This is a genomic window from Clostridium sp. (genome assembly GCF_050717515.1).
In the GTDB taxonomy this organism is placed as follows: Bacteria; Bacillota; Clostridia; order Clostridiales; family Clostridiaceae; genus Clostridium_AD.
In genome coordinates, this window is sequence record NZ_JBOITL010000031.1 from 57,672 (window position 1) to 115,342 (window position 57,671).

Sequence of the window (57,671 nt, forward strand, 5' to 3'; positions counted from 1 at the left end):
CAAGTACGAAGAGCACCATAAAGATGACGATTATCGAAATGATAATAATGATATGAGACAAATACTCGGACTAGGCAGGCGAGGTCCAATTGAGGATTTAATTAGAGTACTGTTTATCAGAGATTTACTTGGAAGAAGAAGAAGAAGGAGAAGAAGATTCAATCATGGATATTAGGATTAACGGATGATAATATGATGAAGTAAACACAGTCATCCTATGGCTTACAAATGAATTAAGTAATAGTTAGTATCCCTTCTTGACGAAAAAACAAGCATAATAATTATACTTAACAGGTAATAACGGATAGGCAGTAAATACCTATCCGTTATATTTAAAGGACTTTCATATTATAAAAATAAAGTACCCAACCCATCATTTACCCTTCAATAAATAAAGCCAGTTCTCTGTTAAATCTTTCTTTCTCATCATAGAATGAAGCGTGCCCACTGAATTCAAAAGGTACAAGCTTAGAATTTTTAATGCCCTGATTTTGTGCCTGACCTAATGGGAAGAGGCAGACTTTATCATGAATACCGTGAATAATTAAAGTTGGAACGCTTATTTTACCAAGATCAGAAAACAAGCCCTCTTCATCTAACCAAGTGTTGGAAGTTGCCGCAGTAGCCCAACCCGCTGCTTGTAGCCCTAATTGAAAGATCCAATCTGAGAATGCCTCAGTTATATGCTGAAAGAAGAATATGTCACCAAACCCCCTAAGCATTTTAGGGCGATCATTATATGTTTCCTTTATAATATCTTTGACAGCTTGCTCTGGCAAGCCATAAGGAAAATATGGTCGCTTTATAAGACTAGGTGCAGCTGCTGCAAAAAGAGCTAATTTAGATACTCCGTATTCATTGTGCCTTGCCATGTATCTAATAGCAATCGCTCCTCCTGTGGAATGTCCTGCTAGTGTAAAATTCTTTAATTTAAGAGCATCTACAACCCCTCGGACATCGTCTGATAATCTATCATAATCATAGCCTTCAAACGGCTTATCTGATTCGCCAAATCCCCTCTGATCTATACCAATACACCTGTATCCCATCTTTGGAAGTTGATTAAACTGATATTCAAATAATTTATGACTTCCGGGCCAACCATGAAGAAACAATATTGTTTTGTCACCCTTGGGGTTTACATCCTCTACATAAATCTTTACATTCCCATCTACTCTAATATAATATCCCACTCAAATACCCCCATAAATAATAATCTTACATTAATATACTATTCTGTTGGAGATAATTTTGTTAATTATTTCTATTTAACAAGAGAAATCTATGCCATGTACAACAGCCGACTAAAAACAAATTAGTCGACTGCTATAACTTACCTCTGTATTTATATTGCTTTAAATCATTTTATACCTTTTCAATAACCCTCCAATAACTGTTCCAGAAATCAGCTTCATTGTTTTCTCATTCATAAATTTTGCCATAAATGGGAGGTTCAATTCAGTAATTTTTTTGCCATCCATCATTTTTACTGTAGAATCTAAGAGTTGACGGACATCATAGCATGAATTAAATACCTCTGGAACACCACGATCTATGTCTAGTAATGTATAAACTGCCTCCATAGCTGTTCTAACTGAATACTCGGTTGTAAACACTGTGTCACGAGGTGTGTCAGCAAACTGACCAATGAAAGCAAAGTTCTCGCAGCCCTCAGGCACAACCTTAGGTCTGTCGCCTTCTGCTCTTGGCATAAAGAATGCTGTAATATACGGCATCATGCATGGGATAGAGATTGCAGATTTTGTAGCCATATCATGAATCTCAGATTCAGGCACACCCATATGGTAAAGCCATTCTTCGGTAATTTCCACTCCTGTACATTCTCTCATTGGTTTCTTAATATAATTTCCTGGAATCTCGGAAAATAGACCATATACCCAAACTACTAGCTTATCTTTTGGTTGATCTTTAAAGTGAGGTTGTCTATTTACAGTATAGCTCATAAGCCAATTTGAGTCTTTTGCAGTAATGATACCACCGGAAACAACCTTTCCGCTAAATGGATCACGTTTGCAAATTTTCTCAATATATGGAGGAATTCTGTCATCAAGTGTGGTAATTGTAGAAGATTCCCAGAATGTTTCTTCTGTACTTGTACAGAATTTATCAGGATGACCGAAAGCTGGGTCTTGTTTGGCAATATTTCTCCAAAGCTGCCAACAACCGCCTATAGATCCATCGAAGGTTGGTGCGTGGTTTTGATCACCTAGGGTAGAATTTTCTGTACAACTTCCATTAGTAACAAATACTAAATCATTTTTAGTAAGTTCTATAGTTTCTTCCTTGTCCTTATGTTTATAAACAATTTCCTTAGCAAGCTTTTTGCCGTTTTTAATATCAAAAATAACATTTGTTACCACCGTATCATATTGGAACTTAACGCCATGAGCTTCAAGATATTTTACCATTGGTAAAATTAATGACTCATATTGATTGTACTTTGTAAACTTCAAAGCAGATAAATCTGGAAGGCCCCCAATGTGATGAATAAATCTCTGAAGGTAAAGCTTCATTTCCAATGCACTATGCCAATCTCTGAAAGCAAACATGGTTCTCCAATAAAGCCAGAAGTTAGAATTAATAAGTTCCTCTGAGAACACATCAGAAATCTTCTTATCATACAAATCTTCATCACGAGACATAAATAGCTTAACAAGTTCCATAGAAGCTTTATCACTTAGTCCGAATTTTCCATCGGTATGAGCGTCCTCACCTTTATTCACTGTTACTCTCTGCAAAGAATAATTTGGATCTTCTTTATTAAGCCAATAAAACTCATCTAAAACAGAAACGTCTTCCGTCTCAATAGAAGGAATAGAACGGAACAAATCCCACAAGCATTCAAAGTGATTTTCCATTTCACGACCACCACGAATGATAAAGCCCTTTTGACTATCATTAATACCATCGCAAGCTCCACCAGCAATACTAAGTTCTTCAAGAATGTGAATATTCTCACCTTTCATTTGACCATCACGTACTAAAAAACATGCAGCTGCCAATGACCCGAGTCCAGCTCCAACTAGGTAAGCAGATTTTTTGTCTACATCAACTGGTTTTAAAGGACGTGCAAATGCTTCATAATTTCCATTGCTATAATACATTTTAAATACCTCCCTCAATCTTCTTTATAATTCGATTATAAGAAAGTTTTTGCAACATCACAATAGACAATAAAGCCAATTTGTCTAGGTATGAATAAAGATTCTGACTTTTTACAAATAAAAAGACTAGCATAATAACGCTAGTCTTTTACTTGAAAAATTATATTATTGATATCTATTCTGCAAGTGCTTTAATTTTCTTAAATTCTTTCAAATCTGTATAAAGTTCGCCAAGGTAAGGATTTCTCTTTGTCTTAACTACTTTGTAAATCATGTAAACAAATACTGCTATATTTACAGCTAGTGCTATGAAGCTAAATGCAAATAGTGCCCCTTCATTGTAGGTCGATGCAACAGCAAAAGCACCCTTATCAATAAATGCTGGGAATGTCTGTGCAAACATACACCATATGGCCAATGTTTGAGCACGATGCTGTAACCATGCTCCTTTTCCCAGTGTAAATGCACAAAGTGTTGGTGCTAGAAGCAGCGCCAAACCGCAATACCAAGCATGTCCTGGTAGACAGTTATATGTATAAGCAAAATTCCATAAATCATAGGCTATAATCCAAAACCATAGCATATCTTTGCTGCCATCTTTATTAGTGTGTTTTTTTATACAAATTCCAAGGAATCCCGTTATAGTTATAATGTTCAAAATACCTGCTATACCATTCATAAAATTCCATGAACCACCAATTACATACATGGCTTCATCTGCTAAAGTTCCGCCACCGTGATATTGAATACCAATCTGAAAATCACGTGTTACTGCTTCCATAATGTTGATAGCAAGGATAAGTGCTGGAAAACATAATACCCATTTCTTATCAGATAATCTCCACTCTTTACCTGTGGATTTATTTTTCCCTTTAACATGTCTGATGCACCAAAAACCTATACATCCAGCTGTAGCAGAATATACCTTTGCTAAATGGAACCAGTCTGTATAAGTGGTATCCCTTAACACCGTAAACCACACTATTGAAAGTGCTATTGGTAAAATAACGAAACTGAAAAGTCCAACATACTTATATCTACGAGCTACTTCATTAAAGCCAAAGAGTGCTACAAAAATAATTATCCAAACACCCCATACACTTAATAATGATGCCCCGTCGGCATAGTTAAAATTAAACATATTATACCCCCCTTAATATAAGCACCTAGTATTTCACATACCTAGTGCTTTATATACCTATTGTATAATTTTTGTCACTCTCTTTTCAATAGACAAAAAAGTGAAAGTGTCTATTTTGTACACTTTCACTTATCTAAAATAGTTATTCTATTATTTGTTCTTCAAATGCAAGAACAGAACGAGGAATACTTCCGGTTATCATGATCAAGAGCTTTTTAAGGATAATTTCTGGTTCCTCTTCCATACCTTCACTTACCCAGTCTATAATCAGCCCATTAAACACATGTCTATAAAAATTAACGATGAAAACATGATCTTTATCCTTTAATTTTACTGGCGTTTTTTCAACACACTCATCTACCACATCATCCAATAATCTCATAGAAAGATTTGTAAAGTAGGTACTAAACTCACAGCAATAAGAAGAGTTATATACATGTAGAATCATTTTCGAGTTTTTCTTCAAATAATTCATTGTAGCCAGGAAGCCGCCTCCCCAGGTTTCAAAGGTTCTGTTTTGAGCAATATCTTTTGATAATTCCTCAAAAAATATAAATTTAAAGACGTCCACGATATCAGTAAAGTGATTATAAAAAGTTTGCCTGTTTACATTGCAATGTTCACAAATTTCCTTTACTGTAAGCTTGTCTATAGATTTTTGGGTTATTAATTGTTTAAATGAGTTAATTATTGCAGTTTTAGCATTCTTTTTCATAAACTTCTCCTTTAATACAAAAGATAAAATCACTTTTCATATCATCTTTCTTCTTCCAATTCAGTAATACTATTAGCCCTAGTATTACTATCAACCATTTTAAAAAATTGTCTCACTTCCAACATAGCATGCTATTCCATTATCTAAATATAAATCTTGAAGCTTGCTCATTTTTTCCTCATTCGTTGCTTCTTCTTTACTATAAGCATAATTTTTACCAAGCTGATTCCATTTTGAATCTCCCATTCTATGAAATGGTAAAAGATTAATTTCGAAAATTCCTAGTTTTTTCATAAAACTTACTGTCTCAATAGCATTATCCTGCGTATCATTAAAATCATGAATTACAGGCATTCGAAGCACTAATCTTCCTGCCCACCCTGAATTAACAAGGGCCTCTATATTTTTAAGTATTAAATCATTATAAACACCTGTTTTCTCTTTATGCTTATCTCTATTCATATGCTTTACATCTATAAAAGCAAAATCTATATATTTCATAGTTTCCAAAAATATATTAGTATCTATGAAAGCTGATGTTTCAATAGCAGTGTGAATATATGCTTCTTTGCATTTTTTTAAAGTTGCTATTAAAAATTCGTTTTGGCAGAGAGGATCCCCTCCACTAAAAGTAACTCCACCATTACTCCCCCAAAATTGTCTATCTCTATTTAAAACTTTTAATAAATCTGTTACAGTATAGTGCTTGCCACAAACTCTTAATGCCTGGTTATAGCATACCTTAGCACATTCAAAAGTAGTACATTCTCTACATACTTCCCAGTTTAATATTAATTTCTGCTGCTGATCAAAACTAATGGCTTTGTTATTACAAGCTTCTTCGCATCTAATGCAGCCCTTTTCATGTTTACATTTTGTTTGTGAAAACATGATCTTTTCCTTATTAGTCCAACTTTCAGGATTAGCACACCACTCACACTTTAAAAAACACCCACTCATAAAACAAGTTGTTCTGCACCCAGGACCATCATGTACGCAGTAACTTTGTATATCAAAAATAGTTCCTTTATTCTCCTCCATAATAGTTACCCCGACTTTCAATACGTAATTTGAATTCTATTTATTTACTTTGTAACCTTCGCAGGTTACTGCATTTAACTCTCCATAGGTCCAAGATTGTTTTTTTAATCCGGTGCATGTTCCAATATTATCTTTATTAGGGTTTTTAAAGCTTAAACAGTTGTTACATTTACTAACCTCACTAAAATTTTCACAAACTGACGCATCTATAAATACCATTTGATTTGATAATCTACAAATACCCTTTGCTACATCAATTGGCGAAAAATTTACACAATCATTATGCTTCATACTCTCATTTGCCATTTTAATTAAACCCCCTCATATTCAGTTCTTGCAATAACTTCATCTTGTATAGGCTTACCTATTTCACACCAGTATTGTGTAAATCCAGCAACACGTACCATTAAGTCTCTATAGTTTTCAGGTATTCCCTGCGCATCTTTTAAAACCTTAGAATCTACAATGTTATACTGAATATGGTACCCACCTTCTCTCATATAAGAACGAGTTAGGTCAAGAAGCTTCTTTGATCCTTCAATACCTTTTATAGCACTTGGATGAATTTTTAGATTCATCTGGGAATTTTGGGACATACTATGATCCCAAATCGTAGCCGATTTAAATAATGCATAAGGACCATTTTTATCTGTTCCAGGGTATGCGGACATAGAACCATCTGCATAGGTTGTGCCAGCTAAACGCCCATCTGGAGTGGCCAGGGTCGCTGCTCCTTGTGCACCATGAGTTGAAACAGAAATTTGGCAAGCGTACATTTTTTTCGCATATAAGGACTCATAATTATGGGTCATATTACAGAACCATTCTTCATAATATTTTAATATATTATCAACAAAAGCATCATCGTTCCCATATTTAGGAGCAAGCAGACAATCTCCATACATATTATCATATTTAGTATTTATATCTCTTTTCTCTTGATCTGTAAGTGAATAACTACCCACCTCACTAGCTGTCTTAAACCCAAAGTTATCAATCATTGCTTCTGTCATTTCCTCAATAGTATATTTTTTCTCTTCATATACGAGCTTTTTCAATGCGGCTAAACTGTTTACACAATTAATAGTTCCACAACTTTCAATATTGTATGTTGCATTATACTTATAACCTAAATTACCAATATGCTGTCCCTTATCCAAACAGTTAGGTTTTAACATGGAATTGAATATAGCCATGTTCTTCTTACGCCAAATATCATGCTGAATATTATTAGTTTTAGCAAGTACATCACAAGTTAATGCATAGTAATCTTTAAATTGTTGTAAAAGTTCTTCATAAGTTTCAAGTTTCTTATTATGTGCTGGATATACTTGTAAACCTATTCTATTATCTCTTCCATTTGTAAGCACAAGCTCTAAAATCTTTGGATTAGCAATAAAATGAACACCAACTGAAGTAGGTTGTCCTGCGCCCCCAGAAACACTATAGGTTTTACCATTTAAAGTGAGATCTTTCCAACTGCAAGGTGATGTTTCAAGGCATCCTCCTATTGCAACAGACCTTGCCTCCTTAATAGTCATTCCTTCTTCTCCATACTGATTCATCATGAATTCTATTGCACCACGATTATTCACCCAAGCAGGATAGCCTGTACCGGTTTTATCACATTCAATACATTTTAATAAGAATTCTTCTGGTAACTTTTCATCATATAAACAGGACAAGGTCGGCTGTGGAGTGGCACAAGTTATACCAGCTTGAACAATTAAATATTCCAATCTATTTACGGCTGAGCTACCATCTTTCTTAAGTCCACCTAAGGTTAAATTGTTAAAGGTATTGCCTGAAAGAACCCCTCCTACAACCCCAGTGGAGGCAAAACAATCTATAGTTGTAAATTTAACTCTGTGAAGTTCAAGAAGCTCTAGCACTTCACTTTCAGTTGTTCTTCCTTCCTCAATATCTTGCTGGAACCATGGATATAATATTTGACCAAGTCGTCCAAGTGACATTCCTGAAATAGCATCCTCATTAACTACTGCTATATGAATTATATACGTTAATTGAATTGCTTCTCTGAATGTACGCGGCTGTTTATGTGCAATCCATTCCAAGCATTCAGCTATTTCAATATATTCTTGCTTTTGTTTTTCATCACCGCAACTTTCCACTAAACCTCTTGCATGCTTTGCATAATTTAATATCCAGTTTTGAATTCCTTCTATAATTAGTTTAACAGATTCATAAAAATATAGACGATCCATACCTATGATCCCATCACCATCAGCATTTCCAGCTACATTTGCCTTTAACTCCTCCGCCATATCAATTAAATTATCAAACCCATACTCAAGAGGATAATAATAATTTATAACTTCTCTACCTTGTGGTAATGTAAATCCTGAGTCAAACATGCAGATTAATGACTTCATAATATTTTCTTTTATATTATACCCTGGTACCATTTGTTCATATTTATGACCCAGGTCATCAACAGAACGTCCAACCCATTCTTTAGCAAGTGTAATTAATGCAGGTATTTCTTCCTGCCTCATTCCAAACTTACCAGCTATTGATACTACCTTACCAAAGTTATCGGTAACGTTTCCACCACCTGTACCAAATTTACTAAGTTCTCCCGCACTACCACTTCCGCTTTCTAATGCTGCCTTATAAAGCTCGTCTTCTTTCGCAACAAAAAAACCTTCTGAAAGCCAAGGCATGGGAAAAGAGCCTCTATAATTATTAGTTTTTTGCATAACTAACTTTTCACCTGGTATTATATTTGGTGTTAAATGTGAAAATGCACATTTAAGGGATTCTGCTCTTCTAACAACATCTACTTCTCCCTCTAGTTCATTCCATCTTCTACTATACCAATAAGGAAATTCTGTATTAGCAGATGATAATGTGTCATAATAGATATCCCTAAGTCTCTTAGCTCTAGGACTTGGCTGCATTTTTATTTCACGACCCATCATACCTTCTGGTGCTTTTCCACCAAATTGGTTATTGATAGGTATTCCTTTTTCAGCCAAAATATCAGCTAATTTTGTTTTTATTGCCATTAAATTCTCCCCCTTTTAACGTGCTTATTGTAAACTAATATAATTATAAAAATAAATTATAAATTTGCTTTTAATATTCCAAAGTTAAATATATGTCTATATATGTTATAACACAATTTATCCATAAATGTAATGTTCAAAAAATCTTCTATATCAAAGCCATACTTTGAATTTACTTTCCAAGTAAGTATAATTTGTTAAAAGCGAGTCTTAAATAGGTTTATAATGTATGAAACCAGAGTATGCATTTTACTGATGGTACCCACTTTATACTATAAGTTTTGTTATATTTTTTTTGTTTTATAAAAGTTTTTGAAAAAGATTGAAAAATGTGTAGTAGTTTTATATTTTTTTCGTCTTAACTAGTGTAATTACGATACAAAATAAATTGCGCAGTTTATTCTAGGCTGTAATAGCTTTAGAACATATAATTAAATTATATGCCTAGAAAATAAATTCATGAAAGGGAAATGGGAATGGAAACGGTGAATGTTAATATATATGAAGACAAAAATAAAATAAACTCCACTGAGACCACGGTTTGTGAATTTACAGAGATATACAAGGCCTATTATAAGCGTGTATTTAAATATATTTGTTATCGAATTGATGACCAACATATGGCGGAGGAATTATGTAGTCAAGTTTTTGAAAGGATTATTGCAAAATATAGCAGTTTTTCTAGAAATAAGATGACTTTTGAAGGCTGGATTTTTGCCATAGCAAAAAATACTATAACAGACTATTATCGAAAGAACAAACGAGGATTTCATTTTTCACTGGATTATATAATTGACATAGTATCTTCAAAACCATCTCCTGATGAACTGATTCTCATAGAAGAAAATAACTCATATTTATTTGGAGCTTTAGCTCATCTTAGCGAAAGGGATCGTGCTATAGTTTCATTGAAATATGGAGCTGAACTCAAAAATACGGAAATTGCAAAGTTAATGGGATTAAGTGAATCAAATGTCAGTGTTATTCTTTGCCGTAGCCTAAAAAAATTGCAAAAAAATTTAGTTCGTGGAGGTTTTAAATATGAATAAAAAATCAGATATGAATGAACTTAAGCAGCTTGAAGATTTGCTTATAAATGTAGATGTTAACAGCAGTGAACATGAGGATATAATTTTAAATCGCTTAAAATATAAAATAGAAACAGGAACAATAAAATCAAATTATATAGAAAAGGATGGGTTATATATGAAAAAGAAAATTTTTAGACCTGCTACAATTGTAGGTTTAGCATTGGTAATATTTATTTCGGGAGGATCTGCTGCTTATGCCAGTGGAACCCTAGCCTCAATCATTGCACATTTTCAAGTAGGTCATACTGAAATAACACAATATGCCAATAATAATGAAGCTAAAGATGTTAATACTGCAAGCGATGAGAAAATGTTAAAAAGCATGCAAGAAGGTTTTAAAGGCAAACTATTTGATAAGGACGGAAAAGAGGCAATATATGGGGAAAATAAAACCTTCTACACTGCAGAGGGCAAAAAGATTACTGGAACTGGAGTAAAAGACTTAGCAAATGGAGAACATGAATTTGTTATTTTAACAGAAGAGAATACTTCAAGTAATGAAAAATCTCTTACTTTAGAAGAAGTTAAGGAAGTCGCTAACAGCAATAGTAAGCTTCCTAATTACCTGCCACAAGGTTATGCTTTTAAAAATGCAACCACCTCGTTTAAGGGAGCAGGAGTTAATGTAGTGTATGGCAATTCATTAGGAGATACAATCATCCTCTTAGCCTCTAGCACAAAAGAAGCAACCTGTGGTGTAGCATCCACTGACAAGGTTAGTGAAACATCCATTGATGGAAAAAAAGTAATTTTATCAACTAATTGTGCTTTTTGGGAGTCAGAAGGTATAACTTACCAATTATATTTAAATTTTAAAAATAGTAGTGAGGACAAAACACCTTCTATGGATATGAAGGAGGTTTCAAAAATAATAGAGTCCATGAAATAAAACATAAAATATTTTTTCGATAAAGAGTGTATTTCATTCCCTGTTTAGGGATAAAATACACTCTTTGTTTTTTGATTTACTGATAAATAATGGCTCTTAGTATTTATAAAACCTTTATTTAAAGTAAAAAAGATACTATAATTAATAATGATAATATATTAATTATAACTACAAATAAAAAATACTAAAGACAAGCCATTTCAGCTATAAATTTACGCAAGGTTTGTCTATAATTTGAGGAGTTTATATATGAGAAAAAAAGATATACTTGAGTTAAAAAGACGCTTTAAAAAAGAAGAATGTACCTTCACTAAAATCTGTGGCTGCTATGTTAATGGAGAAAAACATACTATTTTAAAATTTAGAGAAAGCTTTCTAAATTTAGATGATGAGGAATACTTTAAATACTTAGAAATTGCTAAAAAAGTACTGTCTGGAACTATGGGGAATAATATTTTAGAACTTAACTTTGAAACTAATGAAGATTTTATAAATGAAAGGCAAATTTCTCTTATGCAACTTAAAACCAGTCAATTAAAAGATGATGCTCTTCTTGATACTTTTTATAATTTGATTATAGATAATTATGATTACACTGGCAATTTTTTAATACTCTTTTTTCATGATGTTTATGATGTTATTGCCAAAACCAAAGATAATGTACGGATAGACGAGTCTGAAGAAGTATATGAATATGTGTTATGTGCAATATGTCCTGTTTCACTTTCAGAGCCTGGTCTTAGATACTTTGAGCAGCAAAATGAAATAAAAGCACGTATTAGAGATTGGGTGGTTGAGTACCCAACTAATGGATTTGTGTTTCCTGCTTTTATTGATCGTAGCTCAGACGTTAACTCTATTATGTATTACACAAAAAATGCAAAGGATACACATACTGAATTAATGGAAAATGCTTTAGGGTGCCTCTCAAAACAAACTGCCACAGTGCAAAAAGAAACCTTCCAATCAATTATTAAAGATTCTTTTAGCTCCGATGAAAAAAAAGCTGATAAAATTTTTAATGATATACAAGATAACCTAAACACTATGATAGAAGAATACAACACTCTATATGATGATACAGATTGTGAACCTATAATATTAACAAAGAAGGATATACAAAATCTTTTAATAGAAAGTGAAGTTCCGGTGGAAATCACTGCTAAGATTGAAAAATCCTATATAGAAAGCTTTGGTGATGATGTTCCCTTAGCAAAAAATTTAATTGACCCAAAGACTCTTAAGGAAAATTCGCAAAGAAAAAAGGAAGAACGCCTTCACAAACAAGTAGAAATGCTTCAAGCTAGACTTTACGAAATTAAACAAGAGAATGCTATAGATAATGAAACTCACCTGTCTACAGAAGTTAGTGATGATAGTGTGATTTTAGAAGAAGCTTTATCCACGGATTTAGAAGAAACTTTAGAAACTAATCTAGAAGAAATTTCAAAAATCAATTTAGAGAAAGTTCCAGATGCATTTTCAGAAGATAATAAAACTACCCCTCATTATGATGTTATACTTCAAGTAAAACCCGAAAAAATACCTCAAATAAAATCTCAAATAATTGATGGCCAAAGATGCATAATTATTCCTATTAATGACAATGAACAAGCTACGGTTAATGGCTTAGATAATTTGATTTAACTTATATAATTTAACAACATTTTGGAAAGAGCCTGCCATCTTCTATAAATGGCAGGCTCTTTCCAATCTTTTTTTATAAATTAGAACAGCAAATGTACCGCTTCTTAATTTCTATCGACCCAGCTTCCAATTAGCAATAAACCCAGTTTTAGCTTCTAAAGCTCTATCTACATCATAAAGTATTTCACTAAAAAATCTTTCTGACACTTTTGATGGAACAATAATATTTTCCTCACTTATTTCATCATAAACATAACTTCCTCTTTCAACTGTACTCGCTCTATAGAAAGTTAACTCATAAATAGTGGTTTCTTCATTTTCACAACCAATACCAAGCCACTCAAAAGAAAGTTCTGCGCCAATACCTATTTTTTCATCTTCCTTATAGAACTGATAGTACCCCCCACCATCTTGCACACTGCCTCTATACCAACCCATTTTAGTAAGCTTACCTACCAATGAAAGTCCATTAATTTTTATACCCGCAAAACGTTCTACAAATTTTATTTCCTTCTCTTTCTCATTTACCTGATAAACTTTTCTGCGTAGCTGAAGGAAAGGTTGTACTATTTCATAATCTTCAAATTGCTGAATCCAAGTATTTAATGTGTCTTTGTCCATTTCCAAAGGATGTACAAGTCCTATAAGATAATCTTCTAAAAGTTCATATTCTTCTTCATCCTTCCTATTAAAAGTACCATCTTCCATGTATCTAAAAGTATCCTTTAATTCTCCTTTAACATATACTCCCCACACTAATCCAAGAGAAAATTTATGCATAATAGGATTTTTTACAAATAGGTTTTCCCAATCTTTTTTCTTCCAGATTCTACTTACGGACAGTGCCATTTCCAATCTTAAAGTTTGAGTAGAAACTACAGTTTTAATTTGTTTTTTAAGATTCTTAAACTCTTTTGATGCTTCTTTAGCTTTTAACTCATCATCAGATTTATTTGGTTTTGGTTTTGGTAAAGTTTTAATTATCTTTCCATTATTATCTATGATTTTTAAAGAGAAATCCAAATCTAAAATCACTGTAAAACTTCTACTTCCAAAGTCAAATATCCTTTCTCCCCTTTTATTAAAATCTAAATCTGGTACTATTTTATCCGCCAGTTCTTCCTCTGTTAAATTAAGCATTTGAGCCGCAAAAATAAACGCCTCCTCTGCCGCCTTTTTAATCTGTTTATGCTTAAATTTCCTTGCTATTGTATCTATTATTATTAAACACTCATCACTTCCACTTAACGCCAAAGCTTTTATGGCATCACAGGCAATAGCACCTCTTGAATTTTTAGACCATATATCTATTTGAGTTTTCAATGCATTAACAACATTAAAGCCCCCTACTGCTGAAATTAAAGATAATATCCACTTCTGCTTTGTATCTGCATCGTTATTGATCCAAAGATTTAAAAATTCATTTCCAAGTTGATCTAAATCATGCACATTGCATTTTTCAATGACCTTTTCTGCTACTTTATTTCTTTCCACAACATTTTCTAAAGAGTATTTACTTATCAAATAAATTATTACATCTTTTGATACTAAGTTTCCATCCTCATATCTTATATTTTGAAGCATGCTTACTGGAATCCAGGCTGGAGCAGTATAAGTGGTTTTTTTCAATCTTTCAGTACAATACATACTTATACTTTCAGCAGTTTCAAGTGTTTCATTATCCAAATAATCTGCATTTATAATATTTAATAGTAACACTTTAACATTTTCTTTCTTTTCTAAGTCTGCAAATTTTTGAAGCTCTTTAGCTGAATCTCTCATATCGAAGTTTTTAAGAATCCTAGTAGCAGCTTCCCTCACTGCTAATTTTTTGCTCTTTAACTCACTTAATACTTCTTTTTTACAGCCTTCATAAGAACTAAGAAGAGTTACCATCCTGTCTCTTATAACTTTAGAACTATCAGATAAATAATTAATAAGAATAGGAGCGTATTTTTCATTATTTACATTAAATAGTTTTTCAAGTACTATTTCTTTAACGTTGATATTTAATCTCTCTATATTATTTATAAGTTCTATATTCTCCTCTAAGCATAATCTACCTAAATATTCTACAACCTTTGATTTATTTTTAAAATTATATGCATTTAAAGCCCTATCTGCTGTTAAAATCAAATGTTTTTAACTTATATCTACAGCTGTAAGTCCTTTAGCAAAACTTATATAACTTATAGACTGACTTTCTATTATTTTATCTATAATAGAAGCTGATAAAGAATATTTTTCTGCTTTAAGCCCAAACTCTAAAAATCTATATATAATGTCCCTAGTTTCATTTGTAAAATAAATTAATTTAAAACAAAAAGCATTATAAGCCCCTAAATGTCCTCCATCTGCTACACCTAAAGTTTTGGCAGCATATTCATTTATACAATCTTCATTTTTTCCTTCTAACACATATTGTAAAACCTTAGATTTTTCTAATTGTGATACCATATCAGAATCTCTAGAAACATCTATATAACCTCTTAAAATTTTCCCAATATATTGCTTGGTTCTTTTTAAATCCTCATTTTCTTTTGAATAATTATAAATAAAAGAAGCAAGTGTAAGCCTTTCCACATCTTCAATATTACTTTTATTAATAACCTCTAGACTTTCTCTGAAAACTAATGGTATTTCTTTTATCCTTTCATTTATCTCTTTAAGCACTTTCTTATTTTCATCTCTAATATATAAGTTTATTAATCTAATCACATATAGTCTCTTATCAATGTTAAAGGCTTCTACAATATCATAAATATTAGCCTCAGCATCATATATACCAATAAATCCTACCCATTCATCAAATATGCTTCTCCTGTTAGTACTGCCATTAACTATATTTGTAATAATATGTACAAATTCTTCATTTTTACTGTGAGCATAATATAAAAACTGAACTAAAATTATCTGTTTGTTTTTTAATTGTTTATTTACATATTCAATATCATTAAGATACAATTTTATGAATTTTTCTCCATCTTCAGGTAAATCACAAGAATTTTTGACCGCTATAATAGCTAGTACTAATTTTACAAAAATATCCTCTGATATTAAAAAAGCTTTTGAGAGTATTAACTTATCTTCATTTATTAATTCTTCAGAAGCTGTAATTATTTGACTCACATAATCTAAACAAAATGAATGACTTGAATAATCTTTTATAATCCAAACTAAAAATCTTTCTTTGTTATCCATGTATTTTAAATAATCTAAAATTTTACCAACAGAATAAAATCTGTTATATAATATTTTGAAAAAGCTTTCCTGACCTATAGCAAAAAATACATTTAAAATCCTTTTAAAAACATCTTCTTTATCCATAAATTCATCTAATAATCCCCATAATTTTTCTCTGATATTGTAATCACTTCTAAGGGCTTTTTCTATATTATACTTATGAGTTTTACTAAGTTCTAAGGAACTACCATTTTCAATATAGTCCTTAATTCCCCTTACCTCTTCATCGTTTAACGTACAATCGCAAAGATTAACTTGCAGTAAATTTAATAGTTCATCCATATATTTCACTCCTTATTTTTATCCGATGATTATCTTCTCCAATACTCCCATACACAAAGTTATTCAAATTAAAACTCCCCTCAATTGAATAATTATTTTATAAAAATACAATATTTATTCAACATAAAAATTTTTAGGAAAGCCTTTTATTTTCTCAATTTCAAAATATTCATCAAAGTCTTTTATTTCTTTTGTTTTATAAAATTCATTTATAGCTTCAATAAAAGCTTTAAGATTTGGAGCAATAACATTTCTATCATTATCTGCATGCCAAAACTCAATTAATTGGCCCTTTTGCCCTGTAAAAATTCCACTTATATCATAACAAATATGGTCTCCACCACCATTATGAAATATTGGTATCCAATTTTCATTCCACCAATTATCAACATCAAAATCCAAACCAATCATTGAGGTTGACTCTTTGGCTGAATCCAATGCATCTTCTAATGGCATAAACGTGGAATTATTCACAAAGGAATCATAACAATCATCACTTTGTCCATTCTTCCATTGATAAAGTTTCTTTAAGTCATCTGGAATAGTAAAGTTAAACTTTTCTTCTAAACTCTTAATTTCACTTTCTTTCAACGGATTATTAAGATTCGAGTAAAAATCAGGTCTTACCTTTATTAAATTAGAATCTAATGTCTCTAATATCTTCTCCATATTGCTTCAACTCCTCTTTTTTAGTTAATTGTAAAAAATATATTAATATCCCTCTGCCAATTCAAACATTTACTAACCTATCTCGTCCTTCCATGGAATCCATATATTCAAAATATTATTTTCTATATCAAAGCTATACTTTGCGTTTACCTTCCATAGCTCTATAAATGGCTTAAAAGGGTCTTCAATTTCACTTTCATTTTTGTATAAGGGCCATAAAACATAATATACAATTTCATATCTGCATGCCATTTGATATAATGGTTCTCTAAATAATACAGCATTACTTTCTTCCCCTACAATCTCATCCATATAATTATGCATTAACTCATACACTCCAATATCAAAGTCAAATTCACTATATTCATCTGTAACCTTCTTTGGACAAGTACCTTCTATAACTTGAATTCTAGGTGGATTATTTATAAACTTATAAAAATATTCATCATCTAAAGATTTTGCCATCTCTATTACGTTATAAAGAAACTCTTTAGCAGTGCTTTCAATATTATCTTTTGAAGTTATTTTAGGTTTTCTAACAACAAAATACCAATCCCTACCATCATACTCTTCAGAAGTTGCTTCATATATTTCTAAAACTCTTTTTAAAATTTCATCACCTTTATTTATCACCTTAAAAACCTTGTTAAGTCCAGTTCCATTTGGTCTAAACATGCTGAAAAAACCTTCTGGAACTTTTCTTAATTGGTCATTTTCTTCTAGAATTTCTTCCCAAATATTTATAAATTCTTCATCTTTAATAAGAGATTTCCAATATTCTATTACTTCTAATTCATTCATTTTAACCCCTAACCTCTTTAATCTAACAAATTAATTTTAACGACATTCCTGATACCTAACAATTATGTGTAACTTCTAACTTATTGTCTTCATATATCGTTCCATAAGTAGCACAAAGTAACAGTCCACCACATACCTCACTGCCAACTTGAAAATGTATTTCATCTTCAGAAGCATCAATACTACCTGCTTCAATTGTATCTACAAGTTTTTTTAAATCAAGAATTGGATCCCAATAAACTTCTTCTCCATCCTTACTAATTTTAAGCATAAAAAATCATCTCCTAGCCTTAATATAATAATAGTAACTTAAGTAATTTTACAAAGGTTGATTTACCTAACTTCTAACCTTTGAACTTTTCTTATACACTACATAAACTCTTCTATATGCTGCTTATATTCTTCCACTACTATCCCATTATTCAGTTTACTAAAAATTTCTATAGAATAATCTTCATCTAAATACTCCGGTACCATAAAATTAATTATAATACTTTCCTTACACTTATCTTCAAAAAAATTCTCATCTTTTATTTCTATTAAAGCTTGTACGCATATATCAAAAATCTTTTCTGTAAATTCATCAAAAAATTCTGTATATATGCATGTTTCTGAATCACTTATTTTATCTTTATTATTTTCTTGAAATTCCACTAAACTATTTCCAATTTCTTGAAATTCATTATCTGCAGCATTCCATATTTCCCATTCTTGTTCACAAAATTTATAATAATACCTATCTTCTTCATCTTCTGTTTTTTCATCTAATGCTTCTTTTGTATTTGCTACAACCCCTATAGATCTAACAGCTGAATCACAAGTTAGTGAGAACGCATATACTATAGAATCTTTGTATTCGTCCATAATTTCTAAAAAAGCTTTCTTTGTAGCTAAAATAACCTTCTCTTTAAATTTTTGAAAATTAAATTCTGATTTCATTCAATTTATCCTCCGTCAACTTTATATTGTTTTATTCGCTTAGATTACTAATAAAATTATTCATAGACTGCGATATTTTTATTACATAATCTTCTGGATCTTCATCAAGATCATACTCATGGCTCCAATAATAAATTGAACCATTATCCTCAGTATTTATACTAAAACAGAAAAGGTCGCCACCAGGATCATATGCAAAAGGTATTAGCCATTCTAGTAAAATCACATCTTCTCTAAAATCTTTTATGTACTTTTCTAATATATCTCTGCCTTTGTTACTATATTTTATCGGCATAATTTTCTGTATTACAAACTTACAGCAGGTTGTCCATCATGATTAAATACTCTTCCATAGTTGAAGTAAATCAAGACCCTGATTATACTTAAAAATTACATTGTTAGATTATATCTCTATTTCCTTATTTACTATCATCTCTAGAAATTCCATAAAATTATCTGCAACTATGTCTACCTCTTCAAATTCTGGTTCAGAGCCATAAACTATTAGGCCTTTTTCACTTTCCATATCTATGGCATAAAAAGAATATCCATTATCTACAGACATCAATATTGGAAAGTATCTATCCCACCACTTTTGTATTTCGCTTTTCCATTCAACATCATCTTTTGCAGCTTCTAAACTTAAATTTTCGAATTCATTCCATTTAAATTCAATATCTGCTCCTCCATTGTATTCTTCTTCACATAGGAACCAGCTTTTTTCACTAGAAGATATACATTGCTTTATTTGCTTAAGAAATTTAAGATATTCATATGGTATTACTTTATATTTTCCTGTTGCTTCATTACATAAATTCACAGTGCCATTTTCATTCTCCACTATATCCCAGTAATTCATTTTAGCCCACTTTATAAATTCTTTAATGCTAGTCACCATCTACACTCCAATTTTATATTTTTCTTCTTTATCAGATCACAACAAATCGTATCATTACTATCCTTCATGTTTTCTGGAACAATAGGTTCTCCATCATCATCAAACATTTCTTCTATTTCAAACTTTTCTGGGTGATTTTTACTTAAAATTTTAAAATATTGTTTTATAACTTCCTTTTCTTCTTCAAACATTTTCCACCTCGTAACATTATTTTTTCTAATTTCATTTCCAATTCTTTCTTCATATTCTCACCTGTATTTTCAGCCTTCTTATTATTAAGATATATCTTCCATTTATCCAGCTAATCCGTTAATTGATATTTTATATTCATCTGCTACTGTAACTTCCATTGAATGACCTGCAAAATAATCTGGATTTGTATCTATAAAAGCTTCTATCATGATTCTTGAATCCATTATTTCCATATCCTCATCTATTCTTATTCCTATACTATTAAAATATAAAGATTTGCAAAATTCCTCTTCACTAATTGGTAGCCTAAAAATATCATCACCATGTACATATACTTTTTCCCCATCAATTATTGTTTCATCTGAACTTTCAGCCCACTCTTCTGCAAGCCCAATCATATCATCTTCAATAAGTGCATCAGAAATTGCTTTCTTATTATTTTCAAGCCATAGTATATGCTTTTTAAATTCATTAATGTAATTTTCTATCTTACTATTATCAAAGGTATCCTCATCCTCAAGACTTATTTCTAATGATGTTGATGTGTAATTATCCCAAAGTATAACATCAATGCCGCATTTAGCTAAACCTATGTTATTACTTACTTCAAAATCCTCTACTTTGATATTTAAGTTCTCAATATTAAAATTTTCACTTAATTTAGATTTGCAATTATTACTTTTAAATAAAGACATATTTTTATTTCTAAAAGAACATGCTCTCCAATCACTTGGATCTAACTCTATAGACATCTCCAAATCTGTCAAAGCTTTTTGATACTCTTTCATTTTCGTATAACAGTATCCCCTAAAATAATAAGCCTGAGCATAATTATTATCTATCTCTATAACTTCTTTAAAATACGGCTCCGCTTTCTCATAATCCCCACTATTTAAAAATTCTAGACCTTCGTCTACTAGACTATCTATGTTTTTATTCATTATTTTCCTCCATATGTTTTAATTCATAAAATCTATTATTCTGTAACTTTCTCCATGCAACCATTTTAAATACGCATTGTTTTTCTATTTTTTTAATCTAAGCACCATTCTCTATAGCTTTCTATCATTCCATTCCAAAACTGACAATTATACTCATCATCGTTAATAGCTACTTTACCATCTATTGAAACAAGATCTTTTTCAGCCTTTTCAAATAGTAATTCAATTTCCTCTAAGTTTTCCTGTTCTCTAAGTTCAATAATTTTACTTTTCATTTCCTTAAAATATTTCATACTCTCATACATTTGAGCAAAAGAAGAGTTCATAAAAGACTTTATAACTTCTTCAATAACCTCATGTTCAAGTTCATAAATTTCTCCTGTTGATTCCTGTACAGCTATTAAATTACCACTATCTAAGTTGTCAGCAATAACATAATATGATCTGAATTTTTCAAGTTCTCTTAAAAACTCTGATACAAACTTCTCACTTAAATCCATTACTGTACTATCATTTATCTTTGTCCACTCTACCACATCACATAAAAATCCATGTTCCTTATTAAAAAATTTAATATATATATCTTCAAATTCATCCTCTTCAATTTTTGTTTTGCATAAAAAATCTTTTGTTCCCTGTGGGAGTTTTAAATTCATAATGATATTTTTCATAAATTATTTCCTTTCTATAGTTCTTTAATTTTTTATTAGCAACTTTCTATAGTAAACTTCAAACTGCCATCTTTCATATTTATAAAGAAAAATCCCATTCCAGCATCTCCAAAATTAAGTTCAAAGGGGAGAGTAGTAGCATCTAATTGTAACAACAACTTCCATGTATCTTCTTCTGGAAGTTCATCACAATTTAAGAAAAGCGGTGTACCTCCTATTTTATTTCCATTTAATACTTCATCATAGTCTTCTGGACTATCTTCAAAAACAAGTTCATCACCTATAAAATAGGGTTCTTGATGGACAAAATTATAATCTTCTCCCAAAGTCAAGTTAACTGTAAACTCGCACTCTTCTTCAGTTAAAAACACATCATTTTTTCTCTTCTTTACCATTCTATATATGGTTGGACCATCAACAATCTCTTTTGTAAACACCTTTTCATCTGCTGCTTCACATATAAGAACATAATTATTCCATTCCTCAGCGGCAAATAAATAAGCCATTTTAAATTGATTATCACCAAAAATTTCAGAATAAAGCTCTATTTGACATATAAATCTCATAGTTTCACCATTTTCCTTATCAATAGGCCACATAACATTATCTATCCAAAGTGGTTGTCCTCCAAATTTAGTTACTGGTATTTTTACTTTTTCCTTTTCTTCAATAAAATCTATATTATATTTTTTAACCATTTATTTTCTCCCTATAAGTTATGACCTATTAACCTTAACCTCTTAATAGGCCAATAGTTTTTTTCATCTTTACAAAATTCGGCATATCTCTATACTATTTCTCTTCCTTCCACTTTTCATTAGTTCCTGTTTTTGATGATGCTAATTTATTTATTTGATAAAGAATTTCACTAAAGAATCTTTTAGGAAGTGCATCTGGTGATACAGCATTCTGCTCATATATTTTATTTGTATAATCGTATTTTGAGACAGTTCCTTCTTTATAAAAAGTCAAATCATATACTGTTACTTCTTCATTTTCATAGCCTACACCTACACCACTAAAGTTTAACTCCACATCTATTTTAAAAGTACTATATTCCCTGCAAAAATTATAATAACAACCGCCATCTTCAATTGATCCTCGACTCCATCCAAAACCAGTTAACTTACCTAATAAAGATAAACCATTTAACATGATTCCTCCAAAACGTTCTACCTTTTTATTAGTTTTTTCTTCCTGCGTAACAACAAATATTTCTCTATTTAACTGTTCAAGCGGTTGTTTAATTTCATAGCTTTCAAACTGTTCTTTCCATAGGCATATATCATCACTACCTAACTCTATTGGATGAACAATTCCTATTATCATTCCATCCTTTAGCTCATATTCATCTTCATCTTTAGTATTAAAACTGCCATCTTCCATATATCTAAAGCTATCAGTTAAAATATTATCTTCATAACCACCCCATACAAGACCTATAGCAAATTGATTCATAATAGGGTTTTGAGCAAACAACTTTACCCATGCTTCTTTTGTCCATTTTCTATTACTAGATAGTGCCATTTCTAAACGGATAGCTTGTATATTTACTACTGTTTTGAGCTTCTTCTTTAGATTCTTAAATTCTGAAAAAGCTTCTGTAGCCTTTTCTTCATCATCCTTTTTACCTGGAGCTGGAAGGCTTTTAAACTTTTTACCGCTTTCATCTTGTACTTCTAATATAAGCTCTAGTGTAAGTGTTACAATAAACTTTCTATCACCATAATCAAAAACTCTTTCCCCTTTTATGTCAAAACCTAAGTCTGGAACTATTCTATCTGAAAGGTCCTCCATATCTATACCCATTTGCTTTGCAGCAAATTCAAGTGCTTCACTTGCAGCATTTTTCACCTGCTTAAATTTAAACTTCCTTGATATATTGTCCACTATTATTAAGGCTTCATTACTTCCATTAAGGGCAAGAGCCTTTACTGCCTCACTAGCTATAGCCCCTCTTGAGTTTTGTGGCCATTCTTCTATATTCTTTTTTAGTGTGCTAATTACATCATAATCTCCATAAACAGATGCAAAAGGAAGTACCCATTTTTTCTTGCTCTCCGCACCACAGTCAAGCCATCTTTCAAGAACTTCTAAAGCAAGTTTTGATAAATCTCTTCTATCTAAAAGTTCACTTACCATCTTTGCTTCGCTACTTAATCCTATTTCAATACAGGAAGAATAACATATAAGCATATATTTTATAATTTCATTCTCTGCAATTTTTTCACTATCCTTACGTCTTACCTTTGATAGCGTATCGCAATCTAGCCACTTCAACCCTGCCGCTTTATTACCCTTTAAAGCTTTTCTGCAGTACTCTAAAATATCTAGTTTCTCATTATTTTCTTCCAAATCACTTTCTACATTTAAAGCTTCTCTTAAAAGTGCTTTTATTTTTTCAGTTTTTTCTACTTCTAAAGCTTTATTTAAGGCTTCAATGACTTTTTCATTACTGCTTTTGGAAAGTATTTTTACTGCTGATTCTCTAACTACTTGTTTTTTAGCCTTCAAACTTTCTATGACCATTTCATGATTTTTTTCACTTAAAGTTAAAAGTTCTATAGCCTTTTCTCGTACACTCTTTGAAGAATCCGCCAAGTACTCAATAATAACTTTTGCAACTTTAGACTCATCACAATTCTTATACAATATTTCTAAAAGACCTGCTCTAGTTTCAGCCTGACAATAAGGTATATTTTTTATCAGCTGCTCTTCATCCTTTTCAATTAGTTTTTCAATAATATTTGATGATTGATCACTTACTGTTTGTCTAACATAATTACCAAAAGCATATGTACCTAAGAAAGATGTATAATTCATAATTGAAGCTCCATAACTATCCATTAATTCTATAAAAGAATTTAAGTCTTCATCTCCAATTTTTATACCCTTGAATTTTTTATAATCATCGTATATGTATGTTAATATATCCGGATTTCCTATAGCAATGAATATTTTCATAGCTTTTTCAAACATAGAAGATATACCTTTTAGCCAGAACATAACTTTACAAAAATTACGCTTATTGTTATATAGATATATTTCTTTTTTTCCTAATAATCCTTGTAAGGTTTGACTTATATTATCAAGAGAAGTATTACCTCTTAAATATTCAATAAAATTTTCATAAATATCTCTTTTAACACTTAATTCATCCATAGCTATAGAAAATTCATGAATAAACACATCTTCCACTTCACGTGCAAATTCTAGACCTTCTCCCTTTTGAAATAGAAGTGAAGCCATATAAGCTTTATCAATACCACTACACATTGTAACTGCTTTTTTAAACTCTTCTTTGTTTTCATTCAGTTCTTCTTTTAACTCTTTTTCAAAATTATAACCATTGTATCGAACATTTCTATTACCCATCCATGCAATATATAATTCTTTTTTTATTTCAAGTTTTTCCATAAGTTTTATAATTTTATTATATCTATTATATTTAAGATAGGAATGCACGCCATTAAAGGATTTTTCATAATCCAATAATATAGCAAATTTAATAAATCTATTTGCCATATCTGATTCATTAGATATGGTAGAGCTAGTCCCTATAAGGAATTTTAAAACATATGTATCAATATTTAAAACTAAACTGTTATTATTTTTTAATAGTTCTATTATTTCTTCTAAATTTGAAGTTTCACCTTTTAAATATTTGGCCAAAGCTTCTACATCCTCGCAAGATATCTTCTTGCTAAACAAAACTTCTATTGAATCAATCATATCTTCTTCTAGAAAGCTACAAAGTTTTTGATCCTTATCTTTTCCCTTTTGAACCAAATAAGTTGCTATAATTGTTTGTTCATTTATTTTGCTAATATCAAAAGCTTCTTTAAATGCATCTTTATGTTCCTCATAAATACTATCATAAAACTTAATAAATCCACGGTCTAAATCACGTTCTTGCCGGGTACTGCAGCTTGCATAATATGCTATGACAAAGGAAGGACTTAAATTATATTTTAAAAATTTTCTAAAATATTCATCTCCGTAATAATAGGTTGTCTTATCTATTATTGAAAATACAGATGTTTTTCCCATTTGAAATAATATCTTAATATATTTAGACCAATAATCATAGGCTTTATGTTTATCTAAGGATCTATATGTACTCACCATTTGTTCTACTAAATCAGCTTTTAAATTGTCCATATCCATATTAGGGAGATTTTCAAAAAACTCCTGTTCTCCTAAGCTTCCTTCTATATATGCTTCAAAACTATCAATAACTTCAGCAGCCAGTCCAAGTTCTACTAACACATTGCTTATTCTCTCTATTAAGTGATTTTGTAATCCCATTTCGCTATCTCCTTCATTTGTTTTTCTAATAATATTTCTATCTATATTCTTGTCTCAAAACGTGTGTTTCCAAATCAGCAAGCCTTGTTGGAATAGGTATTCTACTATCTTTAGATAATAAATTCATAGCTATTTCATAACAGCTATTTAAATCTATATTATTACCACAAGAAATAAATATAGGCTTTACACTTTTGCTAGTTCTTACAGCTCTTCCATAAACCTTATTCTTTACAACTATATCCGTATATGCCCCTACTTCATTTTCCGGCATAATGAAATCTACTTTATCTATTTTAAAGTAAGTTTTTCCTACTCCAATAGTAGGCCTATTTAAAAATAAGCCTGCATGTGCTGCTATTCCCATATTGTTATGGTGAAGATATCCATTACCATCAAATATAAAAATATCTGGCTCAACTGTAATTTTTTCTACTGCCTCTAGTATTAAGGGTAATTCTCTAAAAGCTAAAAATCCAGCAATATATGGTACTTCTATCTTTCCAACACTGTGAACCTTTTCTAATACCTTCTTAGTTTGAAAATCAATAATTACTATACTACAAGCACCAATGGTTTCATTGTTTTTTTCCCAATAAGCAATATCTATTCCTGCACAAACTTTTATATTTTCTAGATCTATTTTATTTGTAACATTAATTTTTTCTTTTAAATTGTTTTGTATATTTAAAAAATCTTCTTCTGTCTTTTGATTAAAATCATGAACGTAATTTACTTTCAATCTAAACACCACCCTTTTTTATTCTCCTTAATATCTAGTCTATTAGCAACAATCCCAATTATATAAAATTTTAGTAAAATCTAATTTTTTCAGATCTTCTTCATTTATAAAGAAGTTTCCAACTCCACTATCTCCAAACATTAAACCACATTCCTTTTCACAATCAAGTTGAAGCAATAATGTATCAAATGTTCTTATATTTTCATCCTCTCTAGGATCACCTTGAGTAAAGGTAGGATATGCTCCTATTTTGCATCCATCAGCATCTAGTTTCTCAATGTAATCATCAATTTCTTCTTCTGTTAAACTAATATTATTATACATATTATCGAATCTATAATCACTCCAAGATACAGGCATATATTCTAATGAAAAATTCATTTTACCTTCTTCACTAAAAGGCATGTACCAATCATCTTCTAGTTCTCCTAAAAATGAAAAGTCTTTTATTAGATTTTCTTGGTTTTTTACAACATTAGGTATATAAATTACTCTAAATGTATCTTGTATGCACGGATCATCAAAATCAAGACCATATACGTCATTAGCCAATATAAAAAATTGTAATATCCCTTTTGATGGGAAAGGATCTAAATGTGGAGTTTCCTCAAAATTCACCTGAGCTAACAATCTTAAATATTCTCCCTTTGATGTTTTAGGATATTCTATGCCAGTCTCTAAATAAGGATCTCCTCCTAATTTACTTTCCCAAGGCATAGTTTTTTGCTCTTGTAATTTAATTTTTATATAAGGTTTTATGGTTTTTTCTATTTCACCTCTAAATTTTTCTAAGCTTTTAGGTAATTCTATTATTGATTTTTTCATTAGTATCTCTCCATTCTTATTAAATTAATGCCACCATGCTTCAAATACTTTAATTCCCTTTGCTTCGATTGCTTTTAAATTCATATTTAACCCCTAATATTTATTGCCTCACAAATATAATGATAGAATGTTTTTCCCATTCTCTCTATGGTGCTCAAATCATCATCCCAAATCTCTCCTACTTCCCAGTTTTCATCAATTAAAAAAACTAAGGCTTTGCCAGAAGGATCGCACCCAAATTGTAATATTCTTTCCTCAAATTCTAAAAACTCTAAAAGACTCTCATCATAAAAATCTTCAATTTCATAAAGTTCTCCAAAAATAGTACAAAACTCTTCTCTAAAACTGCCTGCACCTATTTCTGAAAGATACTCTAGATACTCCTCAGGGATTTGAGGATGTTCTTTTTGCAATTCTTCTATCTGCTTTTTAGAATACACTTCTCTTTTGTTTTGAAATAAAGTTTGCGGTGTGTCTAACCGCTCTATAGATTTTAAAAACTCAATTTCTCTTTCATATCTCATTGTTTATCACCGCCTGTATTATTATCCATTCACTGCAAAGCTTTTAATTTCTTTTTCATCAATAACCATTTCAATCCAATGATTTTGAGCTACTTCATCATGATTAAAACAAATTGTGGCTCCTTTTGATTCCTCTGTAATAAATACTTCAACTTGAACTATAAAAATTTCTTCTAAATAATCTTCATTAAAATCAATATCTATAAATTCATTCATATAATATTGCTTAAAAACATAATAAAAATTAGCAAGCCAATCTAGATAATCATTTACTATTTTCATAATAGTTATTGGCTTCTTAGATGCATCTACATCTCTTAAACAACTTCTCTTAGTATTTTAAATCCATGATATTATATTAATGCTCTAAAAGAATCAGCTCCACCATATGGCCAAGACCATGGATTATATTCAATTCTGCCCTTTTTTTCAGATAGCTTTTTACATGATATGAGTTCATACCCTCCATTAGCAAATGCATCTATCATTGATTCAAAATCCCAGGGATGCTGTAATCTTGGACATATAAATCGTTCTTCTACTGGAGTTTCACCCCACAATTTTACATATACTTTAAGGTCATCAGATGAAGGCCACCAGAATTTCATAAGAGTATCTTCATCAAAATAATCAATCCACTTCAAATCATTTGATATAATCCCAGCCTTATCTTTATTCAATTTTATGGCATAATAAAAGTCTTGTAACTTCTTAAACTTATCTTCATTATTAATTTCAAATTCAAAAAAATAATACATTACAATCTACCTTTCATAAAAACATAATCTCTAAAAAGCATCACACCCAACATAATCTTTTAATTCTTCAAATTTAAATCCTTTTAATTTATGCTTTTTAATTAGTTTTTTCACTTTTTCATTTACAATAGGTAACCATGTCCAATTATTAAATTGAAAAATATCAGAACCATCATAATCATCAGCCTTAAAAGCTAAGCCATCTTTTAAGGAATCTAGAACATCACTATTGTGTCTATCACATTTTTCACATTTATCAATAATATTCCCAGCACTATCACATAAAAACCCGCATCTTCCCTTAATTTTTAATAACTTGTAGCTACCTCCATCATGTCCAGTATCATGTCCTTTTCCATCTTTCCACTCCAGGGGTTCCACATCTTCTAATATATATCCAGTAATATTATTCTCTTTTAAAAGTTCAACAACTGCTGGGCTTATTATAAATCCACTTATATCAAAATAAATATCTACAATTCTCTTCCCATAAAAAATAACAGGATGTGGAGATTCATATGTACAATGAATTCCTCCACAAAGCTCACAAACAAATTTTTCATACTTTACGTTAGCGTTCCAGAATAGCTTTGCTTGATTATTATATGTATTACTCATAATATAAAATTTTTCATTACAAATCATATTTATTTTTCTTCCTTCCACTTGTCATTAATACCTATTTTTGATTCTATTGCTTTACTTATTTGATAGAGAATTTCACTAAAAAATCTATTTGGTATTTCTGATGGCTTTATAATGTGCTGCTCTTTTACGGTGTCGTATATATAACTACCTCTTTTTACGGTTCCTCTTTTGTAAAAAATCAAGTCATATACTGTTACTTCATCATTTTCAAAGCCTATGCTTAACCCACTAAAACTTAGTTCAACTCCAATTTGAAGTTTATCATCTTCCTTATAAAAATTATAATAACCAGCACCATCTTGAATTGATCCTCTACTCCATTCAAAACCAGTTAATTTCCCTAGTAAAGATAAACCATTTAATATGCTTCCACCAAAACGTTCTACAGTTTTTATTGTTTTTTCCTTTTCACTAACCTCAAACACTTCTCTACTAAGTTGCTCAAAAGGCTGCTTTACTTCATAATTTTTAAGCTGCTCTTTCCATAATTCCATATCTTGTTTACTTAATTCTACTGGATGGATAAGTCCTATTAATGCTCCATCTTCTATGTTATATTCATCTTCATCCACAGTATTAAAAGTTCCATCTTCCATATATCTGAAACTATCCACCAATACATTTTCTTTATAAACTCCCCATACAAGACCTATAGCAAATTGATTCATAATAGGGTTTCGAGCAAAGAGCTTTACCCATGCTTCTTTTGTCCATTTTCTATTACTAGATAGTGCCATTTCTAAACGGATAGCTTGTATATTCGCTACTGTTTTGAGCTGCTTCCTTAGGTTTTTAAATTCTAATGAAGCTGCTGTTGCCTTACCTTCGTCATCCCTTCTACCTGGAGCTGGAAGGCTTTTAAACTTTTTGCCACTTTCACCTTGTACTTCTAAGATAAGCTCTGGAGTAAGTGTTACAATAAACTTTCTATCACCATAATCAAAAACTCTTTCACCTTTTACATCAAAATTCAAGTCTGGAACTATTCTATCTGAAAGTTCCTCCATATCTATATCCATTTGCTGCGCAGCAAATTTAAGTGCTGTACTTGCGGCATTTTTCACCTGCTTAAATTTAAACTTTCTTGATATATTATCTATTATTATAAGTGCTGCATTACTTCCATTAAGTGCAAGAGCTTTTACTGCATCACTAGCTATAGCCCCTCTTGAGTTTTTCGGCCATTCTTCTATATTCTTTTTGAATATACAAATCACATCATAATCTCCATAAATAGCTGTAAAAGAAAGCACCCATTTTTTCTTACTTTCCGCACCACAGCTAAGCCATCTTTCAAGAACTTCTAAAGCAAGCTTTGCTAAATCTTTTGTATCTAAAAGTTCACTTACCTTTTTTGCTTCACTATTTAAGCCTATTTCAATAAAAGGAGCATAACATAAAAACAGAAATTTTATGATTTCATCCTCTGCAAATTTCTCACTATCCTTAAACCTTACCTTTGGCAAACTATCACACTCTAACCATTTTAATCCCGCTGCGTTGTTACCTTTAAAAGCTTTTTTGCAGTACTCTAAAATATCTAGTTCTTCATTTATTTCTTCTAAATCACTTTCTACATTTAAAGCTTCTCTTAAAAGTGCTTTTATTTTTTCAGTTTTTTCTACTTCTAATGCCACATTTAAGGCTTCAACCACTTTTTCATTACTGCTTTTGTAAAGTATTTTTACTGCTGATTCTCTAACTGCTTGTTTTTTAGCCTTCAAACTAGGTATTGCATCTTCATGACATTCTGTGCAAAGAGTTAAAAGTTCTATCACCTTTTCTCTTACAACCTTTGAAGAATCTCCTAAATAATCTATAAGTACTTTGCCATTCTTTTCTTTATTAAACTTAAATATTTTTTCTAAAAGATATACTCTTATATCTACTACACATTTTTTTATAGCTTCTATCAATTTTTCGTCGTCTATAGCCATAATATTAGTTATACTATTTTGTGCTTCCTTAATTATGTTTGTCTCACCATTAGAAAGAACAGCATAACTGCCTAATAATGAAATATAGTTATTTATTGAAGCTCCATAACCATCTATAAATTCAATAAAATCATATAAACTCTTTTTATCTTTACCTTTGCCTCTATATTCTTCATATATATTTTTTAATATACTAGAATTTCCTATTTCAATAAAAATTTTTATTCCTCTTTCAAACATTGGTGATGCATCTTTTAACCAAAATAAAATTTCAGCATAATCATTATAATATATGTAGGGTTCTGTTTTGCCGAGTAAACCTTCTAAGATATCTTTTACACTTTCAAAATCACATTCTCCTCTTAAATAGTAAATAAACTTTTCATAAACACTTTTTTCTATATGTAGATTATCCATAAATACTGAAAACTTATTAATAAACGCGTCTTCTACTTCATTTATATATTCTGATCCTTCACCCTGTTTCAATAGTAGTGAAATCATATAAGCTTTATTAATGCCGCTGCACAGCTTCATTGCTTTTATAAACTCTTCCTTATTGGAATGTAACCCTTGTTTTAAATCCTTACTATATCCCTGATTATGGCTAGAAGTTTTACCCGCCATCCAAGCAATATATAACACTCTATTAACATTAATCTTATCTATAAGTTTGTTTATTTTATTATATCTTTGAACTGTAAGATAACTATTTAAAGTATTAAAGGCTTTTTCCGGTTCAATAGTTATACTAAATTTAAGAAATCTCCCTGCTGTTTCTGATTGATTAACTATATTGTAACTTACAGCCATTAAAATCTTTAAAAGCCAACTATCTATATTTAAGTGTACTTTTCTACTTATTAAATCTTCTACTAATTCATCTAAATCTAAGTTATCCTCCCTTATATATTTACAAATTCTCTCTTTATCATAATCAATCAATTTTTCATCAAATAAAGTAAAAATAATTTCTGGATATATCAAGAATTGATTAAGCCAATTACAAAGCTCTTTCTTCTTATCTTGGTTTTTATAAACTTCATAGGAGGCTATAATAACCTGTTCCATTACATCACTAACATCAAAAGCTTCTTCAAATTCATTTTCATATTTTTCATAAATTCCATCAAAAAAATTAATAAAAGTAATACTTAAGTTATTTTCACTTTGTACAATGTGCTCCGCATAATATGCTACTACAAAGGCAGGTTTTACTTTATATTTTAATAACTTTCTACAAAAATCTCCTTTATAATAACCGGAATAACACCTATCCATAATTATAAAAGTTGATTTTCCACCTATTTCAAATAATATTCTTACATACCTTTCACTGTATTCTTCCGCCTTACGTTTTTCTAATGATTTATAGGTCTTAACTAATTGTTCTACTACCGCATCCTGTAAGCCATTCATATCTATAGTAGGTAAACAATTAAAAAACTCCTGCTCTTCTAAACTACCTTCCATATATGCTTCATAGCTATCAATAACCTCATCAGATACTCCCAGCTCTACTAACACATTACTTATTTTTTCTGTTAAATGTTCTTGTAACCCCATTATGCTTGGCCTCCGTTGTTTAATTCCATATATTCTTTTGCTTTTTCTACATTTAATTTATCTTTAATAGCCTCTACATAATTATTAAGCAAAAAATATTTAACCATAATTTCTTCACAGTTATAGTTAATATCATGTCTTTTTTTCTCTTGAGCCTTATGTATGTCTTTAAGTTTTTCTGCTGCAAAACTTAATCCAACTCTTTCACAGTTTTCATAAACTTGCTTTATGTTATCTAATACACCTGTATTTACTACATTAAAACCGCTTATAAGTATACTCTCCATTAGTCCTTCAATATCCTCAATAAGCAGGTATAAGTTATCGCACTTTCCCATAAAACAAACTCCTTACAACATTTTAGTTTAATGTTAAGTTTACTATATCCCCATTTTCATAATAAGCTACAATAGGTATTACCCTAAGTTGTCCTTCCTTTAAGTAGGTATGTACAAGCATTCTGCCTGGATATTTCTTTAATCTTTCCATTCTTTCAAACTTTTGTATCATTCTTTTTTTCTCTTTAGAATAATCTATCTCTATACAAATCATATTTTTCTCTGCATCATAAATGGGTAAGATAAACCTTTGGTTTATTTTATCAAATGAACTATTTTCATAGCTTTCAGCCTTAATAATATATAGATTTGTATTTTTTTTAGAATATCCCTGTAAAAGTTGCTGCCAGTTATCTATAAATAACTCTTTAAAATCCAACTTATATATATCTGTTTTTTCTAAAAGCTGTCCTTTGCTTTGCCCACTTGCGGAAATTCTTCTCTCATCATTGATTTTCCCATTAACAAGTCTTATTGAATGCTGTGATATTTCCTCTAAACTGCCTTGAATACCAAAGCTTGGAACTTCACTATAAGCGAGTCCATAGTTTCTTTTTTTATTATCATAATATGTTGGTCTTGAGCTGGTATAAGTAAATAAATTTCCTTTGTTTTCTTCAAAATAGTAATATGTAATGCCCTCATAGCCTGATTTAGAACTCCAAGATTCTGCTCCTATACCATATAATATAATTGGTGGTATATCATAATAAGCAGACTTATGTTCTCCACATAATTTATAAAGCTTATTTTCATCCTTGCAGTTTTCTATGGCTAAAGCAGTAGTATATATATAACTTATTTTTTTTCTAAAAGAAGCTATGGAAAAAGAAGCATTTTTGTTTATATAAAGTTCTATTTCACTTTTAACGCTTCTAAGCATCTTTTCTAAATTAGGTAGATTGTAACTGTGGCATAATAACGCTGTGCTCTCTACCTTATCTGTAATATTTTCTGGAAGCCTAGATATCCCTACAAATAAAATATCTTCCATAAGCTTTTTAACCAAACTTACACCTTCAATCAAAAGTGTTTTTTCAGCTTTAGATTTTTTATTTAAAATAACGAGATCTTCTTTTTTTATAAAGCCTTTAAAAATTTCATAATGAATTAAAGCTTCTACCTTATGCCTACAAATCTCTTTACTTTTACAAGAACATATAACTTCATCTAAAATTTCTTTAGGCGAAATCTCTTCTTTAATATTTGGAATTACCTTCACCACATGGTCTTCCTCTTTAAATTTTATAGTAAGTAATGAAGCTTCTTCTATTTCGATTTCTACACCAAAATTTATTCTTTTTACTATTTCATTAAAAGCTTTCTCTCCTAACAATTTTGATAAACTTTCAATATCTATATTTAAAAACTCACTAAAATCAAACTTTTCACTTTCTTTATTTTCATTTAAACTCTTATTTTCTACGGAAAATAAAGAGTTTAAATTACTTTTCACATACAAATAGCACATTAACACGTGCTTACATATGCTTCTTGAGGGACAGGAACATTTATAAGCTTTAATATCTTCATTTATGACACATTCCGTTCCATCTTCTAAAATACATTTTAAAGCTGAATCTTCCTCCGCCACCTCTACTTTTATTGCTTCTGATTTTTCTAAATCCTTTTTAGCCCTATTAAATATACCTTTATTGCTTACGCCTATTAAGAATTCATCATCTATATTTAATAAAAACGTTCCTATTTTCTTTAAGCAATTATCTGTGCTATCCATTTTGCAAGCCCTCCTGGAGTTATAGCAACCACATTTGCACCTAACGCTACCATTTTTTCTGAAGCACCTCTATCATATACAGGCTCTGCATCTATACCAAGTGCAGGAAGTATTATAAGCTTTGCTCCCGACTCAATAATATCCTTTGCACTAGAATACATAGCTGCATAACTTCTACCTTCATAAAGGTCTGTTACTAATATTACTATGGTCTTATGTGGATTTTCCATTAAGCTATTACAATATTGAAGAGCTCTAGATATGTTGGTTCCTGGTTCTAAAAATATGTACAAATGTACTCAATTAGATAATTCGCACTTATTCTATCTTATGATAGTTTTAAGCCTTGGTTGTACCAGTGATATTTCATAGGCACTTCTTCCATGCAAATATTACTCTACTTCCCACAACCGTATTTTAAAATTTTATAAATAAAAGATTTATTCAACCCTCATTTCTGATAAAATATACGCTTTCTGTTTTCACAAAAGATACATACATTTGTGATTAAATATTCTTTTTAAAATCACTAATTTGCTTTTAACGACATTTCAGAAGGAAAGCCTCATCTTTTTCAAGTAAGTGTTTTAATGGCCTTCTGAAGTGGTTAATATTTCAGCATCGAAGATGATGATTTAATCTATTTTCTAAAACTTCTTTAACCTTCTTATAATTTGTATATAACGTAATTTCCTTATCATATTTTCTTTTTAATATATTTTTACTTGCATTAGTATCCGAATGACTTTTTCCACATTTAGAACAAGTAAATACATCACCACTTCTCAATCCAAACTCACCACAAACAGTACAAACTTTAGAAGTATATGCAGGATTTATATAGCTATACTCAATGCTATTTAGAGCCGATTTATATTCAAGCCTTTCTCTTATATAACCCTTAATCCATCTTGATAATTTTCTTTTTATACTTTTAGGATATTTATCATTCCAATTAACAAAATCTAATTGTTCCATTACTATTTCAGTTGGTTTTTCTTCTTTTATTAATTGGTTTAATGAATAGTTTATATAAGATTTAACTGTTTGGTCATGTTTAACTTTATTGTGATTATATTTTACTCTGCCTAAATTACTTTCTTTTACTCTATTAGCGTTCTTAATAGTACCTTCTTCTAAATACTGATTATATAAAGCCCAAAATCTATTTCTATTTTTATTAACTTTATTTAATCTTTCAGTCTCTTTACTTAGATAACTATTAAGGTTTTCACCATAAAATTTGCCACTTGATACTGCGAATAAATATTTATATCCTTTATCTATTCCTATAACATTCTCTTGATTATTATTCTCTTTAGTTTTTACTTTTAAAGGACAATGAATTTCTACCTTATTTTCTATTATTTTAACTTTTAAGGTACTATTTCTAATATTACTATCAGTTAATCTAATAGGTAACCTTTTTCCCTTTTTTACACAGGTTATATTTATATGTCCATTTTTATATGAATATAAGCCTGTATCCATTGAAAACGTAGCACCTTTTTTAGAATAAGGTATATTTCCTTTATATTTTCTTGTATATCTTTTAATCAAGTTGTTAAGATATTTATAATTTAACTGCTTATCTTGAAATATCTTAGGAATATTGAAAATTTGATTAGTTAATACTTTATAATAATAATTATCAAACTTTAAAATGTAGTTAATATAATGCTTATCTTCATTTGATAAATTATCATTTACTTTAATTTGTTCTCTTATTCTTCTTTTAATATTAGACCATTGTGATTTTATATTTCCCGTAGCTTCACTTAAAGCTAACTTCCAATATCTCGCAGGTAACTTCCACTGCTCTGCAAAGTTAGTTTTTACCCATTCATCTCTTATTTGTCTTTCCTTACCTAACAATGGAATACTATTGATTCCACTAAATCTTGAATAAACATAGTTTTTAACATTCTTATATTGATTTGCTATGAATTTTAATTCTTTTAAAGTAACTTCGTCTAATTCATAGGAATATTGCTTAACAGTTTTTATTATAGTATCCATTATCTTCACCTCTTTATATTTTATTATTATCATAAGTCGACTATCTTATCGATATTTTTTCTTATGATATAAAATATTTCATTGAGGTTATATAAATGGCTATAAGCAAAATTTATATAAGTATAAAAATGACTATTACAAGAGAGCAAAATTGAAAACTAAAATTAAAAGTTGATAAAGAACATTGTTTTGTAAGTAATTACGTTTATACTTTAATTGTTAAAGACTTAGAAAAATAGTTGATCATTATAAAACTTTAAAATACGGTTGTCTAAATTATCTAATTTACATTTATACATTATTTTTAGAGTGTTCACATAAATTCGTTAATTCTATGCAGTTCTCTTATGAACTTCTTATACTTTCATATAAGCACAGACTATATCACAATCCTATTATGTCTATTGCACAATAGGCACTATTGCATAATAGACAACTATTGTATAATAGGCATAATAGGATTCTCCCCATTTCCCCACACTTGCAGGTACGAGATTTCTCTCTAGTCGTTGAACTTTACTCTCTTCGAGTCTTAGCTGCTGATTACCCATTATTACAACTTTTACAAAGTTGTTTGGTGTTTAGGATTTAACCTTGCACCATACTAATTATTTTTTCTACTTTCGTCACCATCACGCTTGATTTTATTTCATATCTACGTTGTGGTTAATTAGTCTTTAGGGACTTCCAGCAATTAAAGGAGTTTTGGCGTTTATACAAACGCACTCTACACTCTTTACGAATGTAGGGAGCTTTATTCGAATAAAATATTACATTTGTACATGTTTGAGTACATTTGTATATATTTTATACAACTAATAAGTTGCTCCTCCTAATTGAATACTCATCAAGGTTTGCACCACATCATCTAAATATTCTGTAAGGTCAACTATTTCTGTATCAAATATAACTAAATTTGTTTTCAGCATAGGTAATTTAGAAAATATTCCTGCCATAATAGCACTATGAATAACGGAATCCAGCATACTTCCACTTTCATCTACTGCAATTATTACATTCCACGGATTAGAAGATTTTACTCTTTTATTAAAATAAACTCTATCCACCACAAGAGTATTTAATTCCCTATTAAAATTCTTTAAATTTTGTTTTATGGTTCTTTTAAAATCTATATTTCGTGAAGACTTTATTCCGCCATATTTATTTCTATCTAATCTACCATTAATAGCCGTCTTTATATCTTGCTCCAATCTTTTAGCTATTTCTTCCGCTGTAACCTTTACTATTTTCTTTGCAGTTTCTAAAACCTCACCCTTCATAAGATGCTTCATTTGAAGAATGCTCTTTAAAAGCTCTGGATTTGGCTCCAACTTTTCAAGAACAGTTTTATCTGTAAGCAATTCCTTTAAGTTATATTTCTCTAAAGCATGCTTTTCTAATATTTCTACGGTTTCTTTAGGAAATAATTCCTTTATCTTTGTAATCCACTGAGGTACTGTAAGATTTGAAGGGTTTAAAGAGCCTCCTCTTTTATCATTTCTTATTCCTCTTTCCTCTCCATACTCTCTTTCATATAAAAATTCTAGTAAGGTATCCATATCAGCATAGTTTATATACTCTTCCGAAAAACTTAAGTTATTGCTTGAATATTTCCCCAAAATCAATCTCCATCTATTAAGTATGCTTATATCCTTACTCATTTAACACTCCCAACTCCTCTAAAGCTTCTTTCCCAAACCTGTCAAGCTCTAAAGCTAAATTTAATTCCTCTGGATCTACTGCCTCTACATTAAACAACTTTCTTTCGCTTATGCCATAGTGCTGACTTATACCTTCACCTATTTGGTCTATTTCACTTGGAACAAAGAAACTAAAGGAAAGCCTAAGTTCAGGTAAAAGCCTTAAAAAATCCTCTTCACTAAGATTCTTTAATACATTGTCTATTCCTATAATCATTTTTTCTTCACTTAAAACCACATCTCTTGCAGTAGAAAATAACCCTTTTAAGAAAGTAGCTGATTTTAAAAATTTATCTCCGGTACCGTAAAGATACCCTTCTGCCTTTTTTAATATATAAGAAGTATCTACTTCATTAAGTCCAAGTAGTAGTCCTAAGGCTGCTCCTTCTACTGCTGCATTGCTTGAAGTTTTATTTGTAAGAGAAAATAAGGCTTCTTTAAATATATCCATATGATCTTCAAACTCAGGTTCTAAGCATATATAGTATAAATCTTTCAATCTAACTATAACCTTATTTACCTCTTCTTCTGGTACTGCATAAAGCTCTGGAACCAAGGTTACCGCTTTGTTATAACATTGTATTAAAAGCTGCTTTAAATTTTCATCCTGTGTGGCTGAAAACAGCATATTTCCACTATATAAATAATAAATATTATAGGTACACTCAGCAACAGAATAAAAATTATTATCATTTATAAGTATACCTTTTATAATAGATATAGCATTTAAAAGAATATGCGTGTATCCCATCATAAAAGCTTCTATAAGCCCTTCTGACATAACGCCACTATCACTTACATTACTGGACAGTTTCTTTAAAAGTAAAGATTCTACTGCTTCTTTCAGTGTTCCACCCTGTACTGAATTTTCAATCAAACTACTTTCTACATTAACGTTCCATTTGTAATTCCAAGTTTCCCGTATAAGATTTACATTCTTTTTATTTATAAAATCTGGTCCTTTAGTATTTAAACAAAACCCTGTATTTAAAAACTTCAGCCTGTGAAAAAATTCGCTTATTTCCCTATGCCTATTATTTTTATAAAGATCCAGTACCACTTCCTGCTGCAAAGTACCCTGTATTTTCAATTTATATTTACTGGAAAGCTGTCTAAAATCTAAAATAATAGGAGGTACTTCTGCATTACTACAAAGGCACCCCCTTCCGTTCCCTCTTAATAGCTTTAGTAAATCTATTAAAGGCGCATCCGATGCCATATTAAATTCTCCTTTAATAAAAGAAGATTTTACTGCATCCTTTAACTCATAAACCCCACATTCTGCCTTATTTCTAAGTTTTTGAAGTCCTTTTGCCATATTAAGTGCTTCAATTTCATCAGCAATAGATACTCCACCTACTGAATTTCTTATATTTCTTCCACACATTACTATAAAATCCAGCACAGCTTTTTCATAGGTATTTTCAATATCTTGGCATAGATTATTCCATATTCTCTGATAAAATGCTGGATAAGGCATGCCACTAGCATATCCATTTAACTGATCACTTTCCTCAAAAGAATATACCATAGCATAAGCCCCTATGTTTTTTTCATTAATATTATGTAAGTTAATCTCTATATTTTCATCTGAAAGTTGTATAAGTCCTGAAGTATGAAACCCACCTGTTACCACTAATATTTTATTATATTTCAAAGAAAATTCTTTTATTTTAGAAGCCATGTATTTTTCTCTAGCAATGCATCCCTCTTCCTTAAGAATTTCCTCACTTTCAAAGCATCTTGAAAGATAACAAAAGGCTATCATATTTTTTATAAAGCTTCCTGTTTCTATTTTTAAACCATCTATTTCAAATAACATTTCCCAAAGTTCATTAAAACTTCTACAACCTTGTTTTTCACAAAGGGAATTTATAAATTTACTCTTTTCAAACAAATAATCATCATTATACGAATTCTTCTCTTCACTCTTTCTAAGCCCTTTTCCTGCTTCACTGTTTATTAATATTTCTGCATAAGGAAGGTCTATAAACTCGGCTGGAATATTTCTTTTTTTACTCTCCCTTATAGCTATAAGTTCTGGTGAATAATCTAAAAAAGGATAATAGCACTTATATTTTTCTCCTTCTTCTGTAACCAATTTTTTTTCATCTGTATAACTATAATAAATACATACAGGTGCCTGGGTTTTATCATCTCCAATATAAGGTATTACAGAATTAGCATCAGAAGGGCCTTCTATCAAAATAATCTCTGGCTTATAATCATCTATTACACTCTTTAAGTGAAAGGAGCACGTTGGACTATGATGTCTTACTGGAAAATACACAATATTATTTGAAAGGTCATAGGCTTTTCTATATATTTCGTCTATTTTATCCATTTCCTAGCCTCGTAAAATTCCTTCCATAATCCACCTTCTTTTAAACTTTTAGATTTTATAATAATGTTAAAATAATTCTTTAGCTTATCTATATCATCTCTACTTTCCTTAACTACAGTTCCTAATATATTCTGAACCATAGAATCTACCCTCATTTCTGACTTTTCAAAATAATAAGAAGTCATAGCCGTTTGATAACAAACAGATACAGCTTCAGCAGTACTCATAACAGCTGCTGGTTTATCTATTCTGCTCCCCTGGGCTGTAACTCCTTCTCTTAATTCATGGAAGGTAGTTGCTAGTATATTAACCACATCTCTATCTATCTTTACTTTAATCCCTGACTCTTTCACCAGTTTTTCTACTTCCTGCTCTATAATCTTAGCCTCTAAGGAAACATCACTTATAGGGAATATAGTTTCAAAGTTAAATCTTCTTTTAAGTGCACTACTCATTTCATTTACACCCTTGTCTCTTGTATTAGCTGTAGCGATAATATTAAAGCCTGGCTCTGCAAATAAAAGCCCTTCGTCACCTAATTCTGGTATATTCAATACCTTATCACTAACTATACTTATTAAACTGTCCTGTACTTCTGCAGGACACCTTGTTAGTTCTTCAAATCTAGTTATTATCCCCCTGCTCATCCCTACATAAAGAGGTGAAGGCACTAAAGCTTCTTTAGTAGGTCCCGTGCCTAAAAGCATAGCATAATTCCAGCTGTACTTAATCATATCTTCAGTAGTTCCTGCTGTTCCCTGTACAGTATTAGTGCTTGTACCACTTATAGCTGCACTTAAAAGTTCACTAAGCATAGTCTTTGCGGTTCCTGGCTCTCCTACAAGCATAAGTCCTCTGTTTCCTGCTAAGGTTATTATGCACCTTTCAATAAGACTATCATCTCCATAAAACTTTTTATTTATCTTGATTTTCTTTCCATCATCATATTCAATGTTTCTACTACTTCCTAATATAAAAGTTTTCACAGCCTTTGGAGACAACCTCCAATTTTTCGGTTTTAACTCTTTATCATTTTGCTCTAGTGCTTTTAATTCTTCTTCATAAAAAACTTCTACTGGCGGTTTTAATATATTTGATTTTTTCATTTTTTATTCCTCCATATACAATATCAGTTAATTTAATCCTTAGTTCTAATCCTAATCATACATTTACTATTTTCGACCATTTAAGTAATTTCTTAAGTATATCTATATTTTTTCAATAATGACAATATTCTCCCATTTCATTACCAATTCTTCAATATTCACAGTTACCCTACTGAAAGTGCCAACCTATTTAAAAGGAAGTTTTATTTGGTTTTGGGAGCAACTTTACTTATTAAAATTACAATGGGTGATAATAAAGCGAAAAAAAAAGCATTATAATTACAATGCTTGTCTATACACTCCTAAAAAAATTTTGTAAATACAGAAACAAAGATTATGAATGATCCACTTAAAAATAAAAAAGTTGCTTCTCCTTTTTTATTCCTAATATATGAGGAATACCCATCTAATATACTCACGATACCTAATAATGTAAATACAATTGACATTGCATTTCTACTATTAATGACATTAAATATGCTTAAAACTGACAATATAATAGCAATTGCTGAAATTAATGTCTTACTAACTTTTAATTTTTTCAACTTATTACCTCCCAATAAAATAATCTTCTAAACTAAAAACAATTGTTTACTATATTATAATTTGTTTATATCCCAATATAAGGAATTAAACCCATTTATTTTAGTAAAGATTTCCTAAAAATTTCTCCTTTAGAATCTTCAAAAGAAATATTCATAATAGTGATAGATCCTCCTTTATTAACTAAACAGTCTTCACCGATTACCGAATCTGAATTTAAAACTAAGGTAAGGGATGGCTTGTCCTTAGTATTACTATTTATAATAATTGCTGAAATTCCTTGTTGTTTCACGTCAGAATTATTATAATAATAAAGTTTATTATCCTTTGCATAAACTATATCATTTGAATTCACCATAAAATAATTTTTTGGATCATTTTCACTTATCCATTTTCCCTGTAAGCTTGGCATTACATTTACATAATTTCCTTCTTTACTCCCTCTAAAGCTATAAATTTTTTCATCTGTGGTTTCATCTTCAGATGTGCAATAAATTAATACTGACATTTCATTATTAGGCCATTCTATTTTATATTTACCATTTTCAATAGCCTTATAGGATGAGCTAGCAATAAGTGTTTCTACATTTTTCCCAAATATAATTCCTCTACGTCTAAGCCTTATTGTTTCTAATTTCATATTCTTATATTCTTTTATAATTACCTCATGTTGTTTATCTTGCGATTTTGAAATAACTGTGTTTACATTTCCTAAATAATAAAGAAATGTTGAATTAATTGCAAATATGGCTAATGCAAACCCCACTTTATACCATTTTGAAGGCTTATTTTTATCTATAAGTAATATTAATAATATAGCTATAAGATAGTTTATTGCAAAAAATATCCAATCATATATTAAAAAATAATCCTTATACAAAGCCAATAAGACAACTAATATTTGAAATATAACAAGTAAAATTTCTAGTATTGTTAATCCACATTTAATCTTTTTATTTTTAATCATATTTTCATCCCCTATATCTTAAAGTGAGTTAATACAGTTTTATATATTTCATCGGTTTTCTCAGAAGCATCCCAAGTCACGCCAGAATTCACACTAGTATAAACTAATTTTTCTTCTTTTGTAGTCTTTTTATTTCTTATTGCTACAATATAGCCCTTTTCTCCACCGTCAACAAAATCTATATATAAACTGTCATAACCTTTTTTTAAATCATGAGTTGCAGTCTTTGAAATTGTACCTACCCCCCAATAATTAGTGTCACTATCTTCAGAAATAATGCTAATATTATCAGAACCCTTACCACCATAGACAACTGCAATCTTATCTTTTGATACATATATATTATTTGTAGAAATATTGTCTAAATAATCATTAATCTTAGCATATCCAACCTCATTATTATTTAAAACTTTGATCCAAGTTTGTCCTTTATTATTTGTAACATAAAGTTCATTCTCATACACAGTAAATTCATTTTCATATTTAACAGGTAAAGCTGTAGCCTTAGCATCACCTATACCTGTGAACATCATATCAGAAGTGTCATTAACATGACTATTTTCTTCACCTGATATTTTTTCATCCACAATTTGAGATTTAGGTTTATAATTATTATTAATTTTTTCTATGGAATGCATGCTTGCCCCTATTGACATAAAAATTATTACTACAGAAATCAAAGCTACTATTATTTTGTTTTTTAAATTCATTAATGACACCCTTTCTTTTATATCTTATTCAAATTGAAGCTTAAGGAGTGGGCTTTTCGCACAAAATTTGCAATTAATTTAACTCCCCATCAAAAGATGCGGAGTTGTGTCATTTGACACGAATTTACCCTAGCAAATGCAACTGCATTCCAGTTTTTACACTGGAGTCAAGTACACCATCCGAACCCCATACTAAAAATATTTCCCAGTAATTAATAAGTAAATCATACCATTTTGCACCACAAATTGCTATTATATATATTCCTTTCACACAATAAACGGAATGAACATTTTTGTCACCTTCATATACTCCCTATACTCATCACCAAATTCAACAAGCATATCTTTTTCTTCTCGTTTTGCAAGACGTACATACATAACTATCATTACCGGATATAGTATAAGCATTGGCAATGTTGCCCACTCTACCATCATCCCAAAGGATAAAAGCAGTAGCCCGGTATACTGAGGATGACGGATGTACTTATATATTCCTTGCTTCACAAGTGATCCTTTTCCGGTTTCCTTTGACCAGTATTTTTTATATATTTTATGCCATCCTTATACATACCCCAAAAACCAATTGAGGATACCAATGTATGCCCCCACAACACGCCCTCGGGAAGATTTTTGCCTACAATCCATGATATTACATACATGCTAAATGGAATGCCATGCATCTCAATGGCAAAGGCAATGACGAATGCAAAATAAGTTCCTGCAGGTTTTTTATCCATCTTTTTATAAAAAGGGAGAAACAAAAGCACCACTCCGTACAGTACAACAAAAAACAATACTCCAAACCAATTATGAAAATGACCTTCTAAGGTTTCCATAGATAATACCTCCATTTTTTTTGGTACAAGAAATGAAAACAGCCCCATTTTGTACCCCTGCTATTAATATAGCAATGTATACTTAAATAAGCCTGCTTATAATCTTAAATCAATCTTAAATCTAAAATGTGGTCAACTCTTTGGGATATTGATAATAAACTCACACCCACAATTTTCGGCTGTTTTAAGTTTGATATTACCGCCATGTGCCCTAATGATTTTCAAAGCGATTGAAAGTCCGAGTCCTGTGCCCCCTGTCTGTAAATTCCTTGTACTGTCAGCTCTTACAAATGGATCAAATATATTCTTTGCAACTTCTGTAGATATTCCGCTCCCATTGTCCTTAAAGATAATAATTATTTCAGCACCCTGCTCAAACAACCTGATCGTTACCTTTGTTCCTTTTGGACTATATTTTACAGTATTGGAGGCAAGATTTTGGAACACTCTATTCATTTCCTTTATATCAATAAAGACGTTAATTTCTTTTTCAGGTACTTCAAAGTCATAAGTAAAGTAAGCCTTATCAAAGGTTGTTATGAATGCAGCTATTTCTTCCCTCATATATTCACATATGTCAACTTTGGTTTTGCTAATTGTATATTCTGGGCTTTCCATTTTAGACAGTTCGAACAGATCCGTAATTAAATTGTTTGCCCGCAAGCTATTTTCGTATATTATTTCCATGTACGTGCTGTGTTCCTCTTTTGATAAATCACTCTTGTTATTGCAGAACTCTGCGTAACCCATAATACTTGTAAGAGGATTTTTAAGATCATGAGAAATATCAAGTATGAGTTTTTTACGATTTTCTTCAGATCTTTTTCTAAGAGATATTTCCTGCTCAATTTGCTTGGCCATCTCATTAAATATACATTCTAATTCTCCAAACTCATTTTTCAAATTGAGATTAACCCTTGAAGAATAATCCCCATCCTTCAAACGGCCTGCACTGTTACAGAGCTTTTTCAAGGGATTTATGATGCTAATAGATGTTAACTTTGAATATATTATAGTGCTTATTGCAAGCAGTATTAAATAAAAGAGAATAACTGCAACAATAAGACCTACTACACCTTGTGTATCAATGGATGCGAAGTCTTTATTATGTACGATAGCGAAATCAATTCTAATAGAGGTTGGAAATGTAATTATAAGCCAGAACTGTGCTTTAGGATTATATTCAATGCTATAACTGTAAGTGACTCCGTTGCTTTTACTCATTATCAAAAAATTGGTGAACTCTGCTGTGGTAAGCTTATTCTTTTGTATGGTGTTAATCCCCGCAGAAAATACAACTTCATAATTTACGTTAATCACCTGAACTCCACCACCATTATCAATAACTGATGTTGCATTAATGCCTTTATAATCATCTTTCATAAGGCTTTTTGCAGTATAACTATTTTTTACTAGTGTCTTAGATATCACATCATCTGCAAATCCCAAAAGCATCAGTGCAAATAGCGCTATCATTGTGGAAACAATAAACATGAGGACATAGTTACCTAAGAATCGGTTTTGTATTCTCCTGTTCATAAGTTAGCCTCACTGTGTTTATGAAACTTATATCCAATACCCCTAATAGTTTTAATATATTTAGGATTTTTTGAATCAGTTTCTATTTTATTTCTTATATGACTGATATGAACCATAATGGTGTTGTCATCGTAATAAGCATCTTCATCCCACACCGCCTTGTATAACTGCTTCTTGGTAAATACCCTTTCAGGATTCTCCATCAGGTACTTAAGCAGCATGAATTCTTTTGCATTCATTTCCACCATCTCATCATCTTTATAGACACAGCAAGCATCTTTATCTAAACATATACTGCCATACTCTATTCGGGAGAAAGCTTCTGTCTTTTTAAAAGAGTATTCAAGGTTACGCCTAAGCTGTGCACTAACCCTAGCGAGAAGCTCTGCCATACTAAATGGCTTTACAAGATAGTCATCTGCACCAATTCCAAGCCCCAAAATTTTGTCCATATCATCGCCTCTAGCGGTGAGAAATATTACAGGAAAGTTTTTTGTTTCGCGTATTTTTCGTAGCAAATTAAAGCCATCTAGCCGTGGCATCATAACATCAAGGATGGCAATATCTATATTGTTTTTTTGTATAACCTCTAAAGCCTCTATACCATCCTTTGCAGCAAATGCAGAGTACCCCTCCTGTTCAAGCTGTAGCTGTAAAAGGTTTCTGATGTGCGTTTCATCTTCTGCAATTAATACATTCAAAACAATCACTTCCCACTATTGTATTTTTAACTAACATCGTCCTGGTGCCACCCACTGCCTTGTTATATTATACTGCAATAACTGTTGGAAATTATAATTACTTTCAGCATTGGTCTTAATGAGAGCTTATAGATAATATATAGTTCCAGTACAATTTACTTCAGAATATTCTTCATATTCCTTATAGTCAATATATGCACCTCTAAGCTCTATACCATTTGCGCGTATTTCGAATCCTTCTAAACTTATTGTTTCTATTACATTATTTTCATTAATGCATGTAGCCAGTGTATAATAGTACTCTTCTTCTGCATTATATATAATTGCTGTATTTAGTATTTTAAAGATTGCTTCTCTTCTAATAAGTCTATCCACATTAATAATTTCTGCAAATTCAATTTTTCCTACTCCATTACTGTTTTTTATATCTTTAAATACAAAACTCATCTCTATACCATCCTTCCTCTATTAAAATAGTAATTCTAACTAAAATATTTCATGCGCCTTATTATCTTCTTTTTAAATATATAATTTAGTATAGTATACAAATTTCAATAACATTCTTAATTATAGTTAAAAATTTTAGTATAGATTTGCAGTTAAGTGTTAATTAGATGCTTGTTAAATTATATGCCATATATAACATAATTTCCAATCACAGGGAGTTAAGTTCTCTGAATTACGACTGACAAATCACAAAAAAAATGAATAGGCACTAAATACCTATCCATCGTCCTCCACATTAATAATTATTTTACTGATACCCAAATATTATTCTTTATATAAAATCTCCATAAAAAATCCTTTGCTTCTTCTGCATAATCAATGCCAATTCTTTTAGCTTCTATAATTTCAACTTTTTCTTTTTCCACAGAATCTTCAATATATAGTTCGCTTGTACATAAATCTTGTTTGTTGTTTTCTTTATTTATATTCATAGCTATGCATAACTTAGAGGGGCCTGAGGTTAAGTTTTTAATTTGAGCTTTCGTAAGTTCGTTATAAGCTGTCTTAAACCTTAGCTTTGACATTAGGTCTAACCCTTCTATTGGTTCAATAGCTCTAATTAAAACCCCTTCTGGGAAGCCTTCTTCTTTTGTTATTACATTGAAGCAATGATACATCCCATAAATAAAATACACATATGAAATTCCAGGCCTACCATATAGAGTAGTAAGTCTAGGTGTTTTTCGCCCTCCGTAAGCATGACAAGCCTTATCTATTGAACCAATGTATGCCTCCGTTTCAACTATCTTTCCACTTAACTTTACTCCATTAACTTCATGTACAAGTATTTTCCCTAAAAGCTCTTTGGCAACCTCTAAAGTTTCTCTGGCATAAAATTTCCTATTAAGTTTCACTACAAATCACCCCTCAATGTGGATTATCTATTCTACATTTATTCATGCTTATCCAATTCCATTAATAAAGAAATCTAATAAAAATATACTAGAGGCAAATAACATCATAACGCCAATAACTAAATATAACTTGCTTTCTGTTTTATTTTTATATTTATAAAGAGTAGAAATTGCAATTTGAATAGAAAAAATCCCAAATAAGTCACCATAGGGCATTTTATGATACATTTTCCAAAGCATAACTAATGCTAGGATTAAATTTCCTATTTGTGATGCATATTCATCTGATTTTATTTTAACTTGTTTACCCCTTTCATCTTCCCATAAATTTTCACGTTTGCTTTTTGCTAAAATTTCTTCTTTTTTCATGATTAAAAATCTCCTTTTATTTAGCTCATTATCCTACTCAAAGTAAAATAGATCTTCAAACTTTTTATCTAATGCAATGCAAAATATTAATGCTAACTTTGCAGTTGGATTAAATTGTCCTGTTTCTATTGAACTAATTGTTTGCCTGGAAACACCAACCATTTCCGCTAAATCGCCTTGGGATAAATTATTTTCTGCTCTAGCTACTTTAAGTTTGTTTTTTAAAACTAATTCTTCCTTCATAAAATCACACTTCCTTAAATTGTTGTCCAAATATAGTTAAATAAAGCTCCAAGAGAATCCTTTGTTCATAATCCTTACTCCCCCCATTTATTCTTAAATATAATATATCATCGCCTAGTTTTTATGTCAAGTTATATTGTCATACTTATAATATAACTTGTCATTAATATAATAATACTTATCAAATTAATAAAAAACACTTACCAGTACGGTATAATTAAAGCAATAAAAAAATGAGCAACCCTTATAGCAGTTGCTCATTTTCTATGTGTTTTTTGAACCACTCCATTATCCTATCTACTACCTCAATATATCTTTGCCCTACAAGTAACCCAGTGTGAGTTGTATTCCAAATTCCTGTATATTCAGCATTGAGATGTTCCGCTGTCGCCCTGCCTCTTCTGTCATCATCATCATCATCATCATCATCATCATCACTGTTTACCGATTTGATAACTAGACATGGGTAAGCAATCAAACTGCTGTCTACAGAAATTCCTTCTTTTACTCCGAAAGAAAAAGCAAAAGCGCTCATTGCATTTGATGATTCCATTGTCAGATATTTTTTTTGAAAAGCAATGTCATCTTCCGATTCATCTATGCTTAAACACTCTTCACGGGTAGGCGCAGGCGCTATGATTTCCTGTGTAATTTCATCTATTTGTTTATATGGGACTATTTCATTTACTTCCTTGCTTATGCTTGTATCTATCAGAACTAAACCAGCCAGTGTAATGGTTTCAGCCAACTTCTGGCAAAGGATTCCGCCCATACTGAATCCCATGATGATGGGAGGTTCACCACACTCAGCAATAACCTCCTTAATATCCTCCAAATAATCATCGAAGGATACTTTCGTCAAATCTAACACCCTACTTTTGTAGTGACTTCTCATGTTCATTACATAGCATTTCCAACCTTTACTTATAAAATGGGGAATGTATTTGCTCCACATCCAACTTCCAGTGTATGCACCATGTACGAAAAGTAGAGGGGGTCTTTTTCCAGTTGCTGCTGAATGGGCTTCACCCTCGAATATCTCTAAGAATAAATCATTTTCTCCAATATACTTTTCAATATGCTTAGGTAATGTTTTAGTATAATCTTTCATTATTATGCCTCCTCATAATATAGTTTGATGTCAAACCATATTGTTAAAAAAATTAAAAATTGTTATAAATCTTATTTAAAATTCTTATTAGCTCCTCCTTTTCTCTAATTTTTGATATTAATGATATTACATTTTTTATATTCATGACTATATTGTAGTTTGATGTCAAACTAATTGTCAACTTATTTTTAACAATAAGCTAACATATTCATAACTTATACATAACTACTATTGTTTACAATTTGAGCATAACATAACCATTAAAAATTATTAGGAGGGATTCTTTATGCTTAAATCTAAAAAGAAAATTGCTGCACTAACATGTACTGTATTAATTGCTGGACAACTTTCAGTAGGTCTATTGGAACCAATACAAGGTTTTTCAAACATTACCTATGCCCAAGATGTAAAACAAGTTAAAAAAGCTAAAAATGTAATAATGATGATTCCTGACGGTACTAGCGTGGAATCTGTTACCCTTGCAAGATTATATAATGACCTTAAAAAAGATGGTATCATAGGAAATGACTCTTTAACCATGGATTCCATATTAACTGGTCTTGTAAAAACTTATTGGCAAGATGGTCCTATTACAGATTCTGCTCCAGGTGGAACTGCTTATTCTACTGGTTTTAAATCTGAGGACAAGCATGTTGGAGTTTTAAGCACAAAAGATGGAAATATACCCAAAGCGACTTTACTGGAGGCTGCAAGAGAAGCTGATAAAGCAACTGGTATAGTAGTTACATCTGAAGCTATGCATGCTACTCCAGCTGATTATGCATCCCATGTTGCAAGTAGAAGCCAGTACAACGCTATAATGAAGGAAATGGTTTATGGAGACTTTGATGTAGTATTAGGCGGTGGAGATAGACTATTAAGTTCAGAATCTCTATCGGAAGATGGCAAAACCCAATATAGAAAAGACGGCATTGACCTAAGAAAAGAATTAAAAGGTATGGGTTATGACTATGTAACTAATAAGGATGAGCTTACTTCAACAAAATCTTCTAAATTATGGGGTATGTTTGCACCACAAGCAATGTCTCCTGATATCGATAGAGAAAGATTAACTCCTGAGCAACCAACTCTAGAAGAAATGACAAATAAAGCTATAAATACATTATCAAAAGATAAGGATGGATTCTTTTTAATGGTAGAAGGGAGCCAAATAGACTGGGCAGGTCATGCTAATGATCCAACTCAAATTGTTAGCGAAATAGTAGCTTATGATAAAGCAGTAAAATCAGCTTTAGATTTTGCTAAAAAGGATGGTAATACCGTGGTAATATCCGCTTCTGATCACAGTACAGGTGGTGGTACACTTGGCATGGTAGGTCTTGGCGAGGACATTAAGAAAAGTTATTCCTCAGTTACTTTTGAAGATACAGTTATGAAACTTACTAAGGCTAGTGCATCTAGTGGCTTAATAGAATCTGATTTAAAAGGTAAAGATGAAAATACTATAAAAGCATCAATAAAAAAATACTTTAGTTTTGAAGATTTAACAAAAGAAGAAATCGTAGAAATTCAAGATGGAAAACTAAAGTCTGTTGTAAACAAGAGATTTGGTATAGGTTGGACAACTAATAATCATACTGCTGGTGATGTTGGCTTATACTGTTATACTCCTGCTGGAATTGAAAAACTAACTGGGCTTGTAGATAATACAGATGTTGCTAAATACTTAGAAAATACAATGGATTTGAATTTGTCCCAAACTACAGAAAAATTATTTAAAAATGCAAAAACAGAATTTGAAAAATTAGGTGCAACTATTTCTATAGATGCTACTGATCTGGACAATCCCCTAGTAAATATAAGTAAATCCGGACACACTTTAACGCTTAATGGATTTACAAATAAAGGACAATTTGGTGCAACAAAAGTTGAATTTGATGGAGTCATTGTTTTAATTACTAAAGATAGTAAAACTTATGATGAAAAAAATATTTATATACCTACAGATGTACTAACAAAATTTAATGCATATGTTAAAGCTGGAAAAGCGATTAAAATCGCAAATACTGATGTAAAACCCGATACAAAACCCTTACCTGCTAAAATTGTAAAACCTTCACCTATAAAAAATACTGGAATAGTAACTGCAAAATCCGGTTTAAATGTTAGAAAATCAAGTAGCTTAAATTCACCTTTAATTGGGTTACTAAAATACAATTCTTCTGTTACAATAGTTGAACAAACTGGAAACTGGTATAAAATAAGCTATGGAAAATCTCAAGGATACGTCTCTAAAAATTTTGTAAAATTATAATAATTGTAAACACTTAATATAAACAAGCGAAGAAGCTATGAAGAAGTAATTCATAGCTTCTTCGCTTGTTTATTTTGTGTACAGCGGTAAGGATAAGTAGTAAATACCTATCTCTTTTTATCTGTTTTATTTATAATTCTAGTTAAATTTGACAAGGTTATTAACTATGGTTTAACGCCTCAAAGTCACTGACCTCAACATATTATTAGATACTACAGTTAAGTGTTAATTAAATCCCAGTTAAATTCTAATTAAATTTCACAAGATTTTAATTGATTTTACACCGCTGAAACTAATACTAAATATATAGTTAAGACTTCCTCCCTCATTAATTAGTAGCACGGTCCACTAGTTTTTACCCTTGCGCAAAATTTGGAGATTTCGGCATACAAATTATGGCATATTTCAAGTGGAACCTACTGACTTTATAATATCATCAACATTTTTAAGTAATAGTGTCACAATATGGTAGAATAAGGATATAGTAAATTCTAACATAACATGGTAATATATTACTAGGATAGCAACTTATGAATATTGCAGGAAATGTAATTTTTGGAGATAAAATTTTTCTTGAGAAACGGAGATATTTATTATGGTTAAGAGTAGAAGTACGCGAACTATGGTATTAGGATATTTTTCAATTGCTTGTTTATCATTAATTATAATACTATTTAGTATTTATAGTATGGATAAAGTAAGTAGAGAATCTAATTTTATTATAAAAAAAATACTCCCTGCAAAAACATTTTCAACGGAAATTTTAACAGCAGTCATTAACGAAGAAACAGGTATTAGGGCTTATATTATTTCAGAAGACAAAACATTTTTAGAACCCTATTATTTAGGAAATAAACAATTACGAGGATATTACAATTCCCTGCATAATTTGAAGGATACGGCATTAGGCGTTAAAACAACTAATCAACTTAATAAACAGATGCACTCTATTCAAATATTTTTTAAAGAGCAAATAGCTTTAGTCGATAAAGGCAAATCAAATGAGGCGAAATTAAACCTAGAGAAAGGTAAAAATTTAGTTGACAAATTTAGGGATTTTGATAATATATTAATAAATAAAATTGATTTAGAGGTAAATAGTTCACTTAACAAAGTTGCAAATGCTCAAAAATTTCAGAAATACCTGTTGATTTTTTTAGGTAGTGTACTTACTTTGGTTAATTTTATGTTTATCAGATATATATGGAATTATACCTATGAAGAAGTTAAGAAAAAAAATGAAATGAATAATGAGCTACAAAAACTACTTGTTTCACAGGAAGAGTTTACTGCAAATATTTCACATGAACTTAAAACACCATTGAACGTAATTTCCTCAGCAGTACAATTAGTTCAGATGTATTGCTATAATGGTTCACTAGACGATCGGCGGGAAACAATTAGTAAATACCTTGACTCAATGAAACTAAATTCCTATAGGTTATCTAAACTTATAAACAATATAGTTGATTCTTCAAAAATCCAAGCAGGATTCTTTAAATTGAACTTATCAAATAACAATATAGTCCAAGTTGTAGAAGAAATAGTTATGTCTGCAAGTAGTTTCACTGACAGCAAAGGTTTACAAATTATTTTTGATACAGATATAGAAGAAAAAATCATTGCATGTGACCCAGAGAAGATAGAGAGAATAGTATTAAATCTTATATCAAATGCGATAAAATTTTCAGATAAGGGGGGTAAAATATTTGTAGATGTTAAGGATATGGATGAATTTGTTGAAATATCAGTCAAAGATAATGGCATTGGTATTGAAGAAAAGAACTTGGTTACGATATTTGATAGATTTAAACAGGTAGACAAATCTCTATCAAGAAATACTGAAGGTACAGGTATTGGCCTTAATTTAGTTAAGTCGATTGTAGAATTACATGGTGGTCGTGTATATGCTATAAGTGAATTCGGGAAAGGAAGTAAGTTTACAGTTATTCTTCCTTCTGGAAAGGTACTTCATGAAAATATGTTATATGGTAGCAAAATGAAAGATGGCGATGAAAGTATACAAGTGGAACTTTCCGATATTTATTTGTAATTAAACCATGGCGGACATTAGTACAGATGGGGGATTAAGAACATGAGAAACGTTTCTTATATAAAATTTAAGCGGTTAAATATTTTTATTGTTATTATTTTATTTAGTATTAATATTGTTGGTTGTAGTTCTGTTAAAAATACATTTTCAAATAATGTGACAAAACAAAAATCTGTAAGTGAACAGATTACAGAAAGTACAATTATTACATTCCCAGATAAGAATTTAGAAAAAACAATAAGAGAGGAACTACAACGCCCTACTGGCGATATCTTACTGGGAGATGTTAACAAAATAACAAACTTGAAAAATACTAAAGACAAACATATTAAGAATCTTTCAGGGATAGAAAATTTTATTAATTTATCTTCTTTAAGCTTAAGCAATAATCAAATTAGTAACATAAAACCTCTAGAAGGATTGACTAAATTGACTAATTTAGATTTATCTTCTAATAAAATTAGCAACACCGATTCTTTAGAAGGATTAACTAAATTGACTAGTTTGAATTTATATGCTAATAAAATCAAAGATTACTCTCCAGTCTACGCTTATTATAAAAATCTAAAAAGTACAGATATTGCAAGTGAGGTTATTATGCCTAAACAAAAAACAACAAACATAATCGCTAAATTTGCAGTGAATACAGTTATTACTCCTATACAAGAAACTGCAAATATAAGCATTCAAGAGGCAGTGAGTACAGTTATTACCCCTAAACAAAAAAAAGCAAATATAAATAGGCAGGTTGCAGTAAGTACAGTTGTTAATCCTAAAGATGAACCAACGAATGTAATTGATCCGATTACAGAGAGCACAGTTATTACATACCCAGATGAGAATTGTGAAAAATTAGTTATAAATACTATACAACCTCCTACTGGAAATATTTTAAAGGATGATGCTAATAAGGTAGCAACCTTGGAAAATGCTGAAGATAAGAGTATTACGAATCTATCAGGAATAGAAAATCTTACTGATTTGGCTTCTTTGGATTTAAATACTAATCAAATTAAAAATTCTTCTCCAGTCCGCACTTTTTATAAAACTCCGAAAAGCACAGATATTGTGAGTGCAATTGTTACTCCTAAACAAGAAGTTACAAATGTAAGTAACCAAGTTGCAGAGAATACAGTTGTTACTCTTAGTCCTGAACCAACTAATACACGTAACCAACTTGCAGAGAATTCGGTTTTTACTCTTAAACCTGAACCAACTAATTTAAGTAACCAGGTTGCAGAGAATACAGTTATTACTCTTAGTCCTGAACCAACTAATTTAAGTAACCAGGTTGCAGAGAATACAGTTATTACTCTTAGTCCTGAACCAACTAATACACGTAACCAACTTGCAGAGAATTCAGTTGTTACTCTTAGTCCTGAACCAACTAATACACGTAACCAACTTGCAGAGAATTCAGTTGTTACTCTTAGTCCTGAACCAACTAATACACGTAACCAACTTGCAGAGAATTCAGTTGTTACTCTTAGTCCTGAACCAACTAATGCACGTAACCAGGTTGCAGGGAATAGAGTTTTTACTCTTAAACCTGAACCAACTAATTTAAGTAACCAGGTTGCAAAGGGTACAGTTATTACATTCCCTGATAAGAATTTAGAAAAATTAGTAAGAGATACTATACAACATCCTACTGGGGATATTTTAAAGAGTGATGTTGATAAGATAGCAACCTTGCTAAACGCCGAAGATAAGAATATTACGAATCTTTCAGGAATAGAAAATTTTACTAATTTGACTTCATTGAATTTAAGTAATAATCAAATTAATAACATAGAGCCTTTAAAAGAATTGACTAACTTGACTATGTTGAATGTAAGCATGAATCAAATTAAAGCTACTGATATTCAATTGCTACAAAGCGCATTACCTAAATGCGATGTCAACTAGTAAAAATAGCATAAAGCGCTAATAATAAGACAATTTAAGGGAATCTAAAAATAGATTCCCTTAATTAACAAGTTTGTTGTATTTAAGGTCTAACCTTACTTTATAGAAATGTAATAATCTATAAAGTTTTCGTTTTCATTAAAGACTTCATAGTCAGGAGTTTCAGCAAGTTCAAATCCAGAATTAGGAAGCCAAATACCATCAATATAATCATATATTGATTGACTTAAACTTTCACCATTTAAAGTGTTATTTTTAGTATCATAATTAAAAACAGCATATTTCCCTTGTGGTAAAACCTTTTTCACCATACCAACAGGTATATTTTTATATTCTGATACTTCAGCACAATAAAAATAATTGTAATTGATCTCATCATCTTCTTTACTGATATCTTCCGGGTTATAATCATATGCTGCATAAAACAATTCTGCATTCACTCTGTTTTCAATATTGTTTACCATTTCCATGAACTCGTTTTTTACTTTTAATAAAAGATCAAACTTTATGTTTTCGCTTTGATTTATTTTTCTAGCTATACCTAAAAGCAGTCTTTCATCTTTACAAATAATCTGTGGTTTCAATATTATCACTCCATCTTCATTATTATTCAAAAGCAAATTAATTTTTTCATACAGGTTTGGTTCTACTTGAGCTTTTCGAAAACTACTTGGCGGCGCGCCATAAGCCAATTTAAAAGATCTCGTAAACGCTTCATGAGATTCAAACCCATATTCAAAAGCTATTTCGGTTATCCTACGTTTTGTAGTTACTACATCAAACATTGCATTACTAAGCTTTCTTTTCCGCACATATTCCTTCACTGGACACCCAACAATTGCACTGAATACTCTGTAAAAGTGTGGAATTGAGTACCCAGCTACTTTAGCTATTTGTTCCAACTCAAGATTGCTTTTCAAATTGCTCTCAATATAGTTGATTGATTTTTGAAGATTAATATAATAACTCAAAAATACGTCCCCCCCCTTTTGCTTTCTAATTAAATAATACATTATAGGAATAATAAATACTTGATATCCTTTATCATCTTTAATTAGCTATCTAGATCATTTATAGTAAAACTCCTTAAATATCTCCCTTCCCCCTCTATACTCTGCGGAGATGAAATAAATCCTTCTTTAGCCAAGTACTCATTAGTTGCTCCAAAGATTTGATGCCATAATTCAT

56 protein-coding genes (2 of these 56 cut by a window edge) are annotated in these 57,671 nt (G+C 30.6%); 7 read left to right on the plus strand and 49 right to left on the minus strand.

Translation table 11 applies throughout. From position 1 onward, the window contains the following. On the plus strand, positions 1–175 hold the 3' end of the coding sequence (locus tag ACREV6_RS15755; protein ID WP_431578996.1) for a hypothetical protein. It extends 383 nt beyond the left edge of the window; the window shows 175 of its 558 coding nt (coding positions 384–558); its start codon lies off the left edge, out of view; it ends in the stop codon at positions 173–175. A gap of 202 nt (positions 176–377) precedes the next feature. Here ACREV6_RS15755 and ACREV6_RS15760 read toward each other — a convergent pair whose 3' ends face one another. The 7 genes from ACREV6_RS15760 to hpdB all read right to left on the minus strand — a co-directional run bounded on the left by ACREV6_RS15760 (position 378) and on the right by hpdB (position 9,051). Continuing rightward, positions 378–1,193: an alpha/beta fold hydrolase gene (locus ACREV6_RS15760; protein WP_431578997.1), complete on the minus strand. Its 816-nt coding sequence runs from the start codon at positions 1,191–1,193 to the stop codon at positions 378–380. Positions 1,194–1,355: 162 nt separating this feature from the next. Further along, on the minus strand, positions 1,356–3,125 hold the full coding sequence (locus tag ACREV6_RS15765) for an oleate hydratase (protein ID WP_431578998.1): 1,770 nt from the start codon (positions 3,123–3,125) through the stop codon (positions 1,356–1,358). 175 nt (positions 3,126–3,300) lie between these two features. After that, positions 3,301–4,266, minus strand: a complete 966-nt coding sequence (locus ACREV6_RS15770; RefSeq protein WP_431578999.1) for a DUF5692 family protein — start codon at positions 4,264–4,266, stop codon at positions 3,301–3,303. Positions 4,267–4,408: 142 nt separating this feature from the next. Next, positions 4,409–4,981: a TetR/AcrR family transcriptional regulator C-terminal domain-containing protein gene (locus ACREV6_RS15775; RefSeq protein ID WP_431579000.1), complete on the minus strand. Its 573-nt coding sequence runs from the start codon at positions 4,979–4,981 to the stop codon at positions 4,409–4,411. Positions 4,982–5,080: 99 nt separating this feature from the next. Then, positions 5,081–6,022: a 4-hydroxyphenylacetate decarboxylase activase gene (hpdA, locus tag ACREV6_RS15780; protein WP_431579001.1), complete on the minus strand. Its 942-nt coding sequence runs from the start codon at positions 6,020–6,022 to the stop codon at positions 5,081–5,083. 36 nt (positions 6,023–6,058) lie between these two features. Next, on the minus strand, positions 6,059–6,328 hold the full coding sequence (hpdC, locus tag ACREV6_RS15785; protein ID WP_431579002.1) for a 4-hydroxyphenylacetate decarboxylase small subunit: 270 nt from the start codon (positions 6,326–6,328) through the stop codon (positions 6,059–6,061). A 5-nt stretch (positions 6,329–6,333) separates the two neighbouring features. Further along, positions 6,334–9,051 carry a 4-hydroxyphenylacetate decarboxylase large subunit gene (gene hpdB / locus ACREV6_RS15790; RefSeq protein ID WP_431579003.1) on the minus strand — a complete coding sequence of 906 codons (2,718 nt, stop codon included), beginning with the start codon at positions 9,049–9,051 and terminating at the stop codon, positions 6,334–6,336. Positions 9,052–9,527: 476 nt separating this feature from the next. Here hpdB and ACREV6_RS15795 point away from each other — a divergent pair, with 476 nt between their 5' ends. From ACREV6_RS15795 to ACREV6_RS15805, 3 genes are all read left to right on the plus strand, one after another. Continuing rightward, on the plus strand, positions 9,528–10,100 hold the full coding sequence (locus ACREV6_RS15795; protein ID WP_431579004.1) for an RNA polymerase sigma factor: 573 nt from the start codon (positions 9,528–9,530) through the stop codon (positions 10,098–10,100). Then, a complete protein-coding gene (locus ACREV6_RS15800; protein WP_431579005.1) occupies positions 10,093–11,031 on the plus strand; it encodes a DUF4367 domain-containing protein in 939 nt (312 codons plus the stop codon). Before ACREV6_RS15795 ends, ACREV6_RS15800 begins: the two co-directional genes overlap by 8 nt. A gap of 249 nt (positions 11,032–11,280) precedes the next feature. After that, on the plus strand, positions 11,281–12,678 hold the full coding sequence (locus tag ACREV6_RS15805; protein WP_431579006.1) for a DUF4317 domain-containing protein: 1,398 nt from the start codon (positions 11,281–11,283) through the stop codon (positions 12,676–12,678). A gap of 111 nt (positions 12,679–12,789) precedes the next feature. On the opposite strand, the gene ACREV6_RS15810 is transcribed toward ACREV6_RS15805, so the two are convergent. The 40 genes from ACREV6_RS15810 to ACREV6_RS16005 form a co-directional block, all read right to left on the minus strand. Beyond that, positions 12,790–14,814, minus strand: a complete 2,025-nt coding sequence (locus ACREV6_RS15810; protein ID WP_431579007.1) for a DUF4132 domain-containing protein — start codon at positions 14,812–14,814, stop codon at positions 12,790–12,792. 6 nt (positions 14,815–14,820) lie between these two features. Further along, positions 14,821–16,203: a hypothetical protein gene (locus ACREV6_RS15815; protein WP_431579008.1), complete on the minus strand. Its 1,383-nt coding sequence runs from the start codon at positions 16,201–16,203 to the stop codon at positions 14,821–14,823. A 114-nt stretch (positions 16,204–16,317) separates the two neighbouring features. Then, positions 16,318–16,872 (minus strand): SMI1/KNR4 family protein, encoded by a 555-nt coding sequence (locus ACREV6_RS15820; protein WP_431579009.1) that lies wholly within the window; start codon positions 16,870–16,872, stop codon positions 16,318–16,320. A gap of 72 nt (positions 16,873–16,944) precedes the next feature. Continuing rightward, positions 16,945–17,673: a hypothetical protein gene (locus ACREV6_RS15825; RefSeq protein ID WP_431579010.1), complete on the minus strand. Its 729-nt coding sequence runs from the start codon at positions 17,671–17,673 to the stop codon at positions 16,945–16,947. Between the two features lie 55 nt (positions 17,674–17,728). Next, positions 17,729–17,944, minus strand: a complete 216-nt coding sequence (locus tag ACREV6_RS15830) for a hypothetical protein (protein WP_431579011.1) — start codon at positions 17,942–17,944, stop codon at positions 17,729–17,731. 98 nt (positions 17,945–18,042) lie between these two features. Further along, positions 18,043–18,612 (minus strand): DUF4303 domain-containing protein, encoded by a 570-nt coding sequence (locus tag ACREV6_RS15835; RefSeq protein WP_431579012.1) that lies wholly within the window; start codon positions 18,610–18,612, stop codon positions 18,043–18,045. 31 nt (positions 18,613–18,643) lie between these two features. After that, on the minus strand, positions 18,644–18,919 hold the full coding sequence (locus ACREV6_RS15840; RefSeq protein WP_431579051.1) for an SMI1/KNR4 family protein: 276 nt from the start codon (positions 18,917–18,919) through the stop codon (positions 18,644–18,646). Between the two features lie 96 nt (positions 18,920–19,015). Then, a complete protein-coding gene (locus tag ACREV6_RS15845; protein WP_431579013.1) occupies positions 19,016–19,510 on the minus strand; it encodes an SMI1/KNR4 family protein in 495 nt (164 codons plus the stop codon). Then, complete coding sequence (locus tag ACREV6_RS15850) at positions 19,504–19,701, minus strand: hypothetical protein (protein ID WP_431579014.1); 198 nt, start codon at positions 19,699–19,701, stop codon at positions 19,504–19,506. The genes ACREV6_RS15845 and ACREV6_RS15850 overlap by 7 nt, the downstream gene beginning before the upstream one ends. Positions 19,702–19,803: 102 nt before the next feature. Further along, a complete protein-coding gene (locus ACREV6_RS15855) occupies positions 19,804–20,643 on the minus strand; it encodes a tetratricopeptide repeat protein (protein ID WP_431579015.1) in 840 nt (279 codons plus the stop codon). Positions 20,644–20,735: 92 nt separating this feature from the next. After that, positions 20,736–21,314 carry a hypothetical protein gene (locus tag ACREV6_RS15860; protein ID WP_431579016.1) on the minus strand — a complete coding sequence of 193 codons (579 nt, stop codon included), beginning with the start codon at positions 21,312–21,314 and terminating at the stop codon, positions 20,736–20,738. A 35-nt stretch (positions 21,315–21,349) separates the two neighbouring features. Then, positions 21,350–22,012, minus strand: a complete 663-nt coding sequence (locus ACREV6_RS15865) for a DUF1963 domain-containing protein (RefSeq protein WP_431579017.1) — start codon at positions 22,010–22,012, stop codon at positions 21,350–21,352. A 94-nt stretch (positions 22,013–22,106) separates the two neighbouring features. Then, complete coding sequence (locus ACREV6_RS15870; protein WP_431579018.1) at positions 22,107–25,622, minus strand: DUF4132 domain-containing protein; 3,516 nt, start codon at positions 25,620–25,622, stop codon at positions 22,107–22,109. A gap of 37 nt (positions 25,623–25,659) precedes the next feature. Next, positions 25,660–26,364 carry an endonuclease V gene (locus tag ACREV6_RS15875; RefSeq protein WP_431579019.1) on the minus strand — a complete coding sequence of 235 codons (705 nt, stop codon included), beginning with the start codon at positions 26,362–26,364 and terminating at the stop codon, positions 25,660–25,662. 42 nt (positions 26,365–26,406) lie between these two features. Next, positions 26,407–27,189 (minus strand): YwqG family protein, encoded by a 783-nt coding sequence (locus tag ACREV6_RS15880; RefSeq protein WP_226169683.1) that lies wholly within the window; start codon positions 27,187–27,189, stop codon positions 26,407–26,409. 86 nt (positions 27,190–27,275) lie between these two features. After that, a complete protein-coding gene (locus tag ACREV6_RS15885) occupies positions 27,276–27,713 on the minus strand; it encodes a hypothetical protein (RefSeq protein ID WP_431579020.1) in 438 nt (145 codons plus the stop codon). Between the two features lie 21 nt (positions 27,714–27,734). Then, on the minus strand, positions 27,735–27,995 hold the full coding sequence (locus ACREV6_RS15890) for a hypothetical protein (protein WP_431579021.1): 261 nt from the start codon (positions 27,993–27,995) through the stop codon (positions 27,735–27,737). Positions 27,996–28,066: 71 nt separating this feature from the next. Then, a complete protein-coding gene (locus ACREV6_RS15895; protein WP_431579022.1) occupies positions 28,067–28,471 on the minus strand; it encodes a hypothetical protein in 405 nt (134 codons plus the stop codon). 30 nt (positions 28,472–28,501) lie between these two features. Further along, positions 28,502–29,116 (minus strand): hypothetical protein, encoded by a 615-nt coding sequence (locus ACREV6_RS15900; RefSeq protein WP_431579023.1) that lies wholly within the window; start codon positions 29,114–29,116, stop codon positions 28,502–28,504. A 2-nt stretch (positions 29,117–29,118) separates the two neighbouring features. Continuing rightward, entirely contained in the window at positions 29,119–32,622 is a 3,504-nt protein-coding gene (locus tag ACREV6_RS15905) for a DUF4132 domain-containing protein (protein WP_431579024.1), read from the minus strand. Continuing rightward, complete coding sequence (locus ACREV6_RS15910; protein ID WP_431579025.1) at positions 32,622–32,960, minus strand: hypothetical protein; 339 nt, start codon at positions 32,958–32,960, stop codon at positions 32,622–32,624. The genes ACREV6_RS15905 and ACREV6_RS15910 overlap by 1 nt, the downstream gene beginning before the upstream one ends. Positions 32,961–32,982: 22 nt before the next feature. Beyond that, entirely contained in the window at positions 32,983–34,698 is a 1,716-nt protein-coding gene (locus ACREV6_RS15915) for a hypothetical protein (protein WP_431579026.1), read from the minus strand. Then, complete coding sequence (locus ACREV6_RS15920) at positions 34,674–34,991, minus strand: VWA domain-containing protein (RefSeq protein ID WP_431579027.1); 318 nt, start codon at positions 34,989–34,991, stop codon at positions 34,674–34,676. The genes ACREV6_RS15915 and ACREV6_RS15920 overlap by 25 nt, the downstream gene beginning before the upstream one ends. Before the next feature lie 322 nt (positions 34,992–35,313). Then, positions 35,314–36,717: an RNA-guided endonuclease TnpB family protein gene (locus ACREV6_RS15925; protein ID WP_185732630.1), complete on the minus strand. Its 1,404-nt coding sequence runs from the start codon at positions 36,715–36,717 to the stop codon at positions 35,314–35,316. An 815-nt stretch (positions 36,718–37,532) separates the two neighbouring features. Further along, positions 37,533–38,378: a VWA domain-containing protein gene (locus tag ACREV6_RS15930; RefSeq protein WP_431579028.1), complete on the minus strand. Its 846-nt coding sequence runs from the start codon at positions 38,376–38,378 to the stop codon at positions 37,533–37,535. Next, a complete protein-coding gene (locus tag ACREV6_RS15935) occupies positions 38,371–40,761 on the minus strand; it encodes a DUF5682 family protein (RefSeq protein ID WP_431579029.1) in 2,391 nt (796 codons plus the stop codon). Before ACREV6_RS15935 ends, ACREV6_RS15930 begins: the two co-directional genes overlap by 8 nt. Then, positions 40,749–41,867 carry an ATP-binding protein gene (locus ACREV6_RS15940; RefSeq protein WP_431579030.1) on the minus strand — a complete coding sequence of 373 codons (1,119 nt, stop codon included), beginning with the start codon at positions 41,865–41,867 and terminating at the stop codon, positions 40,749–40,751. Before ACREV6_RS15940 ends, ACREV6_RS15935 begins: the two co-directional genes overlap by 13 nt. Before the next feature lie 302 nt (positions 41,868–42,169). After that, positions 42,170–42,412 carry a hypothetical protein gene (locus ACREV6_RS15945; protein WP_431579031.1) on the minus strand — a complete coding sequence of 81 codons (243 nt, stop codon included), beginning with the start codon at positions 42,410–42,412 and terminating at the stop codon, positions 42,170–42,172. A 95-nt stretch (positions 42,413–42,507) separates the two neighbouring features. Further along, the gene (locus ACREV6_RS15950) at positions 42,508–43,377 is read right to left on the minus strand and encodes a hypothetical protein (protein WP_431579032.1); all 870 of its coding nucleotides are present in this window, start codon (positions 43,375–43,377) and stop codon (positions 42,508–42,510) included. Positions 43,378–43,388: 11 nt separating this feature from the next. Continuing rightward, positions 43,389–44,087, minus strand: a complete 699-nt coding sequence (locus ACREV6_RS15955; protein WP_431579033.1) for a hypothetical protein — start codon at positions 44,085–44,087, stop codon at positions 43,389–43,391. Between the two features lie 124 nt (positions 44,088–44,211). Next, complete coding sequence (locus ACREV6_RS15960) at positions 44,212–44,358, minus strand: hypothetical protein (RefSeq protein ID WP_431579034.1); 147 nt, start codon at positions 44,356–44,358, stop codon at positions 44,212–44,214. Then, entirely contained in the window at positions 44,355–44,591 is a 237-nt protein-coding gene (locus ACREV6_RS15965) for a methyltransferase family protein (RefSeq protein ID WP_431579035.1), read from the minus strand. Before ACREV6_RS15965 ends, ACREV6_RS15960 begins: the two co-directional genes overlap by 4 nt. Beyond that, entirely contained in the window at positions 44,588–44,923 is a 336-nt protein-coding gene (locus ACREV6_RS15970; RefSeq protein WP_431579036.1) for a hypothetical protein, read from the minus strand. The genes ACREV6_RS15965 and ACREV6_RS15970 overlap by 4 nt, the downstream gene beginning before the upstream one ends. Before the next feature lie 132 nt (positions 44,924–45,055). Further along, positions 45,056–46,399: a HAMP domain-containing sensor histidine kinase gene (locus ACREV6_RS15975; RefSeq protein WP_431579037.1), complete on the minus strand. Its 1,344-nt coding sequence runs from the start codon at positions 46,397–46,399 to the stop codon at positions 45,056–45,058. 59 nt (positions 46,400–46,458) lie between these two features. Then, positions 46,459–47,163: a response regulator transcription factor gene (locus tag ACREV6_RS15980; RefSeq protein WP_431579038.1), complete on the minus strand. Its 705-nt coding sequence runs from the start codon at positions 47,161–47,163 to the stop codon at positions 46,459–46,461. Positions 47,164–47,289: 126 nt separating this feature from the next. Continuing rightward, positions 47,290–47,610 (minus strand): hypothetical protein, encoded by a 321-nt coding sequence (locus tag ACREV6_RS15985; RefSeq protein WP_431579039.1) that lies wholly within the window; start codon positions 47,608–47,610, stop codon positions 47,290–47,292. A gap of 302 nt (positions 47,611–47,912) precedes the next feature. After that, on the minus strand, positions 47,913–48,524 hold the full coding sequence (locus tag ACREV6_RS15990) for a DNA-3-methyladenine glycosylase (protein WP_431579040.1): 612 nt from the start codon (positions 48,522–48,524) through the stop codon (positions 47,913–47,915). A gap of 48 nt (positions 48,525–48,572) precedes the next feature. Further along, a complete protein-coding gene (locus ACREV6_RS15995; protein ID WP_431579041.1) occupies positions 48,573–48,893 on the minus strand; it encodes a DUF6442 family protein in 321 nt (106 codons plus the stop codon). Between the two features lie 33 nt (positions 48,894–48,926). Next, positions 48,927–49,136 carry a helix-turn-helix transcriptional regulator gene (locus tag ACREV6_RS16000; protein ID WP_124999978.1) on the minus strand — a complete coding sequence of 70 codons (210 nt, stop codon included), beginning with the start codon at positions 49,134–49,136 and terminating at the stop codon, positions 48,927–48,929. Between the two features lie 244 nt (positions 49,137–49,380). Beyond that, positions 49,381–50,247: an alpha/beta hydrolase gene (locus tag ACREV6_RS16005; protein ID WP_431579042.1), complete on the minus strand. Its 867-nt coding sequence runs from the start codon at positions 50,245–50,247 to the stop codon at positions 49,381–49,383. A 286-nt stretch (positions 50,248–50,533) separates the two neighbouring features. On the opposite strand from ACREV6_RS16005, the gene ACREV6_RS16010 reads away from it, so the two are divergent. The 3 genes from ACREV6_RS16010 (at position 50,534) to ACREV6_RS16020 (ending at position 56,483) form a co-directional block, all read left to right on the plus strand. Further along, the gene (locus ACREV6_RS16010; protein WP_431579043.1) at positions 50,534–52,522 is read left to right on the plus strand and encodes an alkaline phosphatase; all 1,989 of its coding nucleotides are present in this window, start codon (positions 50,534–50,536) and stop codon (positions 52,520–52,522) included. Positions 52,523–53,117: 595 nt separating this feature from the next. Beyond that, complete coding sequence (locus ACREV6_RS16015) at positions 53,118–54,575, plus strand: ATP-binding protein (RefSeq protein ID WP_431579044.1); 1,458 nt, start codon at positions 53,118–53,120, stop codon at positions 54,573–54,575. Positions 54,576–54,617: 42 nt separating this feature from the next. Further along, positions 54,618–56,483 (plus strand): leucine-rich repeat domain-containing protein, encoded by a 1,866-nt coding sequence (locus ACREV6_RS16020; protein WP_431579045.1) that lies wholly within the window; start codon positions 54,618–54,620, stop codon positions 56,481–56,483. 95 nt (positions 56,484–56,578) lie between these two features. Here ACREV6_RS16020 and ACREV6_RS16025 read toward each other — a convergent pair whose 3' ends face one another. Both ACREV6_RS16025 and ACREV6_RS16030 read right to left on the minus strand, forming a co-directional pair. Continuing rightward, positions 56,579–57,454: an AraC family transcriptional regulator gene (locus ACREV6_RS16025; protein WP_431579046.1), complete on the minus strand. Its 876-nt coding sequence runs from the start codon at positions 57,452–57,454 to the stop codon at positions 56,579–56,581. A gap of 83 nt (positions 57,455–57,537) precedes the next feature. Then, positions 57,538–57,671, minus strand: partial view of a hypothetical protein gene (locus tag ACREV6_RS16030; protein WP_431579047.1) — the 3' end only. 1,075 nt of this gene lie beyond the right edge of the window; 134 of the gene's 1,209 nt are visible here — the last part of the coding sequence; the start codon falls outside the window, past its right edge; the stop codon is at positions 57,538–57,540.

Coding starts and splice junctions, on each gene's coding strand:
- ACREV6_RS15765 (WP_431578998.1), bottom strand. CDS start 3,125: ATGTATTATAGCAATGGAAATTATGAAGCATTTGCACGTCCTTTAAAA.
- ACREV6_RS15770 (WP_431578999.1), bottom strand. CDS start 4,266: ATGTTTAATTTTAACTATGCCGACGGGGCATCATTATTAAGTGTATGG.
- ACREV6_RS15775 (WP_431579000.1), bottom strand. CDS start 4,981: ATGAAAAAGAATGCTAAAACTGCAATAATTAACTCATTTAAACAATTA.
- hpdA (WP_431579001.1), bottom strand. CDS start 6,022: ATGGAGGAGAATAAAGGAACTATTTTTGATATACAAAGTTACTGCGTA.
- hpdC (WP_431579002.1), bottom strand. CDS start 6,328: ATGGCAAATGAGAGTATGAAGCATAATGATTGTGTAAATTTTTCGCCA.
- hpdB (WP_431579003.1), bottom strand. CDS start 9,051: ATGGCAATAAAAACAAAATTAGCTGATATTTTGGCTGAAAAAGGAATA.
- ACREV6_RS15795 (WP_431579004.1), top strand. CDS start 9,528: ATGGAAACGGTGAATGTTAATATATATGAAGACAAAAATAAAATAAAC.
- ACREV6_RS15800 (WP_431579005.1), top strand. CDS start 10,093: ATGAATAAAAAATCAGATATGAATGAACTTAAGCAGCTTGAAGATTTG.
- ACREV6_RS15805 (WP_431579006.1), top strand. CDS start 11,281: ATGAGAAAAAAAGATATACTTGAGTTAAAAAGACGCTTTAAAAAAGAA.
- ACREV6_RS15815 (WP_431579008.1), bottom strand. CDS start 16,203: ATGGATGAACTATTAAATTTACTGCAAGTTAATCTTTGCGATTGTACG.
- ACREV6_RS15820 (WP_431579009.1), bottom strand. CDS start 16,872: ATGGAGAAGATATTAGAGACATTAGATTCTAATTTAATAAAGGTAAGA.
- ACREV6_RS15825 (WP_431579010.1), bottom strand. CDS start 17,673: ATGAATGAATTAGAAGTAATAGAATATTGGAAATCTCTTATTAAAGAT.
- ACREV6_RS15830 (WP_431579011.1), bottom strand. CDS start 17,944: ATGCTTAAAATTAGTAAGGATGGAGAAGAAGTTTATTGGGATCCAATT.
- ACREV6_RS15835 (WP_431579012.1), bottom strand. CDS start 18,612: ATGAAATCAGAATTTAATTTTCAAAAATTTAAAGAGAAGGTTATTTTA.
- ACREV6_RS15845 (WP_431579013.1), bottom strand. CDS start 19,510: ATGGTGACTAGCATTAAAGAATTTATAAAGTGGGCTAAAATGAATTAC.
- ACREV6_RS15850 (WP_431579014.1), bottom strand. CDS start 19,701: ATGTTTGAAGAAGAAAAGGAAGTTATAAAACAATATTTTAAAATTTTA.
- ACREV6_RS15855 (WP_431579015.1), bottom strand. CDS start 20,643: ATGAATAAAAACATAGATAGTCTAGTAGACGAAGGTCTAGAATTTTTA.
- ACREV6_RS15860 (WP_431579016.1), bottom strand. CDS start 21,314: ATGAAAAATATCATTATGAATTTAAAACTCCCACAGGGAACAAAAGAT.
- ACREV6_RS15865 (WP_431579017.1), bottom strand. CDS start 22,012: ATGGTTAAAAAATATAATATAGATTTTATTGAAGAAAAGGAAAAAGTA.
- ACREV6_RS15870 (WP_431579018.1), bottom strand. CDS start 25,622: ATGGGATTACAAAATCACTTAATAGAGAGAATAAGCAATGTGTTAGTA.
- ACREV6_RS15880 (WP_226169683.1), bottom strand. CDS start 27,189: ATGAAAAAATCAATAATAGAATTACCTAAAAGCTTAGAAAAATTTAGA.
- ACREV6_RS15885 (WP_431579020.1), bottom strand. CDS start 27,713: ATGAGATATGAAAGAGAAATTGAGTTTTTAAAATCTATAGAGCGGTTA.
- ACREV6_RS15890 (WP_431579021.1), bottom strand. CDS start 27,995: ATGAAAATAGTAAATGATTATCTAGATTGGCTTGCTAATTTTTATTAT.
- ACREV6_RS15895 (WP_431579022.1), bottom strand. CDS start 28,471: ATGTATTATTTTTTTGAATTTGAAATTAATAATGAAGATAAGTTTAAG.
- ACREV6_RS15900 (WP_431579023.1), bottom strand. CDS start 29,116: ATGATTTGTAATGAAAAATTTTATATTATGAGTAATACATATAATAAT.
- ACREV6_RS15905 (WP_431579024.1), bottom strand. CDS start 32,622: ATGGGGTTACAAGAACATTTAACAGAAAAAATAAGTAATGTGTTAGTA.
- ACREV6_RS15910 (WP_431579025.1), bottom strand. CDS start 32,960: ATGGGAAAGTGCGATAACTTATACCTGCTTATTGAGGATATTGAAGGA.
- ACREV6_RS15915 (WP_431579026.1), bottom strand. CDS start 34,698: ATGGATAGCACAGATAATTGCTTAAAGAAAATAGGAACGTTTTTATTA.
- ACREV6_RS15925 (WP_185732630.1), bottom strand. CDS start 36,717: ATGGATACTATAATAAAAACTGTTAAGCAATATTCCTATGAATTAGAC.
- ACREV6_RS15930 (WP_431579028.1), bottom strand. CDS start 38,378: ATGAGTAAGGATATAAGCATACTTAATAGATGGAGATTGATTTTGGGG.
- ACREV6_RS15935 (WP_431579029.1), bottom strand. CDS start 40,761: ATGGATAAAATAGACGAAATATATAGAAAAGCCTATGACCTTTCAAAT.
- ACREV6_RS15940 (WP_431579030.1), bottom strand. CDS start 41,867: ATGAAAAAATCAAATATATTAAAACCGCCAGTAGAAGTTTTTTATGAA.
- ACREV6_RS15950 (WP_431579032.1), bottom strand. CDS start 43,377: ATGATTAAAAATAAAAAGATTAAATGTGGATTAACAATACTAGAAATT.
- ACREV6_RS15955 (WP_431579033.1), bottom strand. CDS start 44,087: ATGAATTTAAAAAACAAAATAATAGTAGCTTTGATTTCTGTAGTAATA.
- ACREV6_RS15970 (WP_431579036.1), bottom strand. CDS start 44,923: ATGGAAACCTTAGAAGGTCATTTTCATAATTGGTTTGGAGTATTGTTT.
- ACREV6_RS15975 (WP_431579037.1), bottom strand. CDS start 46,399: ATGATAGCGCTATTTGCACTGATGCTTTTGGGATTTGCAGATGATGTG.
- ACREV6_RS15985 (WP_431579039.1), bottom strand. CDS start 47,610: ATGAGTTTTGTATTTAAAGATATAAAAAACAGTAATGGAGTAGGAAAA.
- ACREV6_RS15995 (WP_431579041.1), bottom strand. CDS start 48,893: ATGAAAAAAGAAGAAATTTTAGCAAAAAGCAAACGTGAAAATTTATGG.
- ACREV6_RS16000 (WP_124999978.1), bottom strand. CDS start 49,136: ATGAAGGAAGAATTAGTTTTAAAAAACAAACTTAAAGTAGCTAGAGCA.
- ACREV6_RS16005 (WP_431579042.1), bottom strand. CDS start 50,247: ATGAAAGATTATACTAAAACATTACCTAAGCATATTGAAAAGTATATT.
- ACREV6_RS16010 (WP_431579043.1), top strand. CDS start 50,534: ATGCTTAAATCTAAAAAGAAAATTGCTGCACTAACATGTACTGTATTA.
- ACREV6_RS16015 (WP_431579044.1), top strand. CDS start 53,118: ATGGTTAAGAGTAGAAGTACGCGAACTATGGTATTAGGATATTTTTCA.
- ACREV6_RS16020 (WP_431579045.1), top strand. CDS start 54,618: ATGAGAAACGTTTCTTATATAAAATTTAAGCGGTTAAATATTTTTATT.